This window comes from Sediminibacterium sp. C3, from assembly GCF_000508085.1.
Taxonomy (GTDB): Bacteria; Bacteroidota; Bacteroidia; order Chitinophagales; family Chitinophagaceae; genus Sediminibacterium.
In genome coordinates, this window is record NZ_KI669560.1 from 57,672 (window position 1) to 115,342 (window position 57,671).

At 39.8% G+C, this 57,671-nt stretch carries 49 protein-coding genes (2 of these 49 cut by a window edge); 22 read left to right on the forward strand and 27 right to left on the reverse strand.

Annotation, left to right across the window (positions count from 1 at the left end):
* The 4 genes in view from F777_RS17055 to F777_RS0100285 are tightly spaced (at most 60 nt apart) and all read left to right on the forward strand, a layout consistent with a single transcriptional unit that may run on beyond the window.
* Positions 1-1,370, forward strand: partial view of a serine hydrolase domain-containing protein gene (locus F777_RS17055; RefSeq protein ID WP_051408325.1) — the 3' portion only. It extends 133 nt beyond the left edge of the window; only the last 1,370 of its 1,503 coding nucleotides appear in the window; its start codon lies beyond the left edge, outside the window; the stop codon is at positions 1,368-1,370.
* 60 nt (positions 1,371-1,430) lie between these two features.
* Complete coding sequence (locus tag F777_RS0100275; RefSeq protein WP_026750286.1) at positions 1,431-3,155, forward strand: DUF4836 family protein; 1,725 nt, start codon at positions 1,431-1,433, stop codon at positions 3,153-3,155.
* On the forward strand, positions 3,155-3,802 hold the full coding sequence (locus F777_RS0100280; protein ID WP_026750287.1) for an ATP-binding cassette domain-containing protein: 648 nt from the start codon (positions 3,155-3,157) through the stop codon (positions 3,800-3,802). The genes F777_RS0100275 and F777_RS0100280 overlap by 1 nt, the downstream gene beginning before the upstream one ends.
* A 59-nt stretch (positions 3,803-3,861) precedes the next feature.
* Positions 3,862-4,983 (forward strand): FtsX-like permease family protein, encoded by a 1,122-nt coding sequence (locus F777_RS0100285; RefSeq protein WP_152530817.1) that lies wholly within the window; start codon positions 3,862-3,864, stop codon positions 4,981-4,983.
* Here F777_RS0100285 and F777_RS17725 read toward each other — a convergent pair.
* On the reverse strand, positions 4,974-6,020 hold the full coding sequence (locus F777_RS17725) for a response regulator (RefSeq protein WP_051408326.1): 1,047 nt from the start codon (positions 6,018-6,020) through the stop codon (positions 4,974-4,976). The genes F777_RS0100285 and F777_RS17725 overlap by 10 nt on opposite strands.
* 262 nt (positions 6,021-6,282) lie before the next feature.
* Between F777_RS17725 and F777_RS0100295 the strand changes: the two genes are divergently transcribed.
* From F777_RS0100295 to F777_RS0100320, 5 genes are all read left to right on the forward strand, one after another.
* Positions 6,283-6,786, forward strand: a complete 504-nt coding sequence (locus F777_RS0100295) for a hypothetical protein (RefSeq protein WP_037368968.1) — start codon at positions 6,283-6,285, stop codon at positions 6,784-6,786.
* A gap of 810 nt (positions 6,787-7,596) precedes the next feature.
* Complete coding sequence (locus F777_RS0100305; RefSeq protein ID WP_161631457.1) at positions 7,597-8,250, forward strand: sensor histidine kinase; 654 nt, start codon at positions 7,597-7,599, stop codon at positions 8,248-8,250.
* Positions 8,247-8,906: a response regulator transcription factor gene (locus F777_RS0100310; RefSeq protein ID WP_026750293.1), complete on the forward strand. Its 660-nt coding sequence runs from the start codon at positions 8,247-8,249 to the stop codon at positions 8,904-8,906. Before F777_RS0100305 ends, F777_RS0100310 begins: the two co-directional genes overlap by 4 nt.
* A gap of 6 nt (positions 8,907-8,912) precedes the next feature.
* Complete coding sequence (locus F777_RS0100315) at positions 8,913-11,207, forward strand: type IX secretion system anionic LPS delivery protein PorZ (protein ID WP_037368970.1); 2,295 nt, start codon at positions 8,913-8,915, stop codon at positions 11,205-11,207.
* Positions 11,197-11,751 carry a GNAT family N-acetyltransferase gene (locus tag F777_RS0100320; RefSeq protein ID WP_152530818.1) on the forward strand — a complete coding sequence of 185 codons (555 nt, stop codon included), beginning with the start codon at positions 11,197-11,199 and terminating at the stop codon, positions 11,749-11,751. Before F777_RS0100315 ends, F777_RS0100320 begins: the two co-directional genes overlap by 11 nt.
* Here the strand turns inward: F777_RS0100320 and F777_RS0100325 are convergent.
* The 4 genes from F777_RS0100325 to F777_RS0100340 all read right to left on the reverse strand — a co-directional run bounded on the left by F777_RS0100325 (position 11,717) and on the right by F777_RS0100340 (position 18,823).
* Positions 11,717-12,328: a flavin reductase family protein gene (locus tag F777_RS0100325; RefSeq protein WP_026750296.1), complete on the reverse strand. Its 612-nt coding sequence runs from the start codon at positions 12,326-12,328 to the stop codon at positions 11,717-11,719. The two genes, F777_RS0100320 and F777_RS0100325, sit on opposite strands and share 35 nt — an antisense overlap.
* Before the next feature lie 34 nt (positions 12,329-12,362).
* Entirely contained in the window at positions 12,363-14,792 is a 2,430-nt protein-coding gene (locus F777_RS0100330) for a bifunctional YncE family protein/alkaline phosphatase family protein (protein ID WP_037368972.1), read from the reverse strand.
* Between the two features lie 75 nt (positions 14,793-14,867).
* Positions 14,868-15,452: a hypothetical protein gene (locus tag F777_RS0100335; protein ID WP_026750298.1), complete on the reverse strand. Its 585-nt coding sequence runs from the start codon at positions 15,450-15,452 to the stop codon at positions 14,868-14,870.
* Positions 15,453-15,460: 8 nt separating this feature from the next.
* Positions 15,461-18,823, reverse strand: a complete 3,363-nt coding sequence (locus F777_RS0100340; protein ID WP_026750299.1) for a methylmalonyl-CoA mutase family protein — start codon at positions 18,821-18,823, stop codon at positions 15,461-15,463.
* 118 nt (positions 18,824-18,941) lie between these two features.
* On the opposite strand from F777_RS0100340, the gene F777_RS0100345 reads away from it, so the two are divergent.
* Positions 18,942-19,877 (forward strand): aldose 1-epimerase, encoded by a 936-nt coding sequence (locus F777_RS0100345; protein ID WP_051408327.1) that lies wholly within the window; start codon positions 18,942-18,944, stop codon positions 19,875-19,877.
* Here the strand turns inward: F777_RS0100345 and F777_RS0100350 are convergent.
* Entirely contained in the window at positions 19,872-20,258 is a 387-nt protein-coding gene (locus F777_RS0100350; RefSeq protein WP_026750301.1) for a RidA family protein, read from the reverse strand. The genes F777_RS0100345 and F777_RS0100350 overlap by 6 nt on opposite strands.
* Before the next feature lie 74 nt (positions 20,259-20,332).
* Between F777_RS0100350 and F777_RS15140 the strand changes: the two genes are divergently transcribed.
* The 4 genes from F777_RS15140 to F777_RS0100370 all read left to right on the forward strand — a co-directional run bounded on the left by F777_RS15140 (position 20,333) and on the right by F777_RS0100370 (position 23,497).
* On the forward strand, positions 20,333-20,938 hold the full coding sequence (locus F777_RS15140) for a 3-hydroxyacyl-CoA dehydrogenase family protein (protein WP_051408328.1): 606 nt from the start codon (positions 20,333-20,335) through the stop codon (positions 20,936-20,938).
* Between the two features lie 3 nt (positions 20,939-20,941).
* Positions 20,942-21,649: a tRNA (adenosine(37)-N6)-threonylcarbamoyltransferase complex dimerization subunit type 1 TsaB gene (gene tsaB, locus F777_RS0100360; RefSeq protein ID WP_026750302.1), complete on the forward strand. Its 708-nt coding sequence runs from the start codon at positions 20,942-20,944 to the stop codon at positions 21,647-21,649.
* A 76-nt stretch (positions 21,650-21,725) separates the two neighbouring features.
* On the forward strand, positions 21,726-22,061 hold the full coding sequence (locus tag F777_RS0100365) for an ArsR/SmtB family transcription factor (RefSeq protein WP_026750303.1): 336 nt from the start codon (positions 21,726-21,728) through the stop codon (positions 22,059-22,061).
* A 23-nt stretch (positions 22,062-22,084) separates the two neighbouring features.
* Positions 22,085-23,497, forward strand: coding sequence for an MBL fold metallo-hydrolase (locus F777_RS0100370; RefSeq protein WP_026750304.1), 1,413 nt, complete (start codon positions 22,085-22,087; stop codon positions 23,495-23,497).
* Between the two features lie 14 nt (positions 23,498-23,511).
* Here F777_RS0100370 and F777_RS0100375 read toward each other — a convergent pair whose 3' ends face one another.
* The 20 genes from F777_RS0100375 to trmB form a co-directional block, all read right to left on the reverse strand.
* Positions 23,512-24,408 carry a lysophospholipid acyltransferase family protein gene (locus tag F777_RS0100375; RefSeq protein WP_026750305.1) on the reverse strand — a complete coding sequence of 299 codons (897 nt, stop codon included), beginning with the start codon at positions 24,406-24,408 and terminating at the stop codon, positions 23,512-23,514.
* 3 nt (positions 24,409-24,411) lie between these two features.
* A complete protein-coding gene (nadB, locus tag F777_RS0100380; RefSeq protein ID WP_026750306.1) occupies positions 24,412-26,010 on the reverse strand; it encodes an L-aspartate oxidase in 1,599 nt (532 codons plus the stop codon).
* A gap of 20 nt (positions 26,011-26,030) precedes the next feature.
* Positions 26,031-28,049, reverse strand: a complete 2,019-nt coding sequence (ispG, locus tag F777_RS0100385; protein WP_026750307.1) for a (E)-4-hydroxy-3-methylbut-2-enyl-diphosphate synthase — start codon at positions 28,047-28,049, stop codon at positions 26,031-26,033.
* 15 nt (positions 28,050-28,064) lie between these two features.
* Positions 28,065-28,841, reverse strand: a complete 777-nt coding sequence (locus F777_RS0100390; RefSeq protein ID WP_026750308.1) for a penicillin-binding transpeptidase domain-containing protein — start codon at positions 28,839-28,841, stop codon at positions 28,065-28,067.
* Positions 28,842-28,852: 11 nt separating this feature from the next.
* Positions 28,853-30,040, reverse strand: a complete 1,188-nt coding sequence (gene kbl / locus F777_RS0100395; RefSeq protein WP_026750309.1) for a glycine C-acetyltransferase — start codon at positions 30,038-30,040, stop codon at positions 28,853-28,855.
* Between the two features lie 18 nt (positions 30,041-30,058).
* Positions 30,059-30,808 (reverse strand): FKBP-type peptidyl-prolyl cis-trans isomerase, encoded by a 750-nt coding sequence (locus F777_RS0100400; RefSeq protein WP_071790288.1) that lies wholly within the window; start codon positions 30,806-30,808, stop codon positions 30,059-30,061.
* A 42-nt stretch (positions 30,809-30,850) separates the two neighbouring features.
* Positions 30,851-32,185: an argininosuccinate lyase gene (gene argH / locus F777_RS0100405; RefSeq protein ID WP_026750311.1), complete on the reverse strand. Its 1,335-nt coding sequence runs from the start codon at positions 32,183-32,185 to the stop codon at positions 30,851-30,853.
* Positions 32,182-33,249, reverse strand: coding sequence for a M20 family metallo-hydrolase (locus F777_RS0100410; protein WP_026750312.1), 1,068 nt, complete (start codon positions 33,247-33,249; stop codon positions 32,182-32,184). Before F777_RS0100410 ends, argH begins: the two co-directional genes overlap by 4 nt.
* The gene (gene argB, locus F777_RS0100415) at positions 33,242-34,024 is read right to left on the reverse strand and encodes an acetylglutamate kinase (protein WP_026750313.1); all 783 of its coding nucleotides are present in this window, start codon (positions 34,022-34,024) and stop codon (positions 33,242-33,244) included. The genes F777_RS0100410 and argB overlap by 8 nt, the downstream gene beginning before the upstream one ends.
* Before the next feature lie 5 nt (positions 34,025-34,029).
* Positions 34,030-34,998, reverse strand: coding sequence for an N-acetylornithine carbamoyltransferase (locus F777_RS0100420; RefSeq protein ID WP_026750314.1), 969 nt, complete (start codon positions 34,996-34,998; stop codon positions 34,030-34,032).
* Positions 34,998-36,152: an aspartate aminotransferase family protein gene (locus F777_RS0100425; protein ID WP_026750315.1), complete on the reverse strand. Its 1,155-nt coding sequence runs from the start codon at positions 36,150-36,152 to the stop codon at positions 34,998-35,000. The genes F777_RS0100420 and F777_RS0100425 overlap by 1 nt, the downstream gene beginning before the upstream one ends.
* A 1-nt stretch (position 36,153) precedes the next feature.
* Positions 36,154-37,149 carry an N-acetyl-gamma-glutamyl-phosphate reductase gene (gene argC / locus F777_RS0100430; protein WP_026750316.1) on the reverse strand — a complete coding sequence of 332 codons (996 nt, stop codon included), beginning with the start codon at positions 37,147-37,149 and terminating at the stop codon, positions 36,154-36,156.
* Positions 37,142-38,344 carry an argininosuccinate synthase gene (locus F777_RS0100435; protein WP_026750317.1) on the reverse strand — a complete coding sequence of 401 codons (1,203 nt, stop codon included), beginning with the start codon at positions 38,342-38,344 and terminating at the stop codon, positions 37,142-37,144. The genes argC and F777_RS0100435 overlap by 8 nt, the downstream gene beginning before the upstream one ends.
* A 10-nt stretch (positions 38,345-38,354) precedes the next feature.
* The gene (locus tag F777_RS0100440; RefSeq protein WP_026750318.1) at positions 38,355-39,029 is read right to left on the reverse strand and encodes an N-acetyltransferase; all 675 of its coding nucleotides are present in this window, start codon (positions 39,027-39,029) and stop codon (positions 38,355-38,357) included.
* 291 nt (positions 39,030-39,320) lie between these two features.
* Complete coding sequence (locus F777_RS18065; protein ID WP_051408329.1) at positions 39,321-42,170, reverse strand: outer membrane beta-barrel protein; 2,850 nt, start codon at positions 42,168-42,170, stop codon at positions 39,321-39,323.
* 117 nt (positions 42,171-42,287) lie between these two features.
* A complete protein-coding gene (locus F777_RS0100450; RefSeq protein WP_026750319.1) occupies positions 42,288-46,049 on the reverse strand; it encodes a DEAD/DEAH box helicase in 3,762 nt (1,253 codons plus the stop codon).
* Between the two features lie 97 nt (positions 46,050-46,146).
* Positions 46,147-46,875 carry a 2-phosphosulfolactate phosphatase gene (locus F777_RS0100455; RefSeq protein ID WP_026750320.1) on the reverse strand — a complete coding sequence of 243 codons (729 nt, stop codon included), beginning with the start codon at positions 46,873-46,875 and terminating at the stop codon, positions 46,147-46,149.
* Between the two features lie 16 nt (positions 46,876-46,891).
* Positions 46,892-47,254 carry an MGMT family protein gene (locus F777_RS0100460; protein ID WP_051408330.1) on the reverse strand — a complete coding sequence of 121 codons (363 nt, stop codon included), beginning with the start codon at positions 47,252-47,254 and terminating at the stop codon, positions 46,892-46,894.
* A 12-nt stretch (positions 47,255-47,266) separates the two neighbouring features.
* Positions 47,267-47,467, reverse strand: coding sequence for a DUF5522 domain-containing protein (locus F777_RS17520; protein WP_071790289.1), 201 nt, complete (start codon positions 47,465-47,467; stop codon positions 47,267-47,269).
* Entirely contained in the window at positions 47,448-48,152 is a 705-nt protein-coding gene (trmB, locus tag F777_RS0100465) for a tRNA (guanosine(46)-N7)-methyltransferase TrmB (protein WP_026750322.1), read from the reverse strand. The genes F777_RS17520 and trmB overlap by 20 nt, the downstream gene beginning before the upstream one ends.
* A 71-nt stretch (positions 48,153-48,223) precedes the next feature.
* On the opposite strand from trmB, the gene F777_RS0100470 reads away from it, so the two are divergent.
* The 6 genes from F777_RS0100470 (at position 48,224) to F777_RS0100495 (ending at position 54,793) form a co-directional block, all read left to right on the forward strand.
* Positions 48,224-48,613 (forward strand): HYC_CC_PP family protein, encoded by a 390-nt coding sequence (locus F777_RS0100470; protein ID WP_026750323.1) that lies wholly within the window; start codon positions 48,224-48,226, stop codon positions 48,611-48,613.
* Between the two features lie 94 nt (positions 48,614-48,707).
* Positions 48,708-48,998, forward strand: a complete 291-nt coding sequence (locus F777_RS0100475) for a heavy metal-binding domain-containing protein (RefSeq protein WP_026750324.1) — start codon at positions 48,708-48,710, stop codon at positions 48,996-48,998.
* Between the two features lie 56 nt (positions 48,999-49,054).
* Complete coding sequence (locus F777_RS0100480; protein WP_026750325.1) at positions 49,055-51,625, forward strand: TonB-dependent receptor domain-containing protein; 2,571 nt, start codon at positions 49,055-49,057, stop codon at positions 51,623-51,625.
* A 389-nt stretch (positions 51,626-52,014) separates the two neighbouring features.
* Positions 52,015-52,485 (forward strand): Lrp/AsnC ligand binding domain-containing protein, encoded by a 471-nt coding sequence (locus tag F777_RS0100485; protein ID WP_026750326.1) that lies wholly within the window; start codon positions 52,015-52,017, stop codon positions 52,483-52,485.
* 10 nt (positions 52,486-52,495) lie between these two features.
* On the forward strand, positions 52,496-53,347 hold the full coding sequence (locus F777_RS0100490) for a Wzz/FepE/Etk N-terminal domain-containing protein (protein WP_026750327.1): 852 nt from the start codon (positions 52,496-52,498) through the stop codon (positions 53,345-53,347).
* Positions 53,348-54,793 carry an O-antigen ligase family protein gene (locus F777_RS0100495; RefSeq protein ID WP_026750328.1) on the forward strand — a complete coding sequence of 482 codons (1,446 nt, stop codon included), beginning with the start codon at positions 53,348-53,350 and terminating at the stop codon, positions 54,791-54,793.
* Positions 54,794-55,000: 207 nt separating this feature from the next.
* On the opposite strand, the gene F777_RS0100505 is transcribed toward F777_RS0100495, so the two are convergent.
* Positions 55,001-56,152 (reverse strand): glycosyltransferase, encoded by a 1,152-nt coding sequence (locus F777_RS0100505; protein ID WP_026750329.1) that lies wholly within the window; start codon positions 56,150-56,152, stop codon positions 55,001-55,003.
* A gap of 143 nt (positions 56,153-56,295) precedes the next feature.
* Between F777_RS0100505 and F777_RS0100510 the strand changes: the two genes are divergently transcribed.
* Both F777_RS0100510 and F777_RS0100515 read left to right on the forward strand, forming a co-directional pair.
* On the forward strand, positions 56,296-56,760 hold the full coding sequence (locus F777_RS0100510; protein ID WP_026750330.1) for a MarR family winged helix-turn-helix transcriptional regulator: 465 nt from the start codon (positions 56,296-56,298) through the stop codon (positions 56,758-56,760).
* A 30-nt stretch (positions 56,761-56,790) separates the two neighbouring features.
* Positions 56,791-57,671, forward strand: the 5' end (the start) of a protein-coding gene (locus F777_RS0100515) for an acyl-CoA dehydrogenase family protein (protein ID WP_026750331.1). Its footprint extends 910 nt past the window's final position; only the first 881 of its 1,791 coding nucleotides appear in the window; its start codon is at positions 56,791-56,793; the stop codon falls past the right edge of the window.

The following is a 57,671-nucleotide window of genomic DNA, read 5'->3' on the forward strand; positions in this document are numbered from 1 at the left end:
CTAATGCGCCGAATTTACTGGCATGTTACGAAGATGATGATATTACGCAGGAAACCGTATTTGATATACTTGCTGGCAGATTGGATGCAAAAGGGATTTTACCCGTGACCATTTCACCGGAACTGGTTCATGGCAATTCCATCACTTACCAGCAGTATCTTCCCAAAGTGCAACCCTGGGAAGTGGGTCTGGATGCCAACAAACTAAGTAAGATTGACTCAATAGCCAATGATGCAGTTGTTAAAGGTGCTGTGCCCGGTTGCGTGGTACTCGTGGCCAGAAAAGGAAAAATTGCTTATCACAAGGCATTTGGATTTACCAATACAGACAAAAAGGAGCCTGTAAACAAAGACATGATTTACGATTTAGCTTCTGTTACAAAAATATCGGCTACCACAATGGCCATAATGAAACTGGTGGAAGAACAAAAAGTAGACTTGGAAAAAACCCTTGGAGATTATCTGCCTTTAACAAGAAATTCAGACAAAGGGGGATTAAAAATAAAAGATATTTTACTACACCAGGCTGGGTTGAAGTCTTTTATTACATTTTACAAAGAATTAATTGACAGTGTTTCAGGAAAGCCTTTACCGGCCTATTTCAGAAGCGAAGCCACGGTAGGCTTTAATACCCGTGTGGCAGAAAATCTATACCTGAGAAACGACTGGAAGGACACCATTTATCAACGAATTCTTGCCAGCCCACTTACGCCTGCCGGTAATTATATTTATAGTGACAACGATTTTATCTTTCTGGCCGCAGTTGTAGAATCTGTAACAGGAAAAAACATTCATGAATACAGCAAGCAAGTATTCTATGACCCCTTGGGAATGACAACTACTGGATTTACCCCCAGAAGTTATTTCCCATTAAATACACTTGTGCCTACGGAAGATGAAAAACATTTCAGACAACAAATGATGCGCGGAGATGTGCACGATGAAGGGGCTTCCTTATTTGGAGGAATTGCAGGGCATGCCGGCCTTTTCAGTAATGCCTATGACCTGGCTAAAATTTACCAGATGCTGCTAAATGGGGGCTCTATCAACAATCAGCAATTTTTACAACCAAGTACCATTAAGAACTTTACCGCCTATAACAGCAATATCAGCCGCAGAGGCCTCGGATTCGACAAACCGGAAAAAGACAATAATACCCGTAAAGACCCCTATCCTTCCCGATTTGTTTCACCAAACACATTTGGGCATACCGGGTTTACCGGAACCTGTGTATGGGTAGATCCGGATACAGATTTAATCTATATTTTCCTGTCTAACCGGGTAACCCCTACCAGAAACAATACTTTATTTGGAAAAATGAACGTACGTCCAAATATCCAGGAGGCCATTTATCAGGCAATTATGAATTAACATCATATTTCTGTATAAATCTGTAAGCAAGAATTATCTTCATGTAATAATTCTTGGCACATGAAACGCTGTTTATCGTATATTCTACCAGCTGGTATACTTTGTATTGTATTTGCATCCTGCAGCAATAAAGCTCCAAAAGAAAGCAGATTCATTCCCAAAGACGCTGCTGCAGTTCTTAGTATTGACCCTGCCGCTTTAAAAAATAAACTTCAGAACGGAGGTATCAGTTTAGATAGCATCTGGGCTAAAGGATTCGAAAAAGATTCAACCAGCAAGGAAGACCAACAGAAAATAGCTGATCTGAGAAATGCAGCAGGTATTAATTGGAACGAAAAAATTCATTTTTTTACCTACTTACAAAGAGAGAATAAGAAAGGGAATGTAATGAATCTCCTGTTTAGCATTTCTGATAGTGCTGCTTTCAAAAAATACATGGAAGGTTTAACCTGGGAAGGCAAAAAATCAATAGAGAAAAACAAAGAATTTAATTACCTGAATTTATCAAATGAAAATATACTGGCTTGGAACGACAAGCAGGCTTTAGTAATGTTTTATGAAAACAAGATAGTTCCTTACTATGATTCGGTGAATATGCGTTTTGTGATTCCTGAAAAGAAAGACAAGAAGAAGGAAGTACTTGAAGAAGTCTCCAGACTTTTCACCCAGAAAGAGTCTGAATCACTGGCATCCGTAAAAGAATTTGCTCAGTTATTTTCGGAAAAATCAGAAGGCTATTTCTTTGCCGGAACCGGAAGTACATTGAATGCAATGAGTGGCATGCCTTTGCAGTTACCCAAACTGGAAGAGCTGATCAGCAATAATTATACTACTGCAACGCTTTCTTTTGAAGAAGGCAAAATAATTGCGAAATCTACAACCCATACCAATCCACTTTTAAGCAAAATCCTGAAAAAATATGCAGGACCAACGGTAAATACTTCACTGATAAATCAATATCCCTCTCAGAATATCAATGCCATTGTTTTGGCATCTTTTAACCCAGAAATATTTGGAGGATTACTGAAAGAGCTGGAAGTAGAAAGCCTGTTGAATCAGTTTTTAGCGAAATCAGGAATCAGTTCAGCTGAAATGTATGGAGCAATTAAAGGAGATATTGCAGTGGTTATTTCAGATTTGGGTATTGGCAACAATGAACCAGATAAAAGAAAAGATGAGCTGGCCATGATTAAAAAGAAACCAATAGGAAAGATGATTCTGAATATTCCTGCTGGCAACAAAGACAATTTCATGAAGCTCATGGGTAAAATAGCCAACCAAGGATTCATCAGAAAAGCAGGTAACGAATACAAATCAGCTGACCTATTCGGGCAGTTGGGAATTTATCTGGTTGCCAACGAGCAGGGCTTAATTATCGCAAGCGACTCATTAACCTATAGCCAATACAAGTTAACAGGCAATAAATCTACCATTAACAAAGAAGCACTTGAGTACTTCAAAGGAAAGTCAACTGTTATGTACATAGACATTGCCAATACCCTTAACGGGTTCCTGAAAGACAGCAGCAATGGATACAATAATTCCATGTTAACAGCCAGAAATACCATTAAAGACATCATTGGTACTTCAGAAAATTACAAGGATAATAAAGTGACTTCTTTATTGGAAATTAATATGCAAAATCAGAAGCAGAACAGCCTGGTAACACTGGTAAGTTTGCTTACCAATATTGCTGTAGATACAAGAGCAATTGCAAAGCGGGAAAAAGAAATGGAAGAGAAATTATTCCCATCCAGTATCCCAACTGTAATCAGAGCCAACTAATGCAATTTGAATTAGCCTACATAGTTCCAAAAGCAATTGCCGACAGACCATCCGTAAAGCAATCGGAAATTTGGGGGCAAAAGATTGCCTTTAACAAAGGAAGAAATATAAAAATTACTGCCCCCAGTGGTACGGGTAAAACTACCTTAGTTAATATTCTGTATGGGTTAAATAAAAACTATACGGGTCAGATATTTTATAATCAGCAGGATGTGGCAACCCTTACCCCTGTTGAATTTTCAATGTTACGCCAATCAACTTGGAGCATCGTATTTCAAGACCTGAAGTTATTCCCTGCCCTTTCTGCAAGGGAAAATATTGAGCTGAAAAGAACCATGCAAAAATCGGTAGTTGATACTGTTGAAATGGAGCAAATGGCAGCGCAACTTGGTATTGATGCTATATTAGATCAACCAACTGGCATTTGCAGCTATGGGGAGCAACAAAGAATAGCCATCATTAGAGCGTTGATGCAACCTTTCGATTTTTTAATACTGGATGAACCCTTCAGCCACCTCGACATTACCAATAAAAAAAAGGCTGCCCAACTAATACAAGCAGCTTGTAATAGGCGGGGCGCAGGAATCATAATCACAGATCTGGACAAGGATGAATATTTTGATTATCAGGAAAGCTTAAATCTATAAACTTGTTTAACAGTCTTCTTAAAAAGTTAATTCTTAAACAATCTGGTAAATCAAAAATTTTGATTGCCAGATTTGGACTGGGTATTGCTATATTTTTATTATTGACAGCTATACAGATTCAAAGCAATTATGATTTTCTGCTAAACAATCAAACCAATAAAGATAGCATTGGAGATTTTTTGGTAATTAACAAAGTGTTGAACAATGAAACTATTGGCAATACTAATATTGACAGTTCACTCATTGCAAAGTTGAGAAAACAACCTTTTACGGAATCAGTAGGCATTTTAACCCCAAGCAGATTTAAAGCCAGTATTCAAAGTATTAGTGACCGATTTCCATTTTATACTGATATTTCATTTGAAAGTGTCCCTGATTCATTTATAGACATCAGCAATAGCAACTTCAGCTGGAAACCAGATGCAGATTTTGTTCCGGTAATTGTTCCCAATATGTTTCTGGATATTTACAATTTTCAATTTTCAATTTCTCAGAATTTACCCCAGTTAAGCCCGGAAATTGTAAAAATGATTGTATTTAAAATAACAGTGTACGGCAGCAACGGACCAGTGCATTTTAATGCAAAAATTGTAGGATTCAGCGATCGAATAGCATCCATGTTGGTGCCTACTCAATTTATTGAGTGGGGCAATCAATATGCTGCCAAAAGTGAATCCCACGGTGCATCAAGACTGGTCATCAAAACCAAAGACCCCTCAGACCCAGCCGTTGCAAGCTTTTTAAAGGAAAACAAACTTGATACAAATAATGAAAAGCTACGCTTTAGTAAATACAGAAAAATCATTGATGCTGTAGTAAGTATTGCAGGATTTACTGGCTTAATCATGCTGATATTTTCTGTTCTTATTTTTACACTTTTTATTCAGTTGAATATCGCCAACAGCAAAGAGGAGATTACGCTCCTGATTACTCTGGGAACTTCTCCTTTGCAATTATCAAAGTTCTTATTCCGGCATTTTTTTCCTGGCAACCTGATAAGTATTGTAACAGGCATTATTATGGTAAGTCTGCTTCAATTCACACTTCAGCATCTCCTTCAGACACAGGCTATTTTTATTCCAGCCCATATCTCTTTAACAACCTTATTAACTGGAATTTCTCTGATGGCACTACTCTGGTTTATTACTATAAAAACAATCAGAAAATATATCTATTTGTAAGTGTTTAAAATTTCTTTGACCATCTCCAAAGAGAGCGGTTTGGTTATATAATCAACTACCATAGGAAATTCACGGGCTTTATCTCTGTCGTAAGTATCAATGGAAGAAGAAAGAACAATTACCTTTGAATTAACAGAGTATCGTTGATAATTCACCAGAAATTCCCAGCCACTGCTGAATGGAAAATTCACATCAAGCAGAATTAAAAAATCACCTGAATTATCGTTAATCTGCAAATAGGCTTCTGCGGTTGAAATGGTATCAAAAACCAATACTTCCATATTGGGATCTACCATCTGAATAATTCTTTTATTGATGATATTGGTAAATGCATCATCATCAATTAAAATAACTTTTTTGTACTGTTGATTCCGTTTATAGAAATTAAAATACCCATCGGTCTGATTAAAGGAAAGCTTATGATTAATTTTGAAAATGGTGCTATTAATAACCTGGATAGATTTTCTTGCAGCACCGATCATTTCATTTCTTTCTTTCAGGTTAACCTCAGGATTATCAAGCATTTGAACAATTGATTGAATTTTAGCATACTCGTGCCTCAATTCATGTGAAGTGATAAACGACAATTCCCGAAAAGTTTTATCATTTTTCTTTTGCTGTTGTTCAAACCAAAGTATATCCGACATATCTGTCATGATTCCTGAAATGCATTCAATACTATTTTCAGTAATTAATTTTCCACAACGGACATTGTATACTTTGTTTGTATTTTGCTTACTTACAAATCTTATATTTTCACCCTCCGGATTAAAAATAATGGGGTCAGAAGAAGTAAGTAATTTCTCCAAAAGATGCCTGTCATCCACGTAGGCAAGCTCAAATAATTGTTCAAATGAAATGGTAGTAATTGTGCTTAAACAATCTCTGAATAAAAGCTCAAAATGGTGATTGAAATATAGAAATTCACGTTTCTGCTGGTTCGCAATAAACAAAGCATGCTGAGAGAGGCTAAAGAATGACTGTAAAGCCTCGAAAACGCAGCCGGGTTGTGCAGAAAAAGGAAATTGATTATCCATAAAATCAGCAAAAAAGGACCTGAATTTTGGAGATAGCCCTTTAAGGATGTAAAGGTTGTTTGCTTTGGATTAAAATATTGTGGTACTTATATATATATAGGTACGTGATTTCACCCTATTTTTTGTAGTGGTAAATTTAATAAATTGATTATTAATTATTTATAAATTATGTTTATATTATATGAAATAATAATTGATTGTTGGAGTAAGATTATGAATTAATTTACATTCACAATCCATGCAAACAATTAAATCGCTTATTATGAAAAACCTTATTTCAAAACGTTTACTAGCCCTGGGAGTAATTGCATCACTTAGTTTTACGGCTTGTCAAAAAGCAGAAACTGAAACCAATCCATTACAGTCTAATAACAAAGACAATGAAATGAATTTGGTAGGTTCTGCTGCTGCTGGCATTTCAATCAATGGTCTGATTTCAGAAAATGCTGCTGAAGCCATGCAGAATGCGTATAAAGCTAAGTTTGGATCTTTAACCAAGACTGAATATGTTGAGTTTGACGTAAACGAAATGGAGAAGTTTATCAAACAGTTAAAAAATAAATATAAGTCCGATAAGTTAAGAGTTTACTTTGGTGTGTATGATGAAAAAACCACCACCAATCCAAACTATGTTGGACGTACTACTGTTTTCTTCCTGGGTAATAACAAAAAGGCTAAAAACGGCAATATCAGAAGCCAGAATGCAGAAGACGGTCTACCTGGTGAAGGATCTAACTATTTGAACCACGGTTCAATTTGGCCATAATAATTTTGTTTGTCCATTATTAAGTAGATTACACTAAAGATTAGTAATGTTTTTATTCAATATTTACCTGCTGGTGCAAGCCAGCAGTTTTTTAGTTTGTATACTACTTTATAAAACATTGAAAAATACTCATTTTAAGTATTTTTTGCCTTTTTTATTCATAACACTTTCAGTAGAATTAATTGGGTATTGGCTTTTAACCAAAGGGATAAGGAACTACACGCTATTTAATGTCTTTACTACATTTGAGTTTGTTTTTTATGCATTCCTTTTCTCAAAACACTTAAAAACAACGGTATTTAAAAAACTTACCATAGGTTTTATCCCATTTTACTCCTTAATGGTATTCTTAAACCTGCAATACGTTCAGGGATATAACAATTTCCATACCTACACCTTCTTACTTGGATCCTTTTTTGTGGTCTTGTTTTGTTGTCTGTTTTTTTACGAATCAGTACTCCCCGAACACTTAGACCATCCTTTGGCAAAGCAGCCCTTCTTCTGGGTATGTACGGGACTGCTTTTGTTTTACATGGGCTCTGTTATTATCAATGCCCTTTTTGAATACCTGAGAAGTTACGATTTACAACAGGAAGGCAAAAAAATTTACGGCTTGATTAACCAGAGTTTAAATGTTGTTTTATATTCATCCTTTATTTACGCATTCATCTTATGCCGGAAAACCAAGAAGACATTCTCGTCACAATAATTATCTCTTCGGTATTTTTCGTCTTATTGGCTGTTTTCCTGCTGGTTTTGCTGTATTTATTTTTAAGAAAACAAAGGCAGAATCAGCGTGAAAAAGAGGAGATGAAAAATCAGTTCGAGCAGACAATTATTAAATCCCAGCTGGAAATTCAAAATCAGACACTCACATATATTGGATCTGAAATTCATGATAATCTGGTTCAGATTATCTATTTATCCATGCTACGGATTGCGAATCTGAAAAGGGAAATTGATGAAAAAGACAAAGACGAAATATACGGTTTGCTAAAAAAAGTATGGCACGACTTAAGGGGCATGAGCCATAGTTTAATAAATACTAATTTTCACCAGGTAGGATTTATTGAATCTTTGGAACATTTATTCCATAATATTGAGAAGACAGGAAAGTATAAAACTAGTCTACATATAGATGAAGATGTAAACATTGACATGCTTGATAAAAGTGTAGATATTATTTTATTCAGAATGATTCAGGAAATTATAAACAACACCTTGAAGCATGCAGCCTGTGATACCATTGAAATAACACTTAAGAACCTAAGCAATCAACTGAATATTGAAATCAAGGATAACGGAATTGGTTTTGATGTAGAAAAAGCAAGAGAGTCCAATGCGGGAGTAGGCATTAACAATATAATTAGCAGAGCCAGATTAATCAATGCAACAGTTACATTTAATAGCATTGCCAATCAGGGAACAACCGTAAATATTTTACTAAAAGCTAAAGCAGCATGAAAACAACTGTAGCACTTGTAGATGATCACGAATTACTTAGATCAGGATTGGTTGGCATTATAAATTCATTAGGTGACTTTGAAGTAATATTTGAAGCTGGTAATGGAATAGAGTTTATAAAAAAAGTGGACAAGAATAATCCTCCGGACATTGTTATTCTTGATATTACCATGCCTGAAATGGACGGCTACGAAACGGCTGCCTGGATTAGAAAAACCCTCCCTGGCATTAAAATTCTTGTATTGAGCATGTTGTCTAATGACATGGCAATCATCCGAATGTTAAGAAATGGAGTAAAGGGTTATATAATAAAAGACAGTAAACCACATGTATTTAAAGAGGCGATGGAATCTATACAGAGAAATGAATTTTATGTAAACGAATTGGTGAGAGACAAGCTTATCAACTATGTTTCCAATGAAGAGGAAGATGGAAAACAAATGCAGTCATTACTCAATATAACAGAGCAGGAAGCACATTTTCTGGAATTACTGTGTGCAGATAAGTCATACAGGGAAATTGCCGATGAAATGTGTGTCAGCGTTAGAACCATTGACAATTATAGGGACAATCTTTTTAAGAAACTGGATATCAAAACAAGGGTAGGACTCGTATTATTTGCAATTAAACAGGGCATTGTCAATATTCACGAATAAGCTTCCATGATGTACAAATTTGCTAATACAATATTCGCATTCCTGTTATTGGCAGAAAGTAGTACAGCCCAAAAAGCCCCTGTGCCCATTGGTCAGTGGAGAGAACATTTAAACTATCAAAATACTTTTCAGGTAATAAAAGGAGATAAAATATATGCAGCCACAGAAGCTGCCGTATTCTCCGTCGACGCGGACTCAGAAATAAGCCGTTATACCAAAATAAACCGTCTTAACGATATTGGTGTTCAACAAATTGGTTGGGACCCAACCAATCAACAATTGATTGTTGCATACAAAAACAGCAATCTTGACTTTTTAAAAAATGACCTTACAAAGAATCTCAGTGATATACAAAAAAGCAGTATTGCCGGCGACAAAAGAATCAATTCTATATACTGTTCTGGTGACAATGCCTTTCTATCTACCGGTCTGGGAATTATTGTGGTTAACACCGTTAAATATGAAATCAGAGATACCTGGATAATTGGCAATAATGGAAATCAGGTAAATATTCATTCATTCTGCGAAGACAATCAGCGCTATTATGCTGCTACAGCGGAAGGCTTAAAAAGCATTTCTAAAAACAATACAAACCCTGCCAACTTCCGCAACTGGACCACCCTCCTTACCCCTTATACCGGCAACCTGAGTTTTGTGGGCCAGATCAACAATCAACTTCTTATAACACAAAGAGACAGTGTATATATTCAGGAAAACAACCAGTGGAAATTGCTTTTTCAGGAATCTGGATGGAATATTCTCAACACCACTATTTCTGAAAATCAAATTAGCATTTGCCTGCGAACTATTTCGGGCAATTCAAAAGTAGTATTCCTGAATAAAGAAGGCAATATTCAGAAATCCTTTGCAGAACCCGGTGTTATTTCATTGCCAGGGAGCGCTATTCTTTCGGATGGTAAAGTATGGGTTGCCGATCAGTTTGGAGGTCTCTCTTCATTTGGCAGTAACAACACAGAAAGATATATACCCAATGGCCCCAATGGTATTCCCTCAGGAGAAATTCATATTTCGAATGGACTTTTCCTGCAAGGTGTAGGCGCTGTAAATAATGCATGGAATTATCTTTATAAGAGAGAAGGCTATATTGAATTTAAGGATGGGGTATGGAATAATTCCGGCGCTATCAATACTCCGGCACTAGACACACTGCTAGATATCATTACAATAATCAGTAATCCTACTGATAAAACAATCTGGGCAGGCAGTTATGGCGGAGGACTCATTCAAAAAAAAGACAATCAGCTACAAATTTTTAAACAGAATAGTTTACTGGAAGCAGCAGTAGGAGATCCGGGAAATTATCGCGTTAGTGGTCTTGCATTAGACAATCAACAAAATCTATGGGTTAGTAATTATGGTGCGCCAATGCCATTAAAACTATTGTCTAAAAATACAGAATGGGCAGGCTTTACTCCACCTTTTCCATTGCTGGAAAATGCAGTAGCACAGATTGTTTCTGACGATGAAAACAACCAACTCTGGATCCAGAGCCCGAAAGGGAATGGTTTACTGTTATACCATTATGGGAGTAATATTTTATCAGCTACCGACGATCGCTGGAAACTTTTTAAACAAGGAGCCGGGAATGGAAATTTACCTTCCAATAATGTATTGAGTCTGGCAAAAGACAGGGACAATACCATTTGGATTGGCACAGAGGATGGCATTGGCATTATCCAGTGTACAGACAATGCATTCAGCAACTGTGACGCCATTCTTCCCGTAATTCAGCAAGATCAGTTTGCGGGATTTTTATTTAAAGGTCAGCAGGTACAAAGCATTGCAGTAGATGGGGCTAATAGAAAATGGATCGGCACCCAGAACGGTGCCTGGCTAATAAGCCCGGACGGTAAAAACATCATTCATCATTTTACTGTTTCTAACAGTCCGTTATTAAGTAATGATGTAAAAAAAATTGGGATTGATCCACAAACCGGTGAAGTATATTTTGCTACATTCAATGGATTGTGCAGCTATCGGTCTACAGCAACCACAGCAACACAACAATTTGAAAATGTATTGGTTTTCCCCAATCCCGTGCCTCCCCAATACAATGGGCAAATTGCTATCAGGGGACTAACAGAAAATGCAATTGTAAAAATAACTGAACTGAATGGCCGCCTGGTGTATCAAACCAGAAGCCTGGGTGGACAAGCTGTATGGAACGGCCTGGATTACAACGGAAGAAAAATTGCATCCGGTATATATCTTGTGCTGGTTAGGGACGACAAGGGAAGGGAAAATATAGCTACTAAAATTATTATCACCAGTGGCAGATAATCTTAAGCAATATATGGTCAAACTGGAATCAGATCGTTTATCCATAAGGCCTATCAGTATTATTGACGCGGCATTCATGCTACAGCTAATGAATACAGCTGGTTGGCTTGAATTTATTGGGGACAGAAACGTTAAAGACAGAACGGCTGCCAGCAATTATATTCTCACCAGAATCATTCCCAGTTATCATAGTTATGGATTCGGATTGTATTTGGTTCTTTTAAAAAACAAGAACACTCCCATTGGCATTTGCGGACTGGTAAAAAGAGAAGGACTGGATCATCCCGATCTTGGATTTGCCGTTTTGCCTGAATATGCAGGGCAAGGGTATACATCAGAAGCCAGTGAAACAATCCTGGATTACGCAGATAAGCAATTAGAAATACCAATAATTTATGGTATCACCACCCAATTGAATATTGCCGCCATCAGGGTACTGGAAAAACAAGGTTTACGTTTTCAGCAAACAGTCCAACTTCCTCAGGATAAAAATGAATTTCTATTATACGCTAAGGCTTTGCATAAGGGAGACGTTGCACCATAGCTGCATTGGCATATCCATCCAGTCCTAATGACAACATGGATCCGGCATTTTCCAGATGAATAAATCCATCTGTTTCTACCAAACTTTCACTCAGGAAAACAGCCTGCAAAGCACCAATTACAAAAAAAGTCTGGTTATGCGTAATGGGTACAATTTCAACCAGCTTAAGATGGTATTTCACCGGAGACTCCAGAACAAAGGGAGCAGGAATACCTTCCTCGAATTGGGATTCTAACCCAACTGCTTCAAACTCGTTTACTTCTGGCGCATATTTGGCACTGCACTGATGTGCATTCGTAAAAAATGCATCTGATATATGATTCACCGTATAATGTCCGGTATCCCTGATATTCTGAATGGTATCAGGGGCCGCTGCCAGCGGCCGATTGATATACCCTATTAAAGCAGGATCAGCCCCCAGATGCACAATACTGCTTACAACAGACAAATTAGGAACCCCTTCCTTACTAACCGTTCCCACCAGACTTACCGGTTTAAATCCCGTAAGGCAATTGATAAAATTGGCTCTGTAAAAACGCTCCCAGTTTTTAATTTCATCTATTGAATAATATCGCATGCTATATATAATGCCTGAGACATTGAATTGTTGACTAATCCTTGTCTGCTTTTTGTATGGGCTTATAAAATGCGGCACGCTTTGGACCCGGGAATGGAACATCATCTCCTTTTAATCCATGCCATAAAACCTTATTGAATTCAAGATCAGGCACATCGTCTTCCTTGGCAAGGCTGAATGCTTCAGAGCGGCGTTGCCATTCGTTTCTGGCCGTATTCCTTTCTTTCAAGTCTATACGGGGGAGTATAGAAGTAAAGGGAGTTAAATCCGGAGTGGATGTAAAAGAGCGCCACATGGGCGTAGCTGCTGCGTCATACTGACTCATGGGAGGAATTCCTAAAATCAACTCCATGGTTCTTAGCGCTGAAGAAGTACTGTACATGGTATGATCCACATATCCTCTTTTTACAAAACCACCTGCTAAAAATGCAATGCTTCTATGTGCATCTACATGGTCTGCTCCGTTCTGCGCATCGTCTTCAACAATAAAAATGGCTGTCTCTTTCCAGATCGGACTCTTGCTTAGGTGTTCTACAAAAAGGCCAACGGCATAATCATTATCGGCTACATGTGCATATGGAGTAGGTCTGCCTAGTTTTAAACCTTCCGTATGATCATTGGAAAAACGGATTGAATTGAACTGAGGAACTTTATTGATGGCCAGTAAGGAATCAAAATCTCTTTTCCACTGAGCATAACGAGTGGTATCCATTACCGAATTATTATAGCCTGTAAAGTATTTACAGAAATTGCCTTCCAATACAGGAATATTCGCCTTGTAATTGTCAACAAATTCACCATAACTCCTGAAACTAACACCGGCACGCTTTGCGTGATCCCAGAAAAACCCTCCTTTGTTATTGGCAACTTTTCTGTTCCCTTCCCCATCGTAACTTCCTCCTCTTCCACCATAACTGCTCACCCAGCTCTTTTCCAGAAAATCGGTTGCATATGCGCCCATTGTCCAGTTATGGCCATCCATACTCACTTCACCATCTACATAAAAATTATCGAGCAATACAAAATTTCTGGCAAGTGCATGCTGATTGGGTGTAATGTTTTCACCAAAGAGGGTAAGTCTTGGATCACCGTTGCCTTCCTTCATATCACCCAACACCTGGTCGTAGGTTCTGTTTTCTTTAATTACATAGAATACATATTTGATAGGACTTTTATCTCCTACTTTTCTGGGGATGGGATTGCCGGCTTCTCCCTGTGCAAGTTTTTCTTTCACTTTGTTGTAGGGTGTATTCTGATAAACAACCTGCGAATACACACTCATTTGTTTTGCGCTAGGCATATTGATGATACTCATGGTACCCATGAATAAACCACCGATGTACTCTACTTCTTTGGGCTTGTTAGGATCTCCTTCGTGGTGCAAAACAATTTGTTTATTGGCAAATGGATTAGGGCCATACACATTGGCTTTGGAAGAAAAGCCTTTCCCATTCGTAACAAAAATTTTATTGCCAACTACTTTCACATTGGTTGGATACCAGCCTACAGGTATAAAGCCTTTGCTCTTACTGGATACTGGAACAGATACATCATACACAGCCAGACAGTTGTTATCTGCGTTGGCTATGAATAAAGTTTTTTCATCAGCACTTAATGCCAGGCCATTGGTTGTAGAACCATTGGGTGCATCCGGATACAAAGCCACATTCAGCACTTCAACCACTTTCAAATCCTTTGTCTGAATAACAGAAACTGAATTGTCATTGGCATTGGCTACATACAATACGGTTCCTTTTTTATTTAAAACAATTTCATTGGGATTATCTCCTACTGGAACCGAGGCAGTAATTTTTCTTTCTGCAGTATTGAACTGATATACTTTATCGCAGCCCCAGCAACTAACATAGAGGAAACGATTGTCTGGAGATAAAACACAAGTGTAGGCTTCTCCTTCCAGTGCCTGTTTAAATAATATTTGCTTAGTAGCTAAATCAACAATGTAAAGTTGATTGTTCTCTCTGGTAACAATATACATCCATTGTTTAGCATGGTCAATGGCTATACCAGCCGGACTAATTTTATTGGGCCATTTTTTTCCCAGAACAATGGAATCAACCAGATTCAGTTTTTTATTCTCAATGGAAAAAATTTCAATGCGGTTATTATGTCCGCCGGAAGCATACAGTTTTTTCTCGTCACTGCTGAAAGCCAATCCATACCAGCTTCTCTCAATAATTTTGGTATCCAGTATTTTCTCTGTAACAGGATCAATTAGTTGAATGCTCTGAGTTCCCTGTCCATTATTGGTAACTGCCATTAACTGCCGGGACTGGCTTACCGCCATATTCAAAGGGAGGTCTCCGAGAGCCAAACTTCTACCAACAGGCGTTAAACCCCATCCATTGGGCAACGTAACTTTTTTTGCCAACAATTGTGGAACAGTCTGTGCAATAGCGCACTGAAAGGAAAAAAGGGCCAGGCCAAAACAGAGTAATCTAAACATGGTGCAATCTTTAGTGGCTAAAGGTACACTTCTGTATAAAAGAAAAACCGGCTTATCAATTATTTAATACACAAACTACTGCTTGGCAAACTCATAACTTCTGACAGGCTTAAAAGTCAGCATTCCCCTGTCGCCAGTAACCACTCTGTATTGAATTTGGCGATACATTCCTGTCCTTGCAGCGCCAACCGAGTCTGCTGTGAAAACAGGGAATCTTCTCATTAGTGTTCCTTCCATTAACATGAAAGTATCAAAACCCTTATACCCGGTTCTTAATTTAGGATCGTCTACAATATCAGGAAATCCAATGCCGGCAAATGTTTCATTTTTTACAGAGGATACGCCAAACACAGTTCCTTTGTCATCATTTCCATTCAGGTATACATAGATAACCATATCTGGAAACAGATCTCCGTTTAAATCATCTACTTCGGCCTTCCGGATTCTGCCTTTTACCTCAAAGCTTACGTCCCTGGCCCCACTGCTGAAACCGATGGGGCTAACCGTAACATAGTTTTTATCGTCGTTCTTATTGTTACATACCAGCTTGAAACCAACGTTACCCAATTTCATAATGGTATCAATTTTCCGATGCTGCGCATGCAGATTGGTAAGCGCTAAGAACACCATTAGTAAACCAAAGCTCAATTTTTTCATCATGATTCAATTTACATATTTCTGCGATATTGACCACCAACCTGGTATAAGGCATTGGTAATTTCTCCCAGAGAACAGTACTTCACCGTTTCCATCAACTCCTCAAATAAATTGCCATTATTAATAGCAACCTGCTGTAATTGTAAAAGGGCAGCCTTGCTTTTTCCTTCATTACGATGCTTGAATGCTTTCAGGTTTTGAATCTGCTGCTCTTTTTCTTCGGTAGTACTTCTAATCACTTCTCCAGGCAGAACCGTAGGACTTCCTTTTTTATTCAGGAAGGTATTCACACCAATCAACGGCAATTCACCCGTGTGTTTTTTGGTTTCATAGTAAAGGCTTTCTTCCTGAATCTTATTTCGCTGGTACATTCTTTCCATGGCACCCAATACACCCCCTCTTTCAGAAATTCTTTCAAATTCAATCAGTACCGCTTCCTCCACCAGATCAGTTAACTCTTCAATAGCAAAACTTCCCTGAATAAAGTTTTCTGTATTAGCAGTGCCCAACTCACGATTAATAATCAACTGTATGGCCATTGCTCTTCTTACACTCTCTTCTGTAGGAGTAGTAATGGCTTCGTCGTAGGCATTGGTGTGCAAACTATTGCAGTTATCATAAATGGCATACAATGCCTGCAGGGTGGTTCTGATATCATTGAAATCAATCTCCTGTGCATGCAGGCTTCTACCGCTGGTTTGAATATGGTATTTCAGCTTTTGCGAACGATCATTCCCCTTGTACTTCTGTTTCATGGCTTTGGCCCAGATTCTTCTGGCAACTCTTCCAATTACACTGTATTCCGGATCCATACCATTACTGAAGAAGAAAGAAAGATTGGGTGCAAAATCATCAATATGCATGCCGCGGCTCAGATAATACTCTACAAACGTGAAACCGTTGGCCAAAGTAAATGCCAGCTGAGTAATTGGATTAGCCCCTGCTTCTGCAATATGATAACCACTGATACTAACACTGTAAAAATTCCGAACCTTCTGATCAATAAAATAAGCCTGAACATCACCCATTAGTTTAAGGGCAAACTCGGTAGAAAAAATACAGGTATTCTGGGCCTGATCTTCTTTTAAAATATCAGCCTGTACCGTTCCTCTTACTTGTGAAAGCGCTTCCGCTCTTAGTTTTGCATAAATATCTGCAGGCAATACTTCATCCCCGCTCACACCCAAAAGTCCAATGCCCAATCCATTGTTTCCTTCCGGCAAACGCTCTGGCAAGGATGGATTATAATAAACCGGTCTTGGCATTTTATTAAACTTGGCTGCAATGATGGCATTAACTTCTTCCCACTTGTTATTGGCAGTAATCCATTTTTCACACAACTGATCAATAGCCGCATTCATAAAGAAAGCCAATATAATCGGAGCAGGTCCATTTATGGTCATACTCACCGATGTTTTGGGATCACAAAGGTCAAAACCACTGTATAGTTTTTTTGCATCATCCACAGTTGCAATGCTCACCCCGCTATTTCCCACTTTTCCATAAATGTCTGGCCTTAAATCCGGATCTTCTCCATAAAGGGTAACACTATCAAAAGCAGTTGACAAACGGATAGCAGGCTGCCCCAATGAAACATAGTGAAAACGTTTATTGGTTCTTTCTGGTCCACCTTCACCGGCAAACATTCGGGTAGGATCTTCTCCCTGCCTTTTTAATTCAAAAACACCAGCTGTGTAAGGAAATTCACCCGGAATATTTTCCTGTAACTGCCATCTTAAAATATCTCCCCAGTCTTTGTATCTGGGCAATATTACTTTAGGAATCCGGGTACCACTTAATGATTGGGTGGTTAAAGACTGGCGGATGGTTTTATCTCTTACTGTATATTCAAAATAATCAGCCTGGTATTTTTTTACCAATGCAGGCCATTTTTCAATTAATTGTTTACAATCCGGATGTAAAGACTGCGCAAAGCTATTGGCAATATGTTGCAGCTCAACAGTTGAGTTTGCATTGGCAGGTAATGATTGAATGGTACCATGTACCTGATACCATTTAGAAGCAATTACACATTGCTCATTGGCCCATTCATTATAGCTGCGGTTGGCATCTGCAATTTCAGCAAGGTATCTTACGCGCTTTGCAGGAATAATTTGTGCTCTGGTAGTGGTTTCCGTTAAGCCGGTATGAATTGCTGACTCAGTGGAAAAATATACCCCGCATTTATCCTGAATAGCCTGCATGATTTTTCCAAAAAGCTGATTAATACCGGTGTCATTAAACTGAGCTGCAATGGTTCCTACTACCGGAAGATCTTCATCGGCAGCCGACCATAATTCATGATTGCGCTTGTATTGTTTTCTAACATCATGCAATGCATCCAGTGCACCTGCTTTATCAAACTTGTTGATACAGATAATATCTGCATAGTCAAGCATGTTAATTTTTTCCAACTGAGATGCAGCCCCATATTCCGGAGTCATCACATACAAACTAACATCGCAGAATTCCAGAATAGAAGCATCGCTCTGTCCTACACCGGCAGACTCCAGAATTACCATATCAAAGCCTGCGGTTTTACAGATATTAATGGCTTCCTGAACATGAGCACTAAGTGCAGTATTGTCATCACGGGTAGCCAGGCTTCGCATATAAGCGCGATTGTGTGCAATGGCATTCATGCGGATTCTGTCACCCAACAAAGCCCCACCGGTTTTTTTCTTGGAAGGATCTACAGAAACAACAGCAATGGTTTTATCTGTATAATTGTTCAGGTATCTTCTTACAATTTCATCAGTAACCGAGCTCTTTCCTGCACCACCGGTTCCGGTAATACCCAATACAGGAACAGAACCTGAATCAAGTGCCATTTCAGCATCGTCAACAGTGCCCAGATTTTCTGCAATGGTAATTTTACGTGCAATATTTCTAATATCTTTTGCTTCTCCCAGATTCATGGGACTACCGATATCAGCAGGCTGATCCAATGCAAAGTCACATTGTTTCAAAACATCTTCAATCATCCCTTCCAGTCCCATTTTTCTCCCATCATCCGGGCTGTAGATACGAGTAATTCCATATTGATGCAATTCTCTTATTTCCTCTGGCAGAATAGTTCCACCCCCACCACCAAATATTTTGATATGACCACAGCCGTTTTGATCGAGCAAATCTTTCATGTATTTAAAAAACTCCACATGTCCTCCCTGGTAACTGGTAATGGCAATCCCCTGCACATCTTCCTCAATGGCACATTCCACAATTTCTGCCACACTTCTATTATGCCCGAGATGAATAATTTCTGCCCCTTTCGATTGCAGAATTCTACGCATGATATTAATTGCAGCATCATGCCCATCAAACAAACTTGCAGCAGTAACAATCCTAACTTTATTCTGTAAAGCAAAAGCCATAGCTATTCTTTTAAATTGGCGCAAAAATACTGCAATAATACAAGGGGTGAACAGTTGTTAGTTTTTTTATTGTAAGAAAAAGGGTCAATTTGGATTATCTTAACAGCAAAGAAAAAATATGCGTTTTTCAGCCACCGTTTCAGACCATTTATCCGAACCAATCATTCACCTAACCGACAGCCATACCCAATGCAGGGCAGAAATCTATGCTTTTGGAAGTATTCTTAACCATTTCAGCATCCTGTTAAATGGAAATTTGGTTAATTGTATAGATGGATTTGAATCGCCGCAACAGGCAGGCCGCGAAATTACTTCGGCATTTAAAAGCGCTAAAATCAGCCCCTTTGTTTGCCGGTTGCACAAAGGAACTTATACATTCAATCAGGACAGCTACACCATTCAGAAAAACTATCTGAATGAACATGCCCTCCATGGTTTATTGTATGATGCCTCATTTGCCATTGACAAAATACAAGCCACAGAAACGGAAGCAGAGGTAACACTCAGCTATCAATATGCAGGAACAGATGCGGGCTATCCGTTTCCTTTTCAAATGCAAATCACCTGGACCCTTAGTGAAAATCATCAGTTAAGCGTTACCACTCAGGTACGACATCAGAATGAATTTGCTATACCCTATGCCGATGGATGGCATCCTTACTTTACGCTGGGTGGGAAAGTAGATGAATACCAACTTCAATTTGATGCTGACATACAGCTGGAATTCGACGAAACCCTTATCCCAACCGGGAATCAGCTTAGCGACAAACGGTTTGAGACACCCGCTTTACTGAAAGGTATTTTCCTGGACAATTCTTTTGTATTAAAAGAAAACGGAACCTGCACACTGAGTTACGGGGCATTGAAATTAACAGTAAGGCCTGATCCCTCTTACCCCATATTACAAGTGTATACTCCACCGCATAGAAACAGCATAGCCATTGAAAATTTATCGGGCGCTCCGGATAACTTCAATAACAAAATAGGCTTATTGCAATTAGTACCAAACGAGTGGTATGCATTTACGACACGTTATCAGCTAACTGGTTTATAAGTCAACAACGGCAGTCATGGAAATTTCTACATTCACTCCCCTGGGCAACCCTTTCACAGCAACGGTTTCCCTGGCAGGATAATCGCCTGTAAAATAAGAACCATATACCTCATTCACTTCCGCAAACAAAGACATATCACTTAAGAAGATGGTTGTTTTAACTACATGCTCAAAAGAAAGTCTGGCTTCTTTTAAAACCGCTTCAATATTTTTCATCACCTGATGCGTTTCTGCAGCAAGGCTATCCTGCACCAGTTCACCTGTTGCCGGATTAAACGCAACTTGTCCACTTAAAAAAACAAATCCATTGGCTTTAATGGCTTGATTATAGGGTCCGATTGGAGCAGGAGCCTGACTGGTTTTAATCACTTGCTTTGGCATATAAATCTTTTGAAAGGGCAAATTGGTGTTTTTTAATCAACCTGCCAACCTAAATTTGCTAACCAATTGAGCGTATGCATATTTTAATTCATGGAACACCGGAACAGGTTGCTGTTTTAGCAAAAAAAATAGATACATCTATTCACCAGGTCTCTGAATTTAAAGGAGATGAAACAGCCATTCCTGAAGCCGACTTGTATATAGATGCCCTTTTTGAAGACAAGGAACCTGTTTTTAAAAATATTCAACACAAGCCAGTGCTGGTAAATGCGGTTGTTACCCCTTCAGCAGAGTTGGCAAACAATACAATCCGATTCAATGGATGGGGTGGGTTTATACAACAGGAAAAAATGGAAATTGCGGGGAATGAAAACAGTGCTCAACAGGTTGCCAGACTACTGTCTGATGTCGGTATAGATACCGTTGTTTCTGCTGATACTTGTGGCATGATAGGCCCCAGAGTAGTGGCAATGATTATCAATGAAGCGTATTTTGCCCTTGCAGAAAATATCAGTACCAGAGAAGAAATAGACATAGCCATGAAATCGGGAACCAACTATCCTTATGGTCCATTTGAATGGAGCGAAATTATTGGCATAGAAAAAATAAAGGACTTACTTTATCGCTTAAGAACAGAAAATACGCGTTACGAAATTGCTCCTGCGTTAATTAAAAACTAAATCATGGCACTACTGCTACATATTGATACAGCCACCACGTATGCAGGAGTATGCATTAGCGAAAACGGAAAAATACTGGCTGCGCGTTCTCATGCTGCACAGAAAGACCATGCCAGTTTTTTACAGCCGGCAATTGAAGCAATATTGACAGAATCCGGATATAATCTAAACCATATAGAGGCTGTGGCAGTAACAGGTGGTCCGGGAAGTTATACAGGAATCAGAGTAGGACTGGCATCTGCAAAAGGCATTTGTTTTGCACTGAATAAACCTTTGATTATCATCAATACGCTGGCAGTAATTGCGAATGCAGCTAAAGAACAAATGGCTTCTTCGGAAACACCCGAAGATTGTATTTTTTATCCCATGATTGATGCCAGAAGAATGGAAGTTTTTGCTGCAAAGTATAGCCCGGAGCTATTGGCCCTCACTGAACCCAGCCCGATTATCCTGGAACAGGCGTTTTTAGACGAAATAAATTGTCATTCTAAAGTAATATTTTGCGGAGACGGAGCTTCCAAACTCCAATCGTTTATCCTACCAAAAAACTATACTATTTCAGATTCACAACACACTGTAAACCATATGGTTGCGATTGCGGAGAAGGAATTTATGGCTAAAAATTTTGCCAATTTGGCCTATTCTGAACCCATTTATGTTAAAGATTTTTACCAGCCGGTAAAAATAAACTTCAACACTACAGCAAACTAATCAGTACAACTACACTGTATAGTTTACAAATTGACTAACTTTGTATTTGTGATTTACCCCCAATATTACTAATAACATGAATCCAACCACTCAATCCATCCTATTGACAAATGGAGATGAGCCTGTGAAGATTGACTTCCTCCAGGCAAAGAAGGCATCATTGATCCTTCGCTCCATTAATCACAAGCTACGACAGCAAATCATCAAATTGTTGGACGACCACAAAAAGATGACTGTTACCGAGCTTTATGTTAAACTCCGCCTAGAACAATCCGTTGCTTCCCAGCATTTAGCCATATTAAGAAGGGCAGGAATTGTGAGTACCACCCGAGAAGGGAAATTCATTTATTACTCCGTTAATTACACAAGACTGAACGACGTAGTGGCTTTTGTGAAAGCATTGGTAGATTAATTACCTTTGCCGAAAATCACTGCATGTTTATTAAGCAATTATACACTGGTTGTATCAGCGAAGCTGCGTACTATATTGAAAGCAATGGAGTAGCGGCAGTTATTGATCCTTTAAGGGATATTGAGCAATACATTGAACTGGCCAACGAAAGAAAAGCCAGCATCCGGTATATTTTTGAAACACATTTTCATGCAGATTTTGTGAGCGGTCATATTGATCTTGCTGCCGCAACAGGTGCTACTATTGTGTATGGTCCAAACACGGTTACCAAATATCCGGTTCATGTAGCAAGGGATGGCGAAGTTTTTAAACTTGGCAACCTAAGCTTTGAAGTACTGCATACACCGGGTCACACTTTGGAGAGCAGTTGTTATTTGTTGAAAGACGAAACAGGGAAAGATATTGCAATATTTACCGGAGACACTTTGTTTGTAGGAGATGTGGGCAGGCCCGATTTGGCACAGAAAGCCAATGAAATTTCAATGGAAGATCTGGCAGGTATGTTATATGAAAGCCTGCAGTCTAAAATTATGCCCCTGGCGGATGAAGTGGTTGTTTACCCGGCACATGGGGCAGGCAGCAGCTGTGGCAAAAGTTTGGGAGCAGAAACGCATAGCACCATTGGTATTCAGAAAGCAAGCAACTATGCTTTACAGGCTGAAAGCAAAGATGCTTTTATAAAAGCAGTTACGGAAGGATTGGGAACGCCTCCTCCTTATTTCCCCATCAACGCAAGCATTAACCGCGAAGGGTATAGCAGCCTGGACTCCTTAATCAATAAAGGTCTGCAACCTTTAACCGTTGCGGAATTTAAAGCGCAGATCAACGACAATACCCTTATTCTGGACAGCAGAAATCCTGCTGATTTTACAATGGGGTTTGTTCCGGGATCCATCAATATTGGTTTGAATGGAAGATATGCGGAATGGGCAGGCACCCTGCTTTCTTTTGAAGAACCAATACTAATTGTTGCTGAGCCAGGCAAAGAAAAAGAATCCCTGATTAGATTAAGCAGGGTTGGATTTGACAAAATTGTCGGTTATTTATCCGGTGGATTTGCAGCCTGGCAGGAAGCAGGAGAGCCCATCGACATGATTATTGATGTGGAGGCAGATGAGCTGGCTATGGATATGCCATTTGACGATAACCTCGTGATTGTAGATGTAAGAAGGGAAACAGAGTATGACAACGAACATGTAAAAGAGGCCCTTAATATTCCATTGGACCAATTGAATGATCCGGGAAGCATGGCCAACCTGGAAGAGCAATACAATATTTACATTCATTGTGCCGGCGGCTACAGAAGTGTTATTGCGGCATCCATGATTAAGCGTCAGGGCATTCACAATATCCGAAATGTAGTTGGCGGATTTGATGCCATTAAACAATTGCCTGGCAAATTCAAATTTGAGAAAACGGAAGCAGCATTGAACTAAAAATCGCTGGTATTTTATACATCCGGAGTTTCCACTAATAAATGTGCATGCTTTACAGCATCGTAGGTAAATTTCCATCTGCGATGGCTCCATAAATAATTGGCCGGCTTTAGTCTTATGGCGGCTTCTACTTTTTGGGCAAAGATCCGGGTTAGTTCTCCATCTTTAAAACTGCGCGGCTCCTGTGTTATCAGTTCAAAGTGAATCTGATAATGTCCGCGTTTAACTTTATAGAAATGACAAAACACTACATGGGTATCCTTCATTTTAGCCCCCTTCTCCGGACCTGGAATAAAAGGAGTTAATCGGTTGAAGAAAGGAACCCAATGGGCTTTCAGATCACTGGGCGGATTCTGGTCTGCTGCCAGACCCAACGCATATCGATCCTTTACATAATGATGAAATTGATTTTTAAAATGTTTGGTTGGAATTAATATGGTACCGTTAATGGCACGCATATCATAAAGAATCCTGTCCATGGTTTTATTAGACATTGGCTGATACACACCAACAAATGGAAATTTACTATGGAGGGGTAACCAACGATTCAGGTACTCCCAGTTAAAAAAATGTCCGGCCATCAGCTGTACATTCTTTCCGGAATCATACAAGGCATTCAGCACTTCAATATTCGCACCCATTCTTTTATTCAGTGTGCGATTACTGATGGATATCATTTTAATGGTTTCAACAATGGTATCAATAAAATTGTGGTAAAAATCCTTTGCAATTCTTTCTCTTTCCTTATCCGATTTTTCGGGAAATGCAATCTGCAAATTGTGAAAGACTACTTTTTTTCTATATCCCAATAAGTAATAAACAAACAGATACAAACCATCAGCAATCAGGTACATCAGCCACCATGGCAACAATGACAAAAGATAGAATAAAGGATATATAATATAATACATGTATCAGAGAATAATATTCTGTAAAATAGCACTCTTTTCCTGATGATCGGTATTGTAGTGCAATCCCCTGCTCTCTTTACGGAACTGTGCGCCTTTTACAATCAGGTATCCTACAGTAATTAAATTTCTCAACTCACATAGCTGTGGCGATACTTTGGTAGACCGATACAACTGTTCTGTTTCTTCAAACAAAAGATCCAGTCTTTTCATGGCACGACTGAGTCGCACATCGGTTCTTACAATCCCCACATAATCACTCATAATTTGTTGAAGCTCTTTCAGGCTCTGCGTAATCAGAATCATTTCTCTCGGCTCAGCTGTACCCAATGCATTCCAATCCGGAAGTTGATTCATAAATGGCAACTGTTCAATTTTTTCACAGGAATCAATAAAACAGCGATGCCCGAATACCATCGCTTCCAGCAAACTATTACTGGCCAGGCGATTGGCTCCATGCAAACCAGTGCTGGCGCACTCCCCACAGGCATATAAATTACGGATAGAGGTTCTGCCCCATTCGTCGGTTTTAATCCCCCCACAACTATAATGAGCAGCAGGAGCAACTGGAATCATTTGTTGCATTACATCTATACCAATCGACAAACACTTCTGATAAATATTCGGAAAATGATGAATAAATTTTTCTTTATCCATATGTCTGCAATCAAGGTAAACATACTCTGTACCCGTTCGCTTCATTTCATTGTCTATAGCACGTGCTACTATATCGCGGGGAGCCAAATCCTTTCTGGAATCGTATTTTTCCATGAAAGCCTCGCCCGATTTATTTCTCAGAATACCCCCATCCCCTCTTACTGCTTCTGTAATTAAAAAAGAAGGAGATATTCCCGGCTCATACAATGCTGTTGGATGGAACTGAATGAACTCCATATTCTCTATCTTGCCCTTGGCTCTGTACACCATCGCAACTCCATCACCGGTTGCAATTTTAGGATTGGTAGTTGTGCGATAAGCCTGCCCACAACCACCAGTAGCAAGGAGCACAATTTTGGCAACTATTTTTTCAATCTGATTGCGTTGTAAATTCAATACATACACCCCATAACAGGTAATATCCAACGTAGACTTTGTTACCAGGTACCCCAGGTGATGCTGTGTTATGAGATCAACAACAAAACAATGATTCAGCAACTCAATATTCGGCAGTGAAGCCAATTGAGAAAGTAATGCTCTCTCCATTTCCATACCCGTTACATCTTTGTGATGCAATATTCGGTTTTCACTATGGCCACCTTCTTTTCCTAAACTATAAATACCCGCTTCATCTTTATCAAAAGCGGCACCATACTCTATAATTTCTCTGATTCTTTCCGGACCTTCCTTTACTACAATCTCAACAATCTCTTCATTACACAATCCATCTCCTGCAATCAATGTGTCTTCAATATGTTTACTGAAACTATCTCTTGTTTCGTCCCAAACACCGGCAATGCCACCCTGAGCATATTTGGTATTGGTTTCATCCGTCTGCGTTTTGGTAATGACAGTAATGGTTTTCTCCGGAAATTTTTGCGCAACTTTTAAGGCATACGTCAGCCCGGCAATACCGGATCCTATTACCAAAAAATCAGTTTGTATCATACCCTTGATTGATTGCTGCACTATGCTGGTTCTACCCAGGCATCGTGTTCTTTTAGCAAATTGATTAATTCTGTTACGGCAATTTCACTATCAATATTGCGCTTCATGATGTCTTTGCCTTTGTACAAAGTAATTTTGCCTACCCCACTCCCTACATATCCAAAATCCGCATCCGCCATTTCGCCAGGGCCATTCACAATACATCCCATGATGGCTATTTTAACCCCTTTCAGGTGATTGGTAACTTTTCTGATTTTAGCCGTTGTTTCCTGCAAATCAAACAGGGTTCTTCCACAACTGGGGCAACTGATGTATTCCGTTTTGGAAATTCTTGTTCTGCTGGCTTGCAGAATACTGAAGGCAGAGGAATTAATAAACTGCTCTACCGAAGTATTGCTCAGATAATTTCTTCCTGAGGTAGAAAGTCCTTCCTTTTGCTGAAGTGCATAGCTGTCTGCATGCATACCTAAACAAATTCCATCTCCAAAACCATCCAATAACAAAGAACCTGTTTCTGTAGCAAAATGAATCAGGTGTTCGTCCACTGTATTCCAGTTACTGTCGGTTATTAATACAACCGGATTCTGAATATTTTGCACCATGAGTTCCATCATCATTCTTCTTACAGATTGTACAGCATTGCCATTGGTACTACTTAAACAAAGCACAACCGACTTGTCGTTAGCAAAATCTGTTAAGAAACTATAATCATTGATAGGTGTGGCATCATTAAAACAATCAATCATCACAAAATTAATTCCCTCACTTTTGGCTGAAGCACTTGCGAAGCCTGCTCTGTCGAATATGGGGAAATAGCTTTTTTTATCTTCTGTCTGTGCGTAGGTTGCCGGATAAACAATCACTTTTAATGTTCCGGGCAAAGCAAAACTGAGCAGCTGATGTCCGGTAAAAATATAATCCGCAGCCGCATCCCCAATGGCCCATTTGTCGGTTACCGGATCGTACTGATATCCAATTGCCTGAAGATGTTCCGGGGTAATATTTTCAACCTTACTGAAGTCAGCAATAACAACAGGCACTTGATTTCCGCCTATATTATTAACTGCAAAAGTTTTTCTTCGGGTGTAATGAAAAGGGTCATAAGGCAACTTATCAATCACGGGTACATTGCCTGTTGTTATACCCTTTCTATTGGTATAATCGTAGCGCTTCACCAGATCGCGGCAAACAGGAATTTCCAGTTCAGGATCTTCGGTAAGGCTAACACGAATGGTATCTCCAATTCCATCTTCCAGCAAGGTTCCAATACCCGCAGCACTCTTTACTCTGCCGTCTTCCCCATCCCCTGCTTCGGTTACACCTAAATGCAAAGGATAACATTCCCCAAATTCGGATTGCATTTGCTGTATCAGCAAACGATAAGCCTGCACCATTACCTGAGGATTACTGGCTTTCATGCTCAGGATAATATTATGATAGTCTTCCGAACGGGCAATTCTTAAAAACTCCATGGCACTTTCTACCATCCCAATAGGCGTATCTCCATAGCGGCTCATGATTCTGTCGCTAAGTGATCCGTGGTTGGTACCAATACGCATGGCTGTTCCATGCTCTTTACAGATTTTTACCAATGGAGTAAATCGCTCACGGATGCGTTCAATTTCTTCCAGGTATTCAGCATCGGTATAATCAATCTGTTCAAACTTTTTCTTGTCTACATAATTGCCCGGATTCACCCTTACTTTTTCTACAATTCTCGCGGCAATCTCAGCAGCATTGGGCGTAAAATGAATATCGGCAACCAATGGGGTATTGTACCCTCTTTTGCGTAATTCATTTTTTATATTCAGCAGGTTCTCTGCTTCTTTTTTGGAGGGAGCGGTAATTCTTACCAGTTCTGCACCTGCTTCTATGCAACGGATGGTTTGCTCAACTGTAGCCATGGTATCCATGGTATCGGTGGTTGTCATTGTCTGTACCCGAATCGGGTGACCATTACCCAGCAATAAATCCCCGATTTTAACTTCACGGGTTATCAGCCTCTTGTATTGTGTAAGTGAATGGCAGTACTGTTGCATAAAATATCGTTCGGTTTATCTTTTGCCCTCAAAGAAACCCTGATTCGCTAAAATTTTTCTAAGCAAATCTTTAGATATTCCGGTCATCTGGGTATTTGAAGGGCCTTCCAGGTTCAAAACAAAGAAATAAGGGTGTTTGTTCTCTTCAATCCAGCCCGCCACCCAGGCCAGCTGCTTTCCATTTTCAAGAATGGTCAATCCATCCTTATAGCTCAACTGATAATTGGCATTGGATTCCTGTAACATCATTTTTCTTACAATCTCATGGGTCCTCTTTTGAAAAGGCAACTGATTAAAAAACAATTTCTTTACCAGACCCAGCTGTTCATCCGCAGTTAGTTTAAGGGTATTGTTCAGCCAGAAACTATCTATTGACTTACCCATCTGATGATTCCCATAAGACAGGCTATCCAACCAGAATTGAAGGGTATCTTTTCCCATTCTTCTGGCTACTTCCTGATAATAAGGAACAACAGATTGTTTAAATGCGGTTTCCATAGAAACAGCCGAATCCAGCTGAATGGTCATGTTTTCATCTGAAACCACACCTGTTTCCAAAGCAATCAAAGAATGTACAATATTGAAAGTTCCAGCCGGAGAATACGCTGAATCTTTGTATCTGTTTAAATTGTAAATGACAAAATCTCCTGTGCCATTATTAAACAAGGAAAAGCTTCCTTTTACACCGGCAGAATCAAAGTACTTACCCAATTCATTGTTTACCTGAACATTATTCGGGGAGCAGGCATTTAAAAGAAAAGCTGCTACAATTGCACCAATAAAATATCTCATTCTTGTTAGTATTATTTAATTACACCCAGCTCTTTCCCAACTTTGGTAAAAGCTGCAATGGCTTTGTCCAGGTGCTCCTGTTCATGTGCCGCACTTAACTGAACCCTGATTCTGGCTAGTCCTTTGGCCACTACAGGATAAAAGAAACCAATCACATACACGCCTTCATCCAATAATTTAGCTGCGAAATTTTGTGCCACTACTGCATCGTATAACATGATCGGAACAATCGGATGATCACCTGGCTTGATATCAAAACCTGCTTCCGTCATTTTGGTTCTGAAATATTGGGTATTGTATTCCAGTTTATCTCTTAAGGTAGTAGCAGAAGTAAGCATATCCAGCACTGCAATGGAAGCCCCTACAATACTGGGCGCAACTGTGTTGGAGAAAAGATAAGGACGGCTCCGCTGACGAAGCATTTCAATGATTTCCTTTCTGCCAGAGGTAAATCCTCCGCTGGCTCCACCCAATGCCTTACCTAAAGTGCCAGTAATAATATCAATTCTTCCCATTACTCCTCTGTATTCATGGGTCCCTCTTCCTGTTTTACCAAGGAAACCAGAGGAATGACATTCATCTATCATTACTATAGCGTCATACTGATCAGCAAGGTCACAGATTTTATCTAACTGGGCAATGGTACCATCCATACTGAAAGAACCATCGGTAACAATGATTCGGCTTCTGCAACTCGCAGATTCTTTAAGTCTGGCTTCCAGATCTTCCATATTACTGTGCTCATAGCGAAAACGTTTTGCCTTGCACAAACGAACCCCATCAATGATGGATGCATGGTTCAGCGCGTCACTGATAATGGCATCTTCCTCACCAAACAAAGGTTCAAATACGCCCCCATTTGCATCAAAAGCAGCCGCATATAAAATGGTATCTTCTGTACCCAAAAATTCGGATAGTTTTTTCTCCAGTTCTTTATGAATATCCTGTGTACCGCAAATGAATCGAACACTGCTCATACCATATCCATGGGTATCAATGGCTTTGTGTGCAGCTTTAATAACGTCTGGATGAGAAGAAAGGCCTAAATAGTTGTTGGCACAAAAGTTCAATACTTTTTTACCATTAACCACAATTTCAGGACCCTGCTCACTGGTAATTACTCTTTCCTTTTTGAAAAGACCAGCCGATTCAATTTCTTTTAACTCTGCAGCTATTCGGGATACAAATGCTTCGTTCATAACCTTGATTTGATATAATTATTTAACCTCCAATAATTCTACTTCAAAAATAAGCAGGGAACCAGGTACAATCTTGTCTCCCTTTTGCTGATCGCCATAGGCAAGATCAGAAGGGATATAAAACTTCCATTTACTGCCTACAGTCATTAATTGCAATCCTTCCTGCCATCCAAGAATCACATTGCCCAATTGGAAACTAATGGGTTCTCCTCTTTCAACAGAACTGTCAAATATTTCTCCATTAATCAACGTGCCGTGATAATGGCATTTTACGGTACTGGATAGTTTAGGTTTGATAGTATCAGTACCATTTTTAATCACCTCATACTGTAACCCGGAAGGTAGAGTTACCACTCCCGGCTTTTTAGCCATCTGAGCCTGAAAAGCTTTTCCCGCTGCTTTAGCAACAGCGGCTTTTGCCTCAACCAATTTTTTCTGGTAATCCCCAATACACAGGTCTAAAACCTCATCGGCTATCAGGGTCTTTTTACCGCCAAACGCATCTGCCATCCCTTTCTGAAATTGGGCTGCCACCAAAAGATCCAAACCCTGAGCTTTTAAATTCTGGGCAATTCTGAATCCCAGAGCATAACTGGCACTATCCGCAACCGACTTAAAAGCAGCAGGAGCTGCTTTACTATTTACCGCTGGTTTCAATGCAGTTTTAGGTTTGTCTGCAGTGGCAGGTGATTTGGCAGCAGGTTTTACCTGCGCACTAACAAATTGAGAGAACCCTCCCAACAGAAATACGAATACTATTTTCTTCATTTGATTGATTATAAAAACTGATAATTTGAATCGGGGCACAAGTTAAGCCAAAAGTGCGTTGATGGCTGTTGTGGCTTTGCTAAATTGGAACCTTTTCAATACGGTATCCATCATTTGTTCAATTTCGGCATTGCACAAATTCCCAATACTTCCTTCATGGGTATGGTTGATCTGGGTTGAATAACTGAACTGACCCTTTTCAATGGCATTTCCCACTTGCTGATAGGCATCTCTGAAGGGCACGCCCTGCAGAACCAGTTTGTTCACTTCCTCTACACTAAACATAAACCGATATTGCTCTGCATGAACAATATTTTCCTTTACGGAAATATTGCTGATCATCAACTCCATCATCTGCAAACAATTACTCAATTCGGCAAATGCCGGGAACAAATGTTCTTTCAGGAGCTGCAAATCACGCTGATAGCCAGAAGGCAGATTGGTGGTCATCAAAATAATTTCATTGGGCAGGGCCTTAATTCTGTTACAGTAGGATCGGGTCAGTTCAAAAACGTCCGGATTTTTTTTGTGGGGCATGATACTCGAGCCTGTTGTTAACTGAGCAGGAAAACTAATGAAGCCGAAATTCTGATTCAGATACAAGCAGGCATCCATGCTCATTCTCGCCAGGGTATCGGCAATATTGGCCAAGGCAGCAGCAACAATCCTTTCTGTTTTACCTCTGCCCATCTGGGCGTACACTACATTGTAGTTTAAGTGTTCAAATCCAAGTAATGCTGTGGTGAGTGTTCGGTTAATCGGGAAGGAAGATCCATATCCGGCCGCTGATCCCAACGGGTTCTTATTCACAACCTGATAAGCAGCTTCCAGCACAATTAAATCATCAACCAGGCTTTCTGCATAGGCACCAAACCATAAACCGAAAGAGGAAGGCATGGCCAATTGCAAATGTGTGTACCCTGGCAATAAATGATTTTTAAATTTTTCACTTTGTGCCTGTAGTAAATGAAACAAAGACTGCGTTTGTTCTGCAATGCTTTTGATTTCATTTCGCAGGTATAATTTAATATCCACCAGCACCTGATCATTCCTGCTTCTGGCACTGTGAATTTTCTTTCCCAAATCTCCCAGTTGCTGTGTCAGCAACCATTCCACATATGAGTGTATATCTTCTACGCCTTCCGGTATAGAAAAACCGGGCTCAGAAACCTGCACATATATTTTCTGCAGCTCCTTTATCAGCATATTTTTTTCTTCAGCAGTCAACAAACCAATCTGAGCCAACATGGTAACATGGGCAATAGAACCCAATACATCAAAAGGTGCCAACAAGGCATCAAAATCTTTGTCTTTACCTACAGTAAACTGTTCAACAGCAATGGTAGTGGCTGTATTTTCCTTGCTCCATAATTTCATAGCACCTGATTTAAAAGGTTAATATAAAATTCAATTCCGTTTTTAATTTCATACAGATACACAAATTCATCTGCGGTATGACTTCTGGCACTATCGCCAGGACCAACTTTTAATGCCGGAAAGGGCATCAGCGCCTTATCACTGGTAGTAGGGCTTCCATAGCAACTTTTCCCCAGCTTTATCCCTGCCTGTACAATCGGATGGGCAACATCAATACCCGTAGATTGTAAGCGGGTACTTCTGGGAGCAAATTCACTTTGCAGATTTGCAGATAAGGTTGCCAGAATTTCATTGAAATGATACAATTCATTCACACGGATATCAATGATAAATTCAGCCGTAGCCGGAACCACATTGTGCTGTTTGTTATCTGTGTTAAAAGAAGTGACCGTCATTTTTACTGGACCCAGCCATTCACTTATTCTTTCAAACTGATACTGCTGTATCCACTGAATGTCTTTAACGGCTTTGTACAAAGCATTCTCCCCTTCTTCTCTCGCCGCATGTCCGGCAACACCTTTTGCCTTTGCATCAATTACCAATAACCCTCTTTCAGCTACGGCCAGATTCAACAAAGTAGGTTCACCTACAATAGCGAACGCAGGGGTTGGCAACAGGGGGATTAAAGCCGCTACACCATTGAGTCCCGAAATTTCCTCCTCAGCTGTTGCAGCCAATACAATATTGTAAGCCAGATCCTGCTTCGGATAATAATGAGTGAAAGTAGCAATCAGGGAAACAAGGGAAGCCCCTGCGTCATTGCTGCCTAAGCCAAACAACTTATCGGCTTCAATTATTGAAGCAAAGGGATCTTTTGTATAACCTGCATTCGGCTTAACCGTATCATGATGAGAGTTTAATAAAATCGTTGGTTTGTTCGGATCAAAATATTGGTTCAGTGCCCAAACATTGTTCAAATGTCTGTTGACCGGTATCGCCTTTTTGTTGAGGAATTTTTCAATTGCATTTGCGGTATTCCATTCTTCTTTGCTAAAAGAAGGAATGGAAATCAATTCCTGCAAAAGAATAAGTGCTTCATTATATAGTGTTTCTATATCAGCCATATTGAATTGTTGTTCCAGCCTTGCCTTCCATTAAATCGGGAAGTACAGCAGCATTACCAATGATCACTTTGGCAACTCCTGCATGGATTGCGGCAAAGGCATTGTCTAATTTAGGAATCATTCCCGCAAAAATCAGCTGCTTTTCTTTGAGCGATTGATAATAGGCTAATGTTAATACAGAAATACAGGAAGATTCATCCTGCACATCCAACAAAACACCCGATTTTTCAAATGAATAAATTAAAGTAACATCATACAATTTGCCCATTGCAGTGGCAATAGATTGCGCCATTGTATCTGCATTGGTATTTAATAACTGACCTGCCCCATCATGGGTAATGGGTGCAACAACAGGCACCATATTCTTCTCCAGTAATTGTAGAAAAAAATCAGTGTTTACGCTATCTACATCTCCCACATATCCATAGTCGGTTTTGGCAACGCGTTTATGCGCAAGAATGGCATTCCCGTCAGCACCGGTAACCCCTATTGCATTATTCTGCTGAGATTGAAGTTTGCTTACAATATTTTTATTTATAAAACCAGCATACACCATGGTAACAATCTTCAGGGTTTCAGCGTCGGTAATTCTTCTACCCTCTATCATCTGTTGCTGTACCCCCATGGCTTCTGCAACCCTGGTTGCCAGTTTACCTCCACCATGCACCAGTATTTTTGGGGATTGCACAGCAGCAAAAGATTTTAGAAAAGATTCAAGTGCCATTTCATCATCAACAATATTGCCGCCAATCTTTATGATGAATAAGGGTTTCATAAAAGCTATTTATGTGCATTTAATATTTCGGCCAGAACAGCCTGTGCAGCCCAAACGCGGTTACCTGCCTGTTGTGTAACCAGACTGTTTTCACCATCCAGAATTTCGTCACTCAATTCAATATTTCTTCGGACTGGTAAACAGTGCATCACTTTCGCCTCATTGGTAATTTGCATGGATTGATTGGTTAACATCCAGTTGGTATCTGAGCAAAGCACCTGGCCATACTGCTGATAACTGCTCCAGTTTTTTACATACACAAAATCAGCTCCGGCTAAGGCTTTCTGCTGATCATATTCAATGGTTGCTCCCTTGGTAAACTTCTCATCCAGTTCATATCCTTTTGGATGTGTAATTACAAATTCTGCACCACCCCATGCATTTACCCACTCTGCAAAACTATTGGCAACACATTGAGGCAATGGTTTAATATGCGGGGCCCAGGTAAGTACTACTTTTGGCTTTTTATTTGGCAATGGATGCTGAACCAAAGATTCCTGAATAGTAACCAGATCGGTTAATGATTGCAAAGGATGCAGGGTAGCGCTTTCCAGGCTTACTACCGGCACACCCGCAAAACGGATGAACTGTTTAATAAACAACTCGCTATAATCATCTTCTCTGTTTTTTAAGGAAGGGAAAGTACGGATAGCCAGCATATCGAAATACTGCCCTAAAACAGGGGCAGCATCTTTAATATGCTCAACAGTAGTTCCATTCATTACGGCACCTTCCTGAAATTCAAGCGCCCAGCCTTCTTTATCTACATTAAAAACAATGGCTTCCATTCCTAAATTACTTGCAGCCACCTGCGTACTCAAACGGGTTCTTAAGCTTGGATTTAAAAATAACAATCCAATTCTTTTGCCTCTTCCTAAATGCAAATCTGCATAGGGACTTAATTTGTATTGTAATGCTTTGGCTACCAAAGCCCCAACATTACCCACATCCGATACCGAAATAAAATGCTTCATTATGCTATGGGGGTATTTTCAAGTTCAGCGATTGCTTCTGTTAATGCTTCCAAAAATTCGTCTGCCTGTTTTCTTGATAATGCAAGCGAGGGTAATAGTCTAATTACATTGGGCTTGGCTTCACCAGTAAAAACATTGTATTTGTCGAGCAATAATTTCTTTAACCCTTTTAATTGTTCAGGCACATCAAATCCAATCATGAGTCCTCTACCCCTAACGTTTTCAATCCCCTCAATGCGTTTCAACTGATTCATCAGATACATGCCTCTTTGTTTGGCCATTTCAACCAGCTTTTCTGATTCCATTACTTCCAATACAGCAAGGGCTGCTGCACAGGCCAGGTGGTTACCACCAAATGTAGTTCCCAACATGCCATGTTTGGGCTGTATATGAGGCGCAATCAATATACCTCCAATAGGAAATCCATTTCCCATTCCCTTGGCCATGGAATAAATATCAGCATTCACACCTGCTATATCATGTGCAAAAAACTGACCGGTCCTTCCATATCCGCACTGCACGCTATCTGCAATATAAACAGCACCGGAAGCATCACACAAAGATCTGATCAGTTGTAAAAAAGAAACGCTGGCTGGAACAATTCCACCTACTCCCTGAATTCCTTCTATAATAACCGCGGCAATTTCGTTCCCATGATTTTTAAAACATTCCTGTAATGCAGTTTCATCATTAAAGGGAAGAAAAATTACATTTTCTGTTTCATTAACCGGCGCTACAATATTGGGATTATCTGTTGCTGCAACTGCCAGCGAAGTTCTTCCATGAAAGGATTTAGAAAAAGCAATAATTTTTTTTCTGCCCGTATGAAAAGAAGCCAGCTTCAAAGCATTTTCATTGGCTTCTGCGCCACTGTTGCAAAGAAATAACTGGTAATCTGTTTTCCCGCTTAGTTCACCCAATTTATTGGCCAGTTCCTGTTGCAAAGGAATCTGAATAGAGTTGGAGTAAAAAGCAATTGCTTCCAACTGAGTTTCTATTCGCTTTACCCAATGCGGATGTGTATGTCCAATACTAATTACAGCATGGCCTCCATACATGTCCAGATACTGAACGCCCTCGTTGTCCCAAACATAAGAGCCCTGTGCTCTTGTGATGGTAATATTATTCAGCGGATATACATCAAATAGTTTCATGCTAAAAATAACTTGCTTTTAATTTTAATCCGGCAGACTCATCAAGCCCAAACATCAGATTCATATTCTGAACTGCCTGACCACTGGCTCCCTTTAATAAATTATCAATGGCAGAGTGCACAACCAATTTGCTACCCTGCTTTTCTGTATAAATCAAACACTTATTGGTATTCACCACCTGCTTCAGATTAATCATTGTATCCGCTACAAATGTGAATGCAGCATCTGCATAATAAGCTGCATAAATCTGCTGAACTTCTTCGTAAGGAATACCGATCTCAATGGTAGAACTGGTATAAATCCCTCTGGTAAAATCTCCTCTCCAGGGAACAAAATGCAAACCTCTTCCGGAACCATCTGCTGTTAACGCATCGCCCTTTTGCAATTGATTCAAGGATTGGGTTATTTCTTTCACGTGCTGATGCGCCAATGATTTATAAGCTTCTATATTATTGGCTCTCCAGCTAAAATGAGAAGTAGCACTAAAGCCCTGTCCCGCACCGGTTGACCCCGTAATGCCAGTGGTGTAGATATCTCCCAATACACCCGCATTGGCCAGTGGCAATAATGCCAGCTGAATAGCAGTAGCAAAACAACCCGGATTGGCAATATTCTGTGCAGTAAGAATTGCTGCTTTATTTAACTCAGGAAGACCATACACAAATTGACGGTTGCCGAAACGGGAAGATGCATTCAGCCTGAAATCCTGAGAGAGATCAATGATTTTTATAGCATCAGAAATTGTATTTTTTTCCAGAAAAGCATTGGCATCTCCATGTCCCATACAAAGGAATAACACATCAATATCATTGCTTAAAACTGAACTGAAAACCAAGTCTGTTTCACCGGTCAGGTCTGCATGAACCTGATAAAGGCTCTTTCCTGCATTACTGGTGCTATGAACAAATTGTATAGCTACATTGGGATGATTCAAAAGAATGCGAATCAATTCTCCGCCTGTATATCCGGCACCACCAACGATACCCGCTTTAATCATGGGAAGCGTTTTTTATATGATGATAAATGGCTGTCTGATTACCAAAAATTTTAGAGAATCCTCTCACGTCGTTTCCTGTCCATCCTGAATTCATTTCTCCGTATTTTCCAAACTGACTACTCATTAAATCGAAGGGAGACTCTATACCAATGATCTGAAAACGATGTGGAAGCAACTGAACAAAAACAGAACCGGTAACCTGCTCCTGAGAATCATTCAGAAATGCTTCAATATTTCGCATTATCGGGTCCATAATTTGACCTTCGTGCAACCAGTTGCCATAAAACTGCGCCAACTGATCTTTCCAGTTCAACTGCCACTTGGTTAGAACATGTTTTTCTAAAGCATGGTGGGCTTTTATAATTACCATGGGTGCGGCAGCTTCAAAACCAACCCTGCCCTTGATTCCAATAATAGTATCTCCCACATGAATATCTCTTCCAATACCATAAGGTGCTGCAATGGATTGAATGTATTGAATGGCATGAGCAGGATGGGTAAAATGTTGGTTGTTTACCCAGGTAATTTCTCCTTTTTCAAAATGAATTTTCAATTCCTCTTCGCCTGTTTTAGTTACAGGTGTGGGCCATGCTTCTTCCGGTAATATCCCTTTTGAATAAAGCGTTTCCTTTCCGCCTACACTGGTTCCCCATAAACCTTTATTAATGGAGTATGCTGCTTTCTGAAAATTCATCTGAACGCCTTTCGACTGCAGGTATTCAATTTCTGCTTCTCTGCTCAGTTGTAAATCTCTGATGGGAGTAATGATCTCAATTCCAGGAATCATAATATTGAAAATCATGTCGAATCTTACCTGATCATTCCCGGCTCCTGTACTTCCGTGCGCCACAGCTACTGCATTCATTTTTTTGGCGTGCTCGGCTATATGCAATGCCTGACTCAGTCTTTCCGCACTCACGCTTAACGGATAGGTATTGTTTTTTAAAACATTCCCATAAATAAGGTACTTAACAATAGAATCGTAATAACTTTTGATAGCATTGATGGTGGTATGCGTTTTTACACCCAGGGCATAAGCATGTTTTTCAATCTGCTTTAATTCCTCTTCGGTAAAGCCACCTGTATTTACAATAACACTATGAACTTCATATCCTTTATCCTGAGATAAATAAATAGCGCAATAAGTGGTATCTAACCCACCACTAAATCCCAGAACGAGTTTTTTTGCTTGCATGTTTCACTTATTAAAAATGAATAAAATAACTTTTCATTGCTTTTTTTCTAAACCATTTCAAAAGCTTGCTCTGCTTCACTTTCATGAAACGTTCGTATAGTTTAGAATTCTGTTTAAAGTCTGCGATGGTTTCTTCTGGTTCATAATGATCTGCGGGATCATACAACATGGCCGTACACATACAGTTCTTCCTTTCCTTACTCATCAATATATCATAGTTCACACAGCTTTTGCATCCAGCCCAGAACTCTTCGTCATCGGTTAATTCACTATAAGTTACGGGTTCATAGCCCAATTCACTGTTAATTTTCATTACCGCCAACCCGGTTGTCAATCCAAAAATTTTGGCGGCAGGATACTTGGTTCTCGACAAATTAAAAATGGTCTGCTTAATTTGTTTAGCCACCCCGCTTTTTCTGTATACAGGCGATACAATCAGGCCACTATTGGCCACGAATTGTTCATGCCCCCAAACTTCTATATAACAGAATCCCACCCATTCGCCCTTGGGAGTTAAAGCAATAACCGCCTTTCCTTCGCGCATTTTGTTGGCTACATATTCCGGACTTCTTTTGGCTATACCTGTACCTCTGGCTTTTGCAGAAGATTCCATTTCATCGGTAATAGTAGAAGCAAAATGCACATCATCGGCAGTAGCTACACGAACAATAATTGACTGTTCCAACGTATATAAATAAATAAAAAGTGAAAAAGGATAAATTTTGGCGCTGTGCCCAGAAACGTTTCGGAGATATTTTCACTGATAGGGGCAAGTGCCAGTTGCTCGTCCTATCAGAAACCACGTCGCGGCCTCGGTAATACGATAAATGGCAACCTCAACTGCTCCGTAAAATACGAACAGTTGTTAGCGTTAGAATTGTATGAAATGCTTGCTACCATTGTTTCAAATGAGATGCAAAGTTACATTTCTTTGAAATACAATGGCCAAATAATTTGAGGCAAGCGGAATTTAGGTTTACTGTCTAAAACGCATCATTTGCTGCATACCCGGTCTTCCCTGGAACATCATATTCCCAGGACCACGTTGCATATTGGCTGCAGGAGCACCAAAGCTTCTTAAATTATAGGTAAAGCTGATCATGAAATAGCGCTTCAATACCACAGTAGAAACGTCCTGTATGGTATTTCCTACCACATTTCTACTCAAACTCTGGTTTTGATTCAACAAGTCAAACACATAAAACTTCAACTCTCCGTCTTTCTTTTTGAAAAGCTGTTTGGCAATGCTGGCACTCCATAATGGAATATTGGTATTGAAGCCTTCTGCACGACCTGTATTTTTTATGTATCGGAAATCAGTAGAGAAAACCCAGCCAGACTTGGTATATATGGTGGGTTCAGCAACAAATGTCTGTGTAAAAAAGTCTCCGTTTTGCTGAGGCTGTAAAGTATAGCGGGCAAAACTAAAACTGGAGTTGGAAGAAAAGTTCATGTCAAAACCTTCCTTTATATTGGTTGTCCAGGAAGCATTGAAACCGGCAGTAGTATTTCTGGTATAGTTGCTCAGGTCATTCACCAAAGTCTGACTTTGACTTCTGCTTAAATTAATACCCAGATTGATGTTGCTCTTTGGCTTTTTCAGCGGGAAACCATAATTCACAAAACCATTGATATTATACGTTCCACTCAAGTTAACCGGACGGGTAAACTGCGCTCCATTGGGTAAATAAGTAGTAGCGTTCTGAATATCATTTGCAGTAAAGTTGGCATTGATGGTTGCAAAAAACAATTTCTGACTTACTACATCAAAGGAATTATACAGTACACGGAATGTATGAATGAATTGCTGCTTCAAATTGGGATTACCAGTGGTAATATTCAAAGGATTGGAATTATCTACTACCGGCTGTAATTGCTGAGCAGAAGGCTGTGCGGTTCTTCCATTATAAAATACCCGCAGATTCTTGGTTCTTGAAAAATCATATCTAAAATTCATGGCAGGGAAAAAGTTCACAAAATTCTGCGTGATGGAACTGTCTCTGGTAATATTCTTACTTACCAGCTCACCTACCTGCACTCCCGACCCCAAACTGAAATTAAACTTCTCTTTCTGAATACGCCAGTTCAATCCAACTCTATTCGAGTTAAAACTATTTTCAAAAACGTTGGTTAAATTGGGTACCACCAAATCGTATTGTCCTGTTGTTTTATTGAATGCAAACGTGCGCGTGCCCGAATTATTGATATTATTATTGTAGTTGTAATTGAATTCTAAAATTTGATTCTTACCAAGTGGTTCTGTGTAAGAAAAAGTAGCATTCATGGTTTTGCTATCTCTGTTGGTTACACCAATTTGGTTAATGGTATCAGCGTAAGGAATAGGAGTATTGAAGAAGTTATTGATAGAATAATTAGATGTGTTGCCATCATTAACGTTCTGACCAGGATTGAATGCTATGGAGTAAGTTCTTCCTTTCTTTTTAAAGCGGTGTCTGAAAGTGGCTTCCAGACTGGCATTATAGCCACTATTGCTTCTATCGGTTGAAGCAACAGAATTGTTTAAATTCTTGCTGGTTCCTCTGGTAGAAAAAGTAGTAACATCCGTGGCCGTTTCAGATTCCTGATAACTGATATTCGGACGGATAATCAGGGAGTTGGATGAATCAAACTGGTGTTCTATGTTCAGATTGATTCTGTGATTCATATTCCTGGAAACAGAATTATTTACCTGACTATTAAAAATGGAAGAGTCCGGATTACCTGGAATCAGGTTTTGGGTAAAGCTATTTTGTTCACGGAACGTTTTCAGATCATTGTAAAAATAACTACCCGACACTTCTGTTTTCTTGCCCCAGATATCTTTGTAGTTTAAACCTGCAGCCAGGGTTTGAACAATACCTCCGCTATTACTGGAAGGCGCATTGGAAATGGTAACTGTTCTTGCACCGCCGCCGCCACCACCACGGGCAGCGCCGCCGCCACCAGCTCCACCACCGCCGCCGAATAAATCCTGAGCGCTGAAGTTCTGCTTGTTCACATTATTGGCCTGACCCGTAAATGTCAGCTGCATATCCCCGTTAAAATGACTAAGGTTTACACTGTTATCAAAACGTCCTTCCTGAGAGTCAGAACCACCCCCCAACACGGCTCTTCCGAAATAGCCCTTGCGCTTGTCTTTCTTGGTTGTAATATTAATGGTTTTGATTCTGTTACCATCATCGAATCCGGTAAATGCACTTTGATCATTCAAGGCATCAAATACCTGGATTTTATCAATCATATCCGGAGGTAAATTCTTGGTAGCCAATTTGGGGTCGTCTCCAAAAAAACGCTTCCCGTCTACCAGAATTCGTTGAACATTTTCTCCCTGTGCCTTAACCGTTCCATCCGCTTCTACCTGAACTCCTGGCAATTTTTTCAGTAAATCTTCCATTACAGCATTGGGCTTTGTTTTAAAACTGGAAGCGTTAAACTGAACCGTATCTTTTTTAATTGTTACTGGCGACTGTGTAACTGTTACTTCACCCAAATCATTGGCAGCCAGTTTTAAATAAATAGTGCCTAAATCAACATTTGCATTTGCTTTTGAAAAAGTAATTTTTTTTGAATAGGATTCATATCCCTGGAACTTAATCATCACAATCATTTCTCCAAATGAAATTTTCTCTACTACAAAACTTCCATCGGGCTTTGCCAATCCAAAAACATCCAGTGTTGAGTCCTTTGCTTCCAAAACAGTAACAGATGCATCCTTCAATGTCTGCTTACCCACACTATCCACCAGTTTACCCTTTAAAGTAGCTGTATTTTGTCCCATTACAGAAAACGAGGCAACCATCCCAATCAATAATAACAATGTGCGCATAATGCTGAATTTGAAAACATAAAACTAATATTGCTTCAGGCTGAATACTTGAAGAATAATTTTAATGGCAAGCTATCGTGATAATAGGAAACTTCAGAGTCCAAATCGGTGAACTCCTTAACTGAATAGGTACTCTACGTCTTCTTTGGTTAAAGTTTTAACAAATCCTTCGTCATCCGTAATTACTTCCTTTGCAAGGTTTCTTTTGCGTTCCTGTAGTTTTAAAATCTTATCCTCCACTGTATCTGTACAAATCATCCGGTATGCAAAAATATTTTTGGTTTGACCAATCCGGTGGGTTCTGTCTATGGCCTGTTGCTCAACAGCAGGGTTCCACCAGGGATCCACAATGTAAACATAGTCGGCAGCAGTAAGATTTAAACCCACTCCTCCGGCTTTTAAGGAAATCAGAAACACGCGGCAGCTGTCTTCATTCTGAAACCTTTGTATGGCGCGTTCACGTTCTGCAACCGTACTGCTTCCATCGAAATATTCATAATCAACGCCCAGCTCTTTCATTTTCTCTTTAATTAATGAAAGCATGCCAAGAAACTGGGAAAATACCAGGGCTTTGTGATTGCTGATATTTTCAGTTATCTCTCTGCCGAGTTCTTCTAGTTTTACAGAAACATTTGGATAGCGTTCTTCTTCTTTTATGATGGCAGGGCTATCGCATATCTGTCTCAGTTTCATCAGCCCCTGTAAAATCGTTAACTGTGATTTCTGAATACCCTGATTCTCAACCACACCCAATATCTTATCCCGATAATCATTTCGGTAGGCTTCATAAATTTTACGCTGCTCGTCACCCATTTCACAGAAAAATACCATTTCCTGCTTTTCAGGCAAATCTTTGGCCACTTGTTCTTTGGTACGTCTTAGTATAAAGGGATATAATAATTTTCTTAAATGGTCTTTCTGCTCTTTTTCTCCGAATTTATCAATGGGTATGGAAAACTCCTGCTTAAAGAATTCCATACTACCCAGCATTCCCGGATTCAGGAAATTCATTTGAGCATAAATATCGAATGTATTATTCTGCAGCGGAGTACCACTCAGGCAAAGTCTGCTCTTGGCTTTTAGTAATGAAGCAGCTTTGGTTACCTTACTCGAAGGATTTTTAATTGCCTGGCTTTCATCTAAAATCACATAATCAAAATCAACATCTACAAACTGTTTAATATCACTTCTGAGTGTTCCATAAGTGGTAATAATTACATCATAAGCTTTGTTACTGATGCCATCTTTTAATCTGGCCCCGCCATGATGCACATAAAAACTGATATCAGGGGTAAATTTCCTGATTTCATTTTGCCAGTTAAACATCAGTGTAGTAGGACATACCACCAGGGCTTTCAATCGCCCGTTCTCCATTTTAAGGTGATGTAAAAAACAAAGCGCTTGAATGGTTTTACCCAATCCCATATCATCTGCCAGGATTCCCCCCCACTGCACTTCCCTTAAATAGTTCAACCACTGAAACCCGCTTTCCTGATAGGGTCTTAGAATGGATTGTAAGTGGGCCGGTGCCGGCACCGGCTTAATTTCATGATTGTCTTTAATCCGCTCATATTTTTCTTCGAGCTGAAAGGAAAGTTCTTCCTCATCTCTTTGCAGATAGAGTTCTTCAATTACACTGAAATGATACTTACTCAGTTTCATAGATCCCGCCTTCCCTTCACCTACTCTGAACAACAATGCATATTTCTTAACCCACTCTTCCGGCAGAATTCCCAGTGTTCCATCTGTTAGCTGTACAAACTGTTGTTTATTAGCCAAAGCTTTCTTTACATCATCAATGGTTACTTTCTGTTCCCCGAACTGAATCTCTACTTTGGCATCAAACCAATCGGTATTGCTGCTGATAAAGATTTTGGTAGAAGGCTTGGCAGTATTGAATCTGAAATTGCGCAAAGCTTCAAAACCATAAACGGGAATATTCATGTCCTTTACGGCATCCATGAAAAGGAAAAACCAATTATTCTTCAAAACATCTTTCCCTTTTAAAGCCAGCACATTGGAATCTACCGGTCTTACAAAACCAGAATGCAATTGCTCAATACGACTCATCAGTTCTTTTTCTGCAGCTATATTCCTATGAATCACGAGCAAACGGTCAGCCTGAGGGAAGAATAATTTTTCTTTGTCGCTAGATTGAATATCGATTCCCTTATAGTTAAACACGGGCTGAAACAATAGATATTCTCCTTTCTCTTTCAGCAGTATTTTAATTTCAGGTCTTGCGTCCCTGATCTCTTCTTTTTTTACATTGGCAAACTGCACAGAGTGGGTGCGGGAAAGCGGTAGTATAAAACTGGTAAGCTGCTCCGACCATTCGGCTGCAGGTACGATGATTTTTCCGCTTGGAAGAAACTTCTCCGCCAATAAAATATCTTCCGCTTTTTTCCAGATATAGAACTCATCCTGGTATTGAAACAGAAAAGAGCTTTCCATTGCATTGTCACTTAGTGAAATGGTTTTGGATGGCAATTCAATGGTACAGGTAATTTCGTATTGATTGTCCTTGAAATTGATGCTGAAAGAGGGCTGTATAAAATGATCAGAAAAGCGGGCGCTAACCAGATTCTCAGTAACAAATCTTTTTCCGGAGGGCAGATAGAACACGAAGGAAGAAGCTGCATTCTCTGCAAAAAGTTTCTTGAATTTTGGATGCAGGTACTCGTTAATTAATCCCTTTGTTTCTTCCGGTAACTCATCGTTGTGTTGTTGAATAATATTTTCCCAGATGCCGCTAAAAGGAGAGTTTCTGTTCAGATAGCGGTTTACTTCGGCTGACATTAGCTTGCGAAGTTGCTGAATGAGCATTTTATCGTCTTCAGAAAATACAGCAGTGTTGATGAATTTGGTTAAATCCAGCTTCTCTGTTTTGCCCAAATACTTTACTAATTGATCGTCGGGTTCACCTTGAATTACCTCCATTTGCATGAAGGGATATTGAGTTGTTGCACTGGTTACTACCAAGCCAAGCTTATAAGTTGCCTCCTGCTCTGCTTCCTGCTCAATAAGCGCAGGTGCATCTTCTTTCACCTGTAATGCGGGCTTCAATTCCTGATTGCCCAAAATACCTACTCGTTTAATGCTGCTATCCAATACACGCAGAAAAGGTTTGCCATCTGTATAGGTAAACTCAAATTTTCCTTTCAGATCATCAGCCAGTGAATACCCATAAAGTGCCAGTAATTTATTTTTTTCTTTATCCCAGTTGCGGATTGAATCAAAATAATTGGCACCATGGTTTTTGAGCAATTGTAAAAACACAATGGTTTTATGAACACAGAGCGGATGCGAACTGTCCGAATTACAATTACAGCTGGTATCAAAATTGCGCTCTTCGTTTTTCTGAAGAACAACCACGTGCTGCATACCATCCATCTCCAGCTCTGCAACAACCCTTTCGTTTTTTGCTTCCTTAATGGTAGCTGTATTGGTCCTTAGGTATTCTTCTGCTTTTTCAAAAGATTCAGTTGCACTAAGCATTTTAAACAGCTTCAGGTCGAGCAATCTGATTTTAACAACCGTATGCTTCTGATCGTAAACCGTTTCGCGATCGCCGAGTAAGTTTTTATCCAGCAAATCCTGCAGATGAAACAAGGCGCCAGCTTTGTGCCTGCAAACTTCAGAAAGATTATAAGGACAACTGCAACGCAATGAAATGGTAGCCGGATCCTTAAACTGATTCACATGTACTTTATAAAAAGTACTATATCCATCATCCTTCACACGGAAGATAATATTCCCCATCAGGTCGTCATACTCCACCAGTTCTACCTGACCCAATGAATGAATTTTCTTGCCTCTACGAATTACTTCATCGGTACCAAAATTGTATATATGCTTAACTAAATACGGTAGTGCCATTGCAATAAATCAGTCCCAAAAGACCAATTTGCAAAAGTAAAGAAAAGGGTTAGGAAAACCGCATTCAAAGTGAAAATAAGCAGGAATCAACCGTTATTTAACGCTCTTTTATTACCAGGTCGCCATTCTTATAAAAAGGTAAAATATTGGCCTGATCGGGCGTAACACAATATTCAAGATCTTTTTCCAGACCATATTGCGCCAGTCGGTGCCAGTGGGTGGTATTTCTAATAAAGGCTTTTAAATCGTCCTTGTGCAGCTCGTACATATTTTCTGCCATTAAACTGCTATCGCAATGAATGGTAAAATGCGCTTTTATTCTACTGATAACGGCTCCTGCAAATAGGGTATCTTCCAGGTTGAATTTATCCTTCCAGGCAGAACAACCCAGTATCACATTTTTCTTTGCCTCAACTAAGTGCTCACAAACTGCAGATAAATTAGGGAAAGAACCCGTAATTACTTCTGAAGCGCCATTCTGCAATGCCATATGCAACAGCTTGGTGCCATTGGTAGTAGTTAAAACCAGGGTTTTCCCTTCCACAAATTCTCTTGGATATTCGGCGGGTGAATTGCCGTGTTCAAGTCCGGCTATCACTTTGCCATCCCTTTCGCCAGCCGTAATCCCCCCCGTATTCTTCCCTATTTGTATACACTTGTCAACGGTATCTACCGGAATAACCCTGGCTGCCCCGTTGTACAAGGCAGTGGCAATGGTTGAAGTAGCACGAAACACATCAATCACTACCACAATGCTGTTGCTAACATCGTATATATCTAATAATTTGGGAGAAAGTATGGTATGTAATACAGGTTTTGTACTCATGGGGCGCAAATATAGTTTAAGATAATTCTACAGAGGGGTCCCAGAATATTTTTTCGAACTCAAGAACCTGATCCTCCTTTACTTTAACTTTTTCTTTAGCCAGCCGCTCTTCCATTTCAGTAGGCGTGGCAAAATGCATTTTACCGGTTAGCAATCCTTGTCGGTTTACAACCCGATGTGCAGGAATTAACGGATTGGAGTGTGCGGCATTCATGGCCCAGCCGACCATTCTGGCACTCATCCTGGTCCCCAGAAAATGGGCAATGGCTCCATAACTGGTAACCCTGCCCTTTGGTATTAGTTTCACTACTTCATAAACCTGTTCAAAAAAGGAAATATCTCTGGCTCCGCTGGGAAGCACTTGCTTTAACTTAGCCATAAGCAAATGGTTTTAGGCATTATTAGGAGAAGATGCTTTCTCCTGTAATAATTGAGACTTCCTGGGCTCTGGTACCGATTCATATTCAAAGGGGCAATGACGACAACCGTATCCACAGCAATATCCTTTTTGCAAATGATAGGCTTCGGTAAGAACCATGTATCCCTTATCGTCGTAATAAAAATCTTTGCCCTCAATCAATTGCTGACTCACTGATCAATTGTTTTAAAATTTCATCTTTTTCCACCGGAATAGGTTGGTTTAATCTGAAGCAACAATAATGTATCCGGTTGCTGCCCGCAATATCCAAACCTTCATAGTGTGTTTTAATGGTAAGCTCCGGAGCAATATTGTCCATAGCATATACATTATCCGATGAAAACAACAACTCAAACCGAAATAAGTTGATGACGGTTAAAGTAAACTGGTAAAGGTCGGGACTGTCTGTTTTAAGGTGAACCAAACCGCCGCTTTTCAAAATGGACTGATACAGTCGCAGGAACCTGGGATGGGTTAACCTCTTTTTAAATCGGGATCCCCTAAGCTGCGGATCAGGAAATGTAATCCAGATTTCGGCTACTTCACCAGGGTTAAAGTAATCGGTTATTTTATCTATATGAGACCGGACAAAACCAATATTGGTCAGCTGTTCATCCAGGGCGGTCTTTGCTCCCCTCCAGATACGATTTCCTTTTATGTCTATGCCAATAAAATTACGGTCGGGGTACATTTTACCAAGCCCCACCGCATATTCTCCCTTACCACATGCCAGTTCCAGGGTAATCGGGTTTTCGTTTTTAAAAAAAGAAGCCCATTTCCCCTGCATATCCTGGGGATATTCCAAAACATTAGGAAAAGTTTTAATTGCTTCGAAGCGAATTAGTTTTTTCTGACCCATAAACGCGAAGATAAGTGGCATTTTAACAATTCCCCACTCAGTCATTTCAAAAACAATAGTAGTTTTGAGATGTGAAGAAATGGGGACTCATAGCATTGCTGACTATTTATGCAACTGCCAGTTTTGGGGTAAGCATACAGCAATTCTATTGTTGTAACCAACTAAAGTCTACCAGCATCAGTTTTGTTCCTGCAGAAGAGAATAGCTGCGGAATGAAACATAAAATGAAGGATTGCTGTAAAACCAAGGTAAAATTTGTAAAACAGCAAGACACGCATTTTGCTCAGACAGCAAAAACGGTTGTGCCCTCTTTGGCACATGCTGATGTAGTTCATTTTTTTCCTGAACTCGCCTTACCTGTTTTCAAAGGTGGCATCAGCCCGAATACGCCAATAAAAGGTCCGCCTCTCATTCATTCCGGCGTATCCCTTTATCAGTTTTATTGCAACTACAGAATTTAATACCGTAGTTAAGATCTGTTTATGCCCCTACTCAATTAGACGGGCATTTTCGCGTTCCATCGCATCTTCTTTATCATTTATAAATTAAACCAACATGAAAAAAACAATCATGCTTGTGTTAGCAGGTTTTTTAAGCCTTGCTACCTATGCACAACAAACTGCGCCTAAACAGGACAGCACAAAAGCTACGCACTCCTGTCCAATGCACCCTGAAATTACAGGCACTGAAAAGGACAAATGCAGTAAGTGTAAAATGGCATTAACGCCGGTTAAATCCTATGTATGCCCCATGCATGCAGATATTACCAGCACCAAGAAAGATGCTAAATGCAGCAAGTGCGGCATGGCATTAAAAGAAGCTAAGCCAGCACACAGTAAACACTAATTAATCAGTTCCCGGTTGCAGATAAAGGCAATCGGGAACTTTTCAAACAGAAGAAGATGAAAAATTACATAATAGGTTTAATGGCACTGATGATGGTAAGTATTACCCTAAGTGCTCAGCAATCAACTAACAAAACAGCTACAGATACTAGTTATACAAGCGTTCAATTCAGGGTAGAAGGTGCCTGTGAAATGTGTAAGGAAAGAATTGAAGAAGCGGCCAAAGGAAAGGGCGTACAAAAGGCAGAATGGGATATTGATTCTAAAATACTGACGCTGCAATATTTCCCGACCATCGCCAACCTGAATAAAATCAAAGACAGAATTGTAGAAGCCGGACACGACCTGCTGAATAAAAAAGCAAAGAACAATGTCTATAATGCTTTACCCGAATGTTGTCATTACCGTGACGAAGGAAAGAAGGCACATGAAGCTGAAAATATCAATACAGATGAAGTAAGAGGTATTGTATTGGAAGCAGATAAAAAGGGACAGTTCAATCCATTATTTCAGGCAAGCATAAAATGGCTCAATACAGAGCGAGGAGTACTTACCGATAGCCTGGGTTATTTTAGTATACCATTAAACAATGCATCCAACCAACTAATCATTAGTTATATAGGATACAAGGCAGACACATTCAGGGTAGACAATCCTTCTACTCTCAAAGTGATCTTAGCAGATGACAAAGCTTTACACAATGTAACCGTTACGAACACTCGAAGGTCTAGTTATATCAGCACCATCAGCCCCATTCGCTCAGAAATTATGACAGCTAAAGAATTATTAAAAGCAGCCTGTTGTAATTTGAGTGAGAGCTTTGAAACCAACCCTTCAGTGGATGTTTCCTATAACGATGCGGTTACAGGTTCCAAGCAAATTCAATTGTTGGGCCTTAGTGGTAATTACACACAGCTAACCGTAGAAAATTTACCAGGCCCAAGGGGATTAGCCACGCCGCTTGGATTGAACTCTATTGCAGGTCCCTGGATTGAATCTATTCAATTAACCAAGGGAGTAGGTTCAGTTGCCAATGGATTTGAAAGCATTGCCGGACAAATTAATGTAGAATTAAAGAAGCCGGGTGTTGGTGAAAGACTATTGGCGAATATGTATATCAATGAATTTGGTAAAACCGATTTAAACCTGAATCTGCAAACACAGCTCAGTAGCAAATGGTCTGCAGGCCTGTTATTGCACGATAACTTTTTAAACAATGCCAATATAGATTTCAATAAAGATGGCTTTAGAGATTTGCCAACCGGCAACCAGTTTAGTATGGTAAACAGATACCAGTACAATGATTCAAAAGGGTGGATGGCACAATTCGGATTCAAAGTAATGAAGGACAATAAAACAGGTGGCCAAACTAATTTTGATCCAAATCGTCACCAGAACTCGAACAGTATTTATGGTTTGGGAATCAATGTTAACCGCTATGAGGGATTTGCCAAAATTGGATATGTATTTCCGCAAAAAGTATACAAGAGCATTGGTTTACAAATTGCAGCCATTCGTCATGATCAGGATTCTTATTTTGGTAAAACCACTTACAATGCAAAGCAGAATAGTTTTTACAGCAACCTGATTTATCAGAGCATCATTGGCAATACCAATCATAAGTTCCGTACAGGAATGAGTTTGCAGCATGATTCCTATGACGAAGTGTTTAATGTGAATCCATATAAACGCACAGAAACCGTTAGCGGAGCTTTCTTTGAATATACCTATACACCTACAGAAAAATTTAGTGTAGTAGCTGGTATCAGAGGAGATTACAATAGTTTGTTTGGTGCATTTGCAACACCCAGATTGCATATCAGATACGAACCCGTGAAAGGAAGTATTTTCCGATTCAGTGCAGGAAGAGGACAACGCACTGCCAATATTTTTGCAGAGAATACCGGCATTCTGGTGAGTGCAAGACAGCTCAATATTATTGGTGGCGTTGCAGGAAAAGCCTACGGGCTCGATCCTGAAATTGCCTGGAACAGGGGCATCAGCTTTGATCAGTCATTCAGATTGTTTAACAGAAAAGCAAACCTTGCCATTGATTTCTACAGAAATGATTTCACCAATCAGGTAGTCACTGATCTGGAAACAACCAATGAAATTCGTTTTTATAATTTAAAAGGCAAGTCTTATTCCAATAGTTTTCAAACCGAAATCAGCATGGAGCCCATCAGCCAGTTGGAAGTAAAAATGGCCTATCGCTTTTTCGATGTAAAAACAACTTATGGAAATGAATTGCTGCAAAGACCCTTTGTATCGCAGCATCGTGCTTTCCTGAGTTTGGATTACACAACCGAGAACAACTGGAAATTCAACTACACCATTACCTATAATGGACAAAAAAGAATTCCTTCAACCGCAAGCAACCCTGTTGCTTTTCAGCGGGAAACCCAGTCGCCCGATTTTTACCTGATGGCAGCACAAATTAGCAAGACCGTTGGTAAGAATAAGCATATGGATTTTTATATAGGTGCCGAAAACCTGACCAACTTTTTTCAGCAGGGGGTGATTGTATCCGCCGCCAATCCGTTCAGTCCGTATTTTGATGCCTCGCTGGTTTGGGGACCCATCAATGGAAGAATGTTGTATGCAGGATGGAGGATGCGCTTGAAATAAGGAATAATTAAACCTGAAACGTTCTAAATAGAATAGCCCCGGTCTCCATTGAGCCGGGGCTATTTAATGCTGTAGGGGGAGGGATCGAACCTCCACGAGGCAGTTAGCTATAGCGCAAAGTTCAGTGGTCGACCCTGGTCGTTCCAATATTGCTACCGAAACGGCTCTACACTACGTTTATCCTGTTATCCTCACCCCCGAGACAAGAGGGTATGTCTGCCAAAAATTTCATCACCCCACAGTAAAAAGAACTAATTTGTTACTTTGATAAATCAAAATTAATACAAAAAGACATTGATTGATTATTTTTCAAACATTTTCAATAAAATATAGATATTATCTAAATAATAAGGCATAAATTTGAATATTATTTAAATAAAAGCGGCAAAATGACCACTAAATTGAATCTTGACAAACTCGATTTCCAGATTATTCAGGAAATGATGGAGGATGCTGAAATCTCCTACGCAGATTTAGGCAAGAAATTATTCGTTTCGGGTGGTACCATCCATGTACGAATAAAAAAACTGGAAGAACTAAAAGTAGTGAAAGGTAAAAAATTATCTGTAGACCTCAAATCGCTGGGCTATGATGTAATTGCTTTTATTGGAATTTATCTGGAAAAAAGTTCTTTGTACGATTCCGTAGCCAAAGAGCTTAAAAAGATCAAACAGATTGTACGGTTAAACTACACAACCGGCAATTACAGCATGTTTGCAGAAATTGTTTGCAAGGATATTCAGGAATTGCGATTTGTATTGCACGATGAACTTCAGAAAATAAAAGGCATTGAAAGAACAGAAACTTTTATTTCACTGGAAGAAAGTCTGGATAGAAATGTAGTTGTTAGTCCTAATTAATTAATCAACCATGAAAACCGCAACTTTCAATATTGAAGAACTAAGCAATCTATTAATTAAAAGATGGAAAACAATTCTATTATTCTCCTTTCTTTCAACTGTGGCTGCAGGTGGATTTAGTTTGCTGATAAAACCGGAATATACCGCTACAACCAAATTGCTTCCCGGCAATTCAGTGCTGGCAGATAAAGCCCGTCTCATGAATTCCTCCATACAGCATTTATACTCCTTTTTTGGAAATGGAGACGATGTAGATCGTTTATTAAGTATAGCAGAAACCGATACCAGCTTAAAACAGGTTATCAGACAATTTAAGTTGGAGAACTATTATAGCATTAACGAGAAAGATACACTACTCGCCGAATTCAAAGCACTGGAAAAATTTAAAAAAGATATCTGGATTGGCAAATCGGTTAACAACGAACTAATTATTCGCAGCACTCATCAAAACAGAGACACCGCTGCCGCTATAGCCAATTATATGGCTACTCAAACTGGTAATTCATTGCAGGCAATCTGGAAAAACATGTATTCCCAAATTGGGTTACAACTAGACAGCAACCTGAATGCGCTTAAGAAACAATACCTGCTAATGACAGCGGAACAAAACAAAGAGGCCGCAATTTATAAATCTGAATCTGAAGCCTTGTTAAAACAAATCAATTCATTCAAAGAACTCAAAATAGAAACAGATATAGCGGCTTCCACCACACCCGCCGCCATTATTGTAGTTGAGAAAGCAAGCCCTCCGGCAAAGAAGAGCTGGCCAGACCTTGCTGTTATACTGCCTTTGGCCGCATTATCAGGAATGCTTTTCAGCATTGTATTAATCTTAGCAAGCAATCAACCCAGAACCTTTTAAATGCTCACCAAAATCCATCAAAAATGGCTTTGGGCAATTGCTACAGGCATTTATGCATTGTGTTGCTTTGCTGCCATTTGCTGGAAAGAACCGCTTTGGCTAATGGTTCCCTTTGTTCTGATTACTACCCTACCAGTAACACAATGGATTACGAAAAACACAGAGCAATTGTACTGGTGTTACTTATTCGTACTGCCCCTTTCTACTGAATTTAATTTCACTCCTTCACTGGGCTTAGATTTACCCGGAGAACCCCTGCTCATTTTATTAACCCTGCTCCTCCTGGGCTCTTTCCTTTATCAACCCGGACATTATCGCTCCCTGTTTAACACGCTGATAGGAAAATGGCTAGCCGTATATTTTTGTTGGATGTTCATCAGCATGTGTTATGCAGAGAATGCATGGCTGGCTACCAAATTTATACTTGCCAAAATCTGGTATATACTACCGCTTGTTTTTTTAACCGCCTGGATTCATGTACATAAACCCAATTTTAAAAAGCTGGCATTGTTGCTATGCATTCCCATGCTGTTCATTATTGTGCAGGCGATAGTCAGACATGGTTTGTACGGCTTTGAATTTGTGGCCATAAAAAAAGCAATGGCGCCTTTTTTCAGAAACCATGTAAACTATTCTGCCATGCTGGTTTGCTTATTACCTGCAGGCTGGTTAATTCATTATTTTACAGACCATGCTACCCAAAAAAAATATGTAAAAATTGCTTTAATTACCGGACTAGCGGCCCTGTTCTTTGCTTATTCCAGAGGAGCCTGGCTGGCATTGGTGGTTGGCATGATTGGCTATTATGGCATCCGCAAAAACCGGATGGGTCAAATTTTATTTACCGGATTGATTATTGCTTGTATTAGCCTTGCACTTTTAATAAACAATAATCGTTTTTTAGCATTCGCACCCGAACACGATGAAACCATTTTCCATGAAAATTTCTCTGCACATTTATCCGCAACGGTTGGTTTAAAAGACATTTCCAATGCAGAGAGGTTTCACCGATGGGTTGCTGGTTTTAGAATGATTAAAGAAAAACCAATCACAGGTTTTGGGGCAAACAGTTTTTATCCTGCCTATCAACCCTATACCATAGCCCCATTTAAAACATGGGTAAGCAATAATCCCGAACATTCCACTGTACATAATTATTACTTGTTGCTGGCTGTGGAGCAAGGCATTCCAGCCCTGATTATTTTCGGGAGTTTCCTGATGTATTTAATTCTGGAGACACAAAAAATGTATCACCGTTTTCAGCAAAACTATTACCGGATGATCTCTTTAGGTACAGGCATAGTTATCCTAATGATTGCTTCCCTGAATGGTACAAGTGACCTGATTGAAACCGATAAAATCGGAGGATTATTTTGGTTGTGTACCGGAATTGTGCTTACGTTACAGCAATTATTGAAGAGAGAACAATCCTCCATTGCGAGTTAAGCAGGACAAAACAGCTACTGACCGATTTGTGCTGATTTTAATCAATAATTAAGCAAAAAGGGATAAACACAGGAATAGATTTGGTATCTAATATTGAAACGGAAGAGTGAAAATGTTCAGACTACTAATGGCCCCTTTTATACTTGCAGGTTTATTTATTTATGCATGGTTCCCGGATAAGACGAATAAAAAAAACCATCAGCGGGATTATTGAACCTTCCTGCTTTTCCATTGATAAGATCCAAACTTACCTAGCCAGCCGGCAATTACTGTGTATACAATATGGAATGGTTGCATCAAAGGAAAATACAGCAACCATTTTTTCAGTTGAAAAAAATGGGCAACTGGTAACAGGAATCCCAACTCAGCAAAAGTTTTAATTCCTATCAGTAAAAGTACATTGGGAAACAAAGCAGGATAAAACAAACTGGCAATCAGTCCGGCAAATAACATCGCATTCTGCAGATATACCAGCCAAAGTACCAGCAATATACCCTTGTCTTCATAATAACTGGCTTTGCTGGCCCAACGGATGCGCTGGTGCAAAAATTGTTTCCAATTGGGCATGGGATCTGTTAGCACAATCGACTGCGCTGAAAATAAATAAGATAAGCGATTGCCAAACTCCCTTTTCATTTTATGCATGAGCAACATATCGTCTCCACTGGCCAGATGATCTATCCCCCTGAATCCCCCCACCTGCTCAAATGCCTGTTTGCTGTAAGCCAGATTAGCTCCATTGCACATGGTATGCGAGCCGGCCGATACAGCAGCAGCTGTAATCCCCTGTAAACTCATAAAATCGAGCAATTGAAAAATGCCACTGAACTTTCCATTGTTAGAAAACATTACCGGTGCAGCAATAAAAACCGGATTCTCTTTGGCAATCATGGCATTAAAATGCTGCAACCACAAAGCAGGCACAATACAATCCGCATCCGTTGTAACTATCCAGGTACCCTTACTTTTCGAAATGGCCAGTTCAATTGCTTTTTTCTTATACGCGAGCTGATTCCCATCCTGATAAAAATCCTGCAGTGAAATCAATTTCACCTGTGGAAATTTTACTGCCAGCTTGCTCACTTTGGCAGCCGTATCATCAGTTGAAAAATCATCCACCACTAAAATTTCATAGCAGTCTGAAGGATATTGTTGCCGAAGAATGCTTTGTAGGCAGGCTTCAATACGTTCTGATTCATTTCTGGCTGGAACAATTACAGAGAAAAAAACAGGGGTTTGCAGCAGCTGGGAATTGGCTTCAAATGGCTTTAGCCGATTAAACCAAAATCGGTACAGCCAGATTAACCCGCTGTACAAAGCGGCCAGTATTACCCCAATAATAAGAAACCATGCCTCCATTACAGCAAAGAAAATCAATCTATTCCAATAAAACAGTTAGTTAAAAACCTAGCAACCCTAAAGTTTCATTCAAATTTTATCCCCGAATTCTTGGTTTTATGAAAGAAACGGGTCAACTTTGAATTAGTTGCATAACTAACTATATGCCAAACAACCATTTTAAAAGAGGAGAATTATACAGCGTCATCAATGGGATGGCTTCTACTGCCGTGGCCAGAAGATTACAGAAAAATTTCCGCAATGCGGGATTAGAAATCACGATTGAGCAGTGGAGCGTTTTATACCATTTATGGAAGGAAGACGGACTGAGCCAGCAGGAACTCTGTAACAGAACTTTCAGAGACAAACCCAGTATCACCCGCTTAATAGACAATTTAGAAAAACAACAACTGGTAAAAAGAGTAGCTTCTCCCACCGACAGAAGAATCAACCTGGTTCAACTAACAGAGGCGGCCAAAGACCTTCAGCAAATTACCATTGACCTGGCCAACCAAACCATGGCGGAAGCATTGGTAGGAGTGGATAAGAAAGAAATTGAAATTGTTAAATCGGTTTTTCAGCGCGTATACGATAACCTAACCTTAACACCGGTAGAACAACTGAATTAAGAACTTTATAAATACATTAAACAATTAACGATGGAAGCCACAAACAAAACAAAAGCCCTGTTGGGTGGAGAATGGATCATCAAGGAAAGCAATCCCCATGAAACTTTTATTCCTGAGGATTTCAATGAGGAACAGCAGATGGTGATGGATATGTGCCATCAGTTTTTAGACACAGAAGTATTACCCATTGTAGACCGCATTGATAAAATGGAGCCTGGACTAGTTGCCTCATTAATGAACAAAGCCGGCGAACAAGGGTTACTGTCTACTTCTTTCCCGGAAGAATATGGTGGCTTGGGCAAGGACTTTATTACCTCTACTATTGTTAATGAGGGAATGGGTGGAGGATATTCCTTCTCTGTTGCAGTAGCAGCACATACCGGTATTGGTTCATTGCCTATTTTATATTTTGGAACAGAAGCACAGAAACAAAAGTACATTCCCAAGCTGGCCAGTGGGGAGTGGAAGGGCGCTTATGGATTAACAGAGCCCAATAGTGGTAGTGATGCATTGGGTGCAAAGACCACTGCCAAGTTAAGCGAAGACGGAAAATATTATATTTTAAATGGCCAAAAATGCTGGATTACCAATGGTGGTTTTGCTGATGTGTACACCGTATTTGCAAAAATTGATGGTGATAAATTCACCGGATTTATTGTTGATCGTGGCACAGAAGGATTCACACAAGGGCCCGAAGAACACAAAATGGGAATCAAAGGTTCTTCTACCGTTCAGCTGTATTTCCAGGATTGTAAAGTACCTGTTGAAAATGTACTGGGCGAAATTGGCAAAGGACATATCATTGCCTTCAATATCCTTAACATTGGTCGATTAAAATTATGCGCAGCAACATTAGGCGGTGCAAAAAGAGCAACCGATACTTCGGTTCAGTACGCAAAAACCAGAGAGCA

Bases quoted from the DNA above. Each gene is read 5' to 3' on its own strand.
- F777_RS0100275 (WP_026750286.1), top strand. From the start codon at position 1,431: ATGAAACGCTGTTTATCGTATATTCTACCAGCTGGTATACTTTGTATT.
- F777_RS0100280 (WP_026750287.1), top strand. From the start codon at position 3,155: ATGCAATTTGAATTAGCCTACATAGTTCCAAAAGCAATTGCCGACAGA.
- F777_RS17725 (WP_051408326.1), bottom strand. From the start codon at position 6,020: ATGGATAATCAATTTCCTTTTTCTGCACAACCCGGCTGCGTTTTCGAG.
- F777_RS0100295 (WP_037368968.1), top strand. From the start codon at position 6,283: ATGAAAAACCTTATTTCAAAACGTTTACTAGCCCTGGGAGTAATTGCA.
- F777_RS0100305 (WP_161631457.1), top strand. From the start codon at position 7,597: ATGAAAAATCAGTTCGAGCAGACAATTATTAAATCCCAGCTGGAAATT.
- F777_RS0100310 (WP_026750293.1), top strand. From the start codon at position 8,247: ATGAAAACAACTGTAGCACTTGTAGATGATCACGAATTACTTAGATCA.
- F777_RS0100315 (WP_037368970.1), top strand. From the start codon at position 8,913: ATGATGTACAAATTTGCTAATACAATATTCGCATTCCTGTTATTGGCA.
- F777_RS0100325 (WP_026750296.1), bottom strand. From the start codon at position 12,328: ATGCGATATTATTCAATAGATGAAATTAAAAACTGGGAGCGTTTTTAC.
- F777_RS0100330 (WP_037368972.1), bottom strand. From the start codon at position 14,792: ATGTTTAGATTACTCTGTTTTGGCCTGGCCCTTTTTTCCTTTCAGTGC.
- F777_RS0100335 (WP_026750298.1), bottom strand. From the start codon at position 15,452: ATGATGAAAAAATTGAGCTTTGGTTTACTAATGGTGTTCTTAGCGCTT.
- F777_RS0100340 (WP_026750299.1), bottom strand. From the start codon at position 18,823: ATGGCTTTTGCTTTACAGAATAAAGTTAGGATTGTTACTGCTGCAAGT.
- F777_RS0100345 (WP_051408327.1), top strand. From the start codon at position 18,942: ATGCGTTTTTCAGCCACCGTTTCAGACCATTTATCCGAACCAATCATT.
- F777_RS0100350 (WP_026750301.1), bottom strand. From the start codon at position 20,258: ATGCCAAAGCAAGTGATTAAAACCAGTCAGGCTCCTGCTCCAATCGGA.
- F777_RS15140 (WP_051408328.1), top strand. From the start codon at position 20,333: ATGCATATTTTAATTCATGGAACACCGGAACAGGTTGCTGTTTTAGCA.
- tsaB (WP_026750302.1), top strand. From the start codon at position 20,942: ATGGCACTACTGCTACATATTGATACAGCCACCACGTATGCAGGAGTA.
- F777_RS0100365 (WP_026750303.1), top strand. From the start codon at position 21,726: ATGAATCCAACCACTCAATCCATCCTATTGACAAATGGAGATGAGCCT.
- F777_RS0100370 (WP_026750304.1), top strand. From the start codon at position 22,085: ATGTTTATTAAGCAATTATACACTGGTTGTATCAGCGAAGCTGCGTAC.
- F777_RS0100375 (WP_026750305.1), bottom strand. From the start codon at position 24,408: ATGTATTATATTATATATCCTTTATTCTATCTTTTGTCATTGTTGCCA.
- nadB (WP_026750306.1), bottom strand. From the start codon at position 26,010: ATGATACAAACTGATTTTTTGGTAATAGGATCCGGTATTGCCGGGCTG.
- ispG (WP_026750307.1), bottom strand. From the start codon at position 28,049: ATGCAACAGTACTGCCATTCACTTACACAATACAAGAGGCTGATAACC.
- F777_RS0100390 (WP_026750308.1), bottom strand. From the start codon at position 28,841: ATGAGATATTTTATTGGTGCAATTGTAGCAGCTTTTCTTTTAAATGCC.
- kbl (WP_026750309.1), bottom strand. From the start codon at position 30,040: ATGAACGAAGCATTTGTATCCCGAATAGCTGCAGAGTTAAAAGAAATT.
- F777_RS0100400 (WP_071790288.1), bottom strand. From the start codon at position 30,808: ATGAAGAAAATAGTATTCGTATTTCTGTTGGGAGGGTTCTCTCAATTT.
- argH (WP_026750311.1), bottom strand. From the start codon at position 32,185: ATGAAATTATGGAGCAAGGAAAATACAGCCACTACCATTGCTGTTGAA.
- F777_RS0100410 (WP_026750312.1), bottom strand. From the start codon at position 33,249: ATGGCTGATATAGAAACACTATATAATGAAGCACTTATTCTTTTGCAG.
- argB (WP_026750313.1), bottom strand. From the start codon at position 34,024: ATGAAACCCTTATTCATCATAAAGATTGGCGGCAATATTGTTGATGAT.
- F777_RS0100420 (WP_026750314.1), bottom strand. From the start codon at position 34,998: ATGAAGCATTTTATTTCGGTATCGGATGTGGGTAATGTTGGGGCTTTG.
- F777_RS0100425 (WP_026750315.1), bottom strand. From the start codon at position 36,152: ATGAAACTATTTGATGTATATCCGCTGAATAATATTACCATCACAAGA.
- argC (WP_026750316.1), bottom strand. From the start codon at position 37,149: ATGATTAAAGCGGGTATCGTTGGTGGTGCCGGATATACAGGCGGAGAA.
- F777_RS0100435 (WP_026750317.1), bottom strand. From the start codon at position 38,344: ATGCAAGCAAAAAAACTCGTTCTGGGATTTAGTGGTGGGTTAGATACC.
- F777_RS18065 (WP_051408329.1), bottom strand. From the start codon at position 42,170: ATGCGCACATTGTTATTATTGATTGGGATGGTTGCCTCGTTTTCTGTA.
- F777_RS0100450 (WP_026750319.1), bottom strand. From the start codon at position 46,049: ATGGCACTACCGTATTTAGTTAAGCATATATACAATTTTGGTACCGAT.
- F777_RS0100455 (WP_026750320.1), bottom strand. From the start codon at position 46,875: ATGAGTACAAAACCTGTATTACATACCATACTTTCTCCCAAATTATTA.
- F777_RS0100460 (WP_051408330.1), bottom strand. From the start codon at position 47,254: ATGGCTAAGTTAAAGCAAGTGCTTCCCAGCGGAGCCAGAGATATTTCC.
- trmB (WP_026750322.1), bottom strand. From the start codon at position 48,152: ATGGGTCAGAAAAAACTAATTCGCTTCGAAGCAATTAAAACTTTTCCT.
- F777_RS0100475 (WP_026750324.1), top strand. From the start codon at position 48,708: ATGAAAAAAACAATCATGCTTGTGTTAGCAGGTTTTTTAAGCCTTGCT.
- F777_RS0100480 (WP_026750325.1), top strand. From the start codon at position 49,055: ATGAAAAATTACATAATAGGTTTAATGGCACTGATGATGGTAAGTATT.
- F777_RS0100485 (WP_026750326.1), top strand. From the start codon at position 52,015: ATGACCACTAAATTGAATCTTGACAAACTCGATTTCCAGATTATTCAG.
- F777_RS0100490 (WP_026750327.1), top strand. From the start codon at position 52,496: ATGAAAACCGCAACTTTCAATATTGAAGAACTAAGCAATCTATTAATT.
- F777_RS0100495 (WP_026750328.1), top strand. From the start codon at position 53,348: ATGCTCACCAAAATCCATCAAAAATGGCTTTGGGCAATTGCTACAGGC.
- F777_RS0100505 (WP_026750329.1), bottom strand. From the start codon at position 56,152: ATGGAGGCATGGTTTCTTATTATTGGGGTAATACTGGCCGCTTTGTAC.
- F777_RS0100510 (WP_026750330.1), top strand. From the start codon at position 56,296: ATGCCAAACAACCATTTTAAAAGAGGAGAATTATACAGCGTCATCAAT.